Origin of the sequence: Microvirga zambiensis WSM3693 (assembly GCF_016735695.1) — a bacterium.
GTDB classification, from domain to species: Bacteria; Pseudomonadota; Alphaproteobacteria; order Rhizobiales; family Beijerinckiaceae; genus Microvirga; species Microvirga zambiensis.
Genome location: NZ_JAERQD010000011.1, coordinates 1 through 56,459, shown reverse-complemented (window position 1 = coordinate 56,459; position 56,459 = coordinate 1). Strand labels below are relative to the sequence as shown.

47 protein-coding genes and 9 pseudogenes (1 of these 56 running past the window's edge) are annotated in these 56,459 nt (G+C 60.3%); 35 read left to right on the top strand and 21 right to left on the bottom strand.

The genetic code is table 11. The annotated features are described in order from the left end of the window. The 5 genes in view from JKL46_RS10830 to JKL46_RS10810 are tightly spaced (at most 9 nt apart) and all read right to left on the bottom strand, a layout consistent with a single transcriptional unit that may run on beyond the window. Positions 1–450, bottom strand: partial view of a hypothetical protein gene (locus JKL46_RS10830; RefSeq protein WP_201832704.1) — the 5' portion only. 132 nt of this gene lie to the left of the window's left edge; the window shows 450 of its 582 coding nt (coding positions 1–450); it begins with the start codon at positions 448–450; its stop codon lies beyond the left edge, outside the window. After that, positions 447–1,382 carry a pantoate--beta-alanine ligase gene (panC, locus tag JKL46_RS10825; protein WP_201832702.1) on the bottom strand — a complete coding sequence of 312 codons (936 nt, stop codon included), beginning with the start codon at positions 1,380–1,382 and terminating at the stop codon, positions 447–449. Before panC ends, JKL46_RS10830 begins: the two co-directional genes overlap by 4 nt. Before the next feature lie 9 nt (positions 1,383–1,391). Continuing rightward, positions 1,392–2,270: a 3-methyl-2-oxobutanoate hydroxymethyltransferase gene (panB, locus tag JKL46_RS10820; protein WP_201832700.1), complete on the bottom strand. Its 879-nt coding sequence runs from the start codon at positions 2,268–2,270 to the stop codon at positions 1,392–1,394. After that, the gene (locus tag JKL46_RS10815) at positions 2,267–2,623 is read right to left on the bottom strand and encodes a hypothetical protein (RefSeq protein WP_201832699.1); all 357 of its coding nucleotides are present in this window, start codon (positions 2,621–2,623) and stop codon (positions 2,267–2,269) included. The genes panB and JKL46_RS10815 overlap by 4 nt, the downstream gene beginning before the upstream one ends. After that, positions 2,620–2,970, bottom strand: coding sequence for an integration host factor subunit alpha (locus JKL46_RS10810; protein ID WP_201832698.1), 351 nt, complete (start codon positions 2,968–2,970; stop codon positions 2,620–2,622). Before JKL46_RS10810 ends, JKL46_RS10815 begins: the two co-directional genes overlap by 4 nt. A 774-nt stretch (positions 2,971–3,744) precedes the next feature. Here JKL46_RS10810 and JKL46_RS10805 point away from each other — a divergent pair. Genes JKL46_RS10805 through JKL46_RS10795 form a run of 3 tightly spaced genes read left to right on the top strand, consistent with a single transcriptional unit; the run spans position 3,745 to position 6,245 of the window. After that, positions 3,745–4,740: an ABC transporter substrate-binding protein gene (locus JKL46_RS10805; RefSeq protein WP_201832697.1), complete on the top strand. Its 996-nt coding sequence runs from the start codon at positions 3,745–3,747 to the stop codon at positions 4,738–4,740. 6 nt (positions 4,741–4,746) lie between these two features. Then, positions 4,747–5,490, top strand: coding sequence for an ABC transporter permease (locus JKL46_RS10800; RefSeq protein WP_201832696.1), 744 nt, complete (start codon positions 4,747–4,749; stop codon positions 5,488–5,490). Next, a complete protein-coding gene (locus JKL46_RS10795) occupies positions 5,478–6,245 on the top strand; it encodes an ABC transporter ATP-binding protein (RefSeq protein WP_201832695.1) in 768 nt (255 codons plus the stop codon). The genes JKL46_RS10800 and JKL46_RS10795 overlap by 13 nt, the downstream gene beginning before the upstream one ends. A gap of 96 nt (positions 6,246–6,341) precedes the next feature. Here the strand turns inward: JKL46_RS10795 and JKL46_RS10790 are convergent, their stop codons facing one another. Next, positions 6,342–6,524: a PLC family EF-hand domain-containing protein gene (locus JKL46_RS10790; protein ID WP_201832694.1), complete on the bottom strand. Its 183-nt coding sequence runs from the start codon at positions 6,522–6,524 to the stop codon at positions 6,342–6,344. Positions 6,525–7,826: 1,302 nt separating this feature from the next. Between JKL46_RS10790 and JKL46_RS10785 the strand changes: the two genes are divergently transcribed. The 4 genes from JKL46_RS10785 (at position 7,827) to nadC (ending at position 12,458) form a co-directional block, all read left to right on the top strand. Continuing rightward, positions 7,827–8,813 (top strand): NUDIX hydrolase, encoded by a 987-nt coding sequence (locus JKL46_RS10785; protein ID WP_201832692.1) that lies wholly within the window; start codon positions 7,827–7,829, stop codon positions 8,811–8,813. Between the two features lie 157 nt (positions 8,814–8,970). Continuing rightward, positions 8,971–9,969, top strand: a complete 999-nt coding sequence (gene nadA, locus JKL46_RS10780) for a quinolinate synthase NadA (RefSeq protein ID WP_201832691.1) — start codon at positions 8,971–8,973, stop codon at positions 9,967–9,969. A gap of 9 nt (positions 9,970–9,978) precedes the next feature. Continuing rightward, complete coding sequence (locus JKL46_RS10775; protein ID WP_201832690.1) at positions 9,979–11,577, top strand: L-aspartate oxidase; 1,599 nt, start codon at positions 9,979–9,981, stop codon at positions 11,575–11,577. Further along, a complete protein-coding gene (gene nadC, locus JKL46_RS10770) occupies positions 11,574–12,458 on the top strand; it encodes a carboxylating nicotinate-nucleotide diphosphorylase (protein WP_201832689.1) in 885 nt (294 codons plus the stop codon). The genes JKL46_RS10775 and nadC overlap by 4 nt, the downstream gene beginning before the upstream one ends. Before the next feature lie 76 nt (positions 12,459–12,534). On the opposite strand, the gene JKL46_RS10765 is transcribed toward nadC, so the two are convergent. After that, positions 12,535–12,816, bottom strand: coding sequence for an Rdx family protein (locus JKL46_RS10765; protein WP_201832688.1), 282 nt, complete (start codon positions 12,814–12,816; stop codon positions 12,535–12,537). 391 nt (positions 12,817–13,207) lie between these two features. Between JKL46_RS10765 and JKL46_RS10760 the strand changes: the two genes are divergently transcribed. Then, a complete protein-coding gene (locus JKL46_RS10760) occupies positions 13,208–13,363 on the top strand; it encodes a DUF1127 domain-containing protein (RefSeq protein ID WP_201832687.1) in 156 nt (51 codons plus the stop codon). Between the two features lie 289 nt (positions 13,364–13,652). On the opposite strand, the gene JKL46_RS10755 is transcribed toward JKL46_RS10760, so the two are convergent. From JKL46_RS10755 to JKL46_RS10735, 5 genes are all read right to left on the bottom strand, one after another. Continuing rightward, positions 13,653–14,765, bottom strand: a complete 1,113-nt coding sequence (locus tag JKL46_RS10755) for an endonuclease/exonuclease/phosphatase family protein (protein WP_201832686.1) — start codon at positions 14,763–14,765, stop codon at positions 13,653–13,655. A gap of 294 nt (positions 14,766–15,059) precedes the next feature. Next, complete coding sequence (locus tag JKL46_RS10750; protein ID WP_201832685.1) at positions 15,060–16,145, bottom strand: sulfate/molybdate ABC transporter ATP-binding protein; 1,086 nt, start codon at positions 16,143–16,145, stop codon at positions 15,060–15,062. Then, entirely contained in the window at positions 16,111–16,992 is an 882-nt protein-coding gene (gene cysW / locus JKL46_RS10745) for a sulfate ABC transporter permease subunit CysW (RefSeq protein WP_201832683.1), read from the bottom strand. The genes JKL46_RS10750 and cysW overlap by 35 nt, the downstream gene beginning before the upstream one ends. Then, complete coding sequence (gene cysT, locus JKL46_RS10740; RefSeq protein ID WP_201832681.1) at positions 16,985–17,833, bottom strand: sulfate ABC transporter permease subunit CysT; 849 nt, start codon at positions 17,831–17,833, stop codon at positions 16,985–16,987. Before cysT ends, cysW begins: the two co-directional genes overlap by 8 nt. A 2-nt stretch (positions 17,834–17,835) precedes the next feature. After that, on the bottom strand, positions 17,836–18,897 hold the full coding sequence (locus tag JKL46_RS10735; protein WP_201832680.1) for a sulfate ABC transporter substrate-binding protein: 1,062 nt from the start codon (positions 18,895–18,897) through the stop codon (positions 17,836–17,838). Between the two features lie 625 nt (positions 18,898–19,522). Between JKL46_RS10735 and JKL46_RS10730 the strand changes: the two genes are divergently transcribed. The 3 genes from JKL46_RS10730 to JKL46_RS10720 all read left to right on the top strand — a co-directional run bounded on the left by JKL46_RS10730 (position 19,523) and on the right by JKL46_RS10720 (position 21,628). Next, positions 19,523–20,191 carry a peroxiredoxin gene (locus JKL46_RS10730; protein ID WP_201832679.1) on the top strand — a complete coding sequence of 223 codons (669 nt, stop codon included), beginning with the start codon at positions 19,523–19,525 and terminating at the stop codon, positions 20,189–20,191. Positions 20,192–20,332: 141 nt separating this feature from the next. Beyond that, complete coding sequence (locus JKL46_RS10725; protein ID WP_201832854.1) at positions 20,333–20,758, top strand: OsmC family protein; 426 nt, start codon at positions 20,333–20,335, stop codon at positions 20,756–20,758. Between the two features lie 18 nt (positions 20,759–20,776). Beyond that, positions 20,777–21,628: a sulfurtransferase gene (locus tag JKL46_RS10720; protein WP_201832678.1), complete on the top strand. Its 852-nt coding sequence runs from the start codon at positions 20,777–20,779 to the stop codon at positions 21,626–21,628. Between the two features lie 12 nt (positions 21,629–21,640). On the opposite strand, the gene JKL46_RS10715 is transcribed toward JKL46_RS10720, so the two are convergent. The 4 genes from JKL46_RS10715 to JKL46_RS10700 form a co-directional block, all read right to left on the bottom strand. Further along, positions 21,641–22,837, bottom strand: coding sequence for an O-succinylhomoserine sulfhydrylase (locus tag JKL46_RS10715; RefSeq protein WP_201832677.1), 1,197 nt, complete (start codon positions 22,835–22,837; stop codon positions 21,641–21,643). A gap of 91 nt (positions 22,838–22,928) precedes the next feature. After that, on the bottom strand, positions 22,929–24,545 hold the full coding sequence (gene cysN / locus JKL46_RS10710) for a sulfate adenylyltransferase subunit CysN (protein WP_201832676.1): 1,617 nt from the start codon (positions 24,543–24,545) through the stop codon (positions 22,929–22,931). After that, positions 24,545–25,528 carry a sulfate adenylyltransferase subunit CysD gene (cysD, locus tag JKL46_RS10705; protein ID WP_281399859.1) on the bottom strand — a complete coding sequence of 328 codons (984 nt, stop codon included), beginning with the start codon at positions 25,526–25,528 and terminating at the stop codon, positions 24,545–24,547. The genes cysN and cysD overlap by 1 nt, the downstream gene beginning before the upstream one ends. Then, positions 25,512–26,276 carry a phosphoadenylyl-sulfate reductase gene (locus JKL46_RS10700; RefSeq protein WP_201832675.1) on the bottom strand — a complete coding sequence of 255 codons (765 nt, stop codon included), beginning with the start codon at positions 26,274–26,276 and terminating at the stop codon, positions 25,512–25,514. The genes cysD and JKL46_RS10700 overlap by 17 nt, the downstream gene beginning before the upstream one ends. A gap of 184 nt (positions 26,277–26,460) precedes the next feature. Here JKL46_RS10700 and JKL46_RS10695 point away from each other — a divergent pair, with 184 nt between their 5' ends. The 4 genes and pseudogenes from JKL46_RS10695 to cysG all read left to right on the top strand — a co-directional run bounded on the left by JKL46_RS10695 (position 26,461) and on the right by cysG (position 32,081). After that, positions 26,461–26,922 carry an Lrp/AsnC family transcriptional regulator gene (locus JKL46_RS10695; RefSeq protein WP_201832673.1) on the top strand — a complete coding sequence of 154 codons (462 nt, stop codon included), beginning with the start codon at positions 26,461–26,463 and terminating at the stop codon, positions 26,920–26,922. Between the two features lie 157 nt (positions 26,923–27,079). Beyond that, a complete protein-coding gene (locus tag JKL46_RS10690) occupies positions 27,080–28,831 on the top strand; it encodes a diflavin oxidoreductase (protein WP_201832671.1) in 1,752 nt (583 codons plus the stop codon). A 23-nt stretch (positions 28,832–28,854) separates the two neighbouring features. Further along, positions 28,855–30,561 (top strand): annotated as a pseudogene (locus JKL46_RS10685) (NADPH-dependent assimilatory sulfite reductase hemoprotein subunit); the annotation flags it as partial. Beyond that, on the top strand, positions 30,558–32,081 hold the full coding sequence (gene cysG / locus JKL46_RS10680) for a siroheme synthase CysG (RefSeq protein ID WP_201832666.1): 1,524 nt from the start codon (positions 30,558–30,560) through the stop codon (positions 32,079–32,081). The pseudogene JKL46_RS10685 and the gene cysG, both read left to right, overlap by 4 nt. 18 nt (positions 32,082–32,099) lie before the next feature. Here cysG and JKL46_RS10675 read toward each other — a convergent pair whose 3' ends face one another. Continuing rightward, positions 32,100–32,240, bottom strand: coding sequence for a hypothetical protein (locus tag JKL46_RS10675; RefSeq protein ID WP_201832664.1), 141 nt, complete (start codon positions 32,238–32,240; stop codon positions 32,100–32,102). Positions 32,241–32,810: 570 nt separating this feature from the next. On the opposite strand from JKL46_RS10675, the gene JKL46_RS10670 reads away from it, so the two are divergent. Then, positions 32,811–33,221, top strand: a complete 411-nt coding sequence (locus JKL46_RS10670) for a hypothetical protein (protein WP_201832662.1) — start codon at positions 32,811–32,813, stop codon at positions 33,219–33,221. 556 nt (positions 33,222–33,777) lie between these two features. Here JKL46_RS10670 and JKL46_RS10665 read toward each other — a convergent pair. After that, a complete protein-coding gene (locus JKL46_RS10665) occupies positions 33,778–34,683 on the bottom strand; it encodes a Kelch repeat-containing protein (protein WP_343074042.1) in 906 nt (301 codons plus the stop codon). Between the two features lie 508 nt (positions 34,684–35,191). Between JKL46_RS10665 and JKL46_RS10660 the strand changes: the two are divergent. Together JKL46_RS10660 and JKL46_RS10655 are read left to right on the top strand one after the other, a co-directional pair. After that, a pseudogene (locus tag JKL46_RS10660) lies at positions 35,192–35,467 on the top strand (transposase); the annotation flags it as partial. A gap of 312 nt (positions 35,468–35,779) precedes the next feature. After that, the gene (locus tag JKL46_RS10655) at positions 35,780–37,015 is read left to right on the top strand and encodes an IS110 family RNA-guided transposase (protein WP_201832660.1); all 1,236 of its coding nucleotides are present in this window, start codon (positions 35,780–35,782) and stop codon (positions 37,013–37,015) included. A 95-nt stretch (positions 37,016–37,110) separates the two neighbouring features. Here JKL46_RS10655 and JKL46_RS10650 read toward each other — a convergent pair. Further along, a pseudogene (locus tag JKL46_RS10650) lies at positions 37,111–37,928 on the bottom strand (helix-turn-helix domain-containing protein); the annotation flags it as partial. Positions 37,929–38,036: 108 nt separating this feature from the next. On the opposite strand from JKL46_RS10650, the pseudogene JKL46_RS10645 reads away from it, so the two are divergent. Continuing rightward, positions 38,037–38,243, top strand: a pseudogene (locus JKL46_RS10645) (IS3 family transposase); the annotation flags it as partial. A 58-nt stretch (positions 38,244–38,301) separates the two neighbouring features. Here JKL46_RS10645 and JKL46_RS10640 read toward each other — a convergent pair. Further along, positions 38,302–38,606 (bottom strand): annotated as a pseudogene (locus tag JKL46_RS10640) (transposase); the annotation flags it as partial. A 211-nt stretch (positions 38,607–38,817) separates the two neighbouring features. Between JKL46_RS10640 and JKL46_RS10635 the strand changes: the two are divergent. From JKL46_RS10635 to JKL46_RS36820, 16 genes and pseudogenes are all read left to right on the top strand, one after another. Further along, the gene (locus JKL46_RS10635; protein WP_201832655.1) at positions 38,818–39,801 is read left to right on the top strand and encodes a dihydrodipicolinate synthase family protein; all 984 of its coding nucleotides are present in this window, start codon (positions 38,818–38,820) and stop codon (positions 39,799–39,801) included. 92 nt (positions 39,802–39,893) lie between these two features. Then, the gene (locus JKL46_RS10630; RefSeq protein WP_201832653.1) at positions 39,894–41,318 is read left to right on the top strand and encodes an NAD-dependent succinate-semialdehyde dehydrogenase; all 1,425 of its coding nucleotides are present in this window, start codon (positions 39,894–39,896) and stop codon (positions 41,316–41,318) included. Further along, entirely contained in the window at positions 41,315–41,743 is a 429-nt protein-coding gene (locus JKL46_RS10625) for a cupin domain-containing protein (protein WP_246529252.1), read from the top strand. Before JKL46_RS10630 ends, JKL46_RS10625 begins: the two co-directional genes overlap by 4 nt. Beyond that, complete coding sequence (pcaD, locus tag JKL46_RS10620) at positions 41,733–42,521, top strand: 3-oxoadipate enol-lactonase (protein WP_201832651.1); 789 nt, start codon at positions 41,733–41,735, stop codon at positions 42,519–42,521. Before JKL46_RS10625 ends, pcaD begins: the two co-directional genes overlap by 11 nt. 21 nt (positions 42,522–42,542) lie before the next feature. Then, positions 42,543–44,018 carry an MFS transporter gene (locus tag JKL46_RS10615; RefSeq protein ID WP_201832649.1) on the top strand — a complete coding sequence of 492 codons (1,476 nt, stop codon included), beginning with the start codon at positions 42,543–42,545 and terminating at the stop codon, positions 44,016–44,018. 115 nt (positions 44,019–44,133) lie between these two features. Beyond that, on the top strand, positions 44,134–45,630 hold the full coding sequence (locus tag JKL46_RS37185; protein ID WP_201832647.1) for an IS110 family RNA-guided transposase: 1,497 nt from the start codon (positions 44,134–44,136) through the stop codon (positions 45,628–45,630). After that, positions 45,603–46,349 (top strand): transposase, encoded by a 747-nt coding sequence (locus tag JKL46_RS10605; RefSeq protein WP_201832645.1) that lies wholly within the window; start codon positions 45,603–45,605, stop codon positions 46,347–46,349. The genes JKL46_RS37185 and JKL46_RS10605 overlap by 28 nt, the downstream gene beginning before the upstream one ends. 63 nt (positions 46,350–46,412) lie before the next feature. Beyond that, positions 46,413–47,531 (top strand): IS110 family RNA-guided transposase, encoded by a 1,119-nt coding sequence (locus JKL46_RS10600; RefSeq protein WP_201832643.1) that lies wholly within the window; start codon positions 46,413–46,415, stop codon positions 47,529–47,531. Between the two features lie 509 nt (positions 47,532–48,040). Then, positions 48,041–48,809, top strand: a pseudogene (locus tag JKL46_RS10595) (IS5 family transposase). Between the two features lie 162 nt (positions 48,810–48,971). Next, positions 48,972–50,084, top strand: coding sequence for an ABC transporter substrate-binding protein (locus JKL46_RS10590; protein ID WP_201832642.1), 1,113 nt, complete (start codon positions 48,972–48,974; stop codon positions 50,082–50,084). A gap of 81 nt (positions 50,085–50,165) precedes the next feature. Then, positions 50,166–51,326, top strand: coding sequence for an ABC transporter ATP-binding protein (locus JKL46_RS10585; RefSeq protein WP_201832641.1), 1,161 nt, complete (start codon positions 50,166–50,168; stop codon positions 51,324–51,326). Then, positions 51,323–53,059 carry an ABC transporter permease gene (locus JKL46_RS10580; RefSeq protein ID WP_201832640.1) on the top strand — a complete coding sequence of 579 codons (1,737 nt, stop codon included), beginning with the start codon at positions 51,323–51,325 and terminating at the stop codon, positions 53,057–53,059. Before JKL46_RS10585 ends, JKL46_RS10580 begins: the two co-directional genes overlap by 4 nt. A 9-nt stretch (positions 53,060–53,068) precedes the next feature. Next, positions 53,069–54,022, top strand: coding sequence for a LysR family transcriptional regulator (locus JKL46_RS10575; protein ID WP_201832639.1), 954 nt, complete (start codon positions 53,069–53,071; stop codon positions 54,020–54,022). 12 nt (positions 54,023–54,034) lie between these two features. Next, the gene (locus JKL46_RS10570) at positions 54,035–54,952 is read left to right on the top strand and encodes a sugar phosphate isomerase/epimerase family protein (protein ID WP_201832638.1); all 918 of its coding nucleotides are present in this window, start codon (positions 54,035–54,037) and stop codon (positions 54,950–54,952) included. A gap of 227 nt (positions 54,953–55,179) precedes the next feature. Then, positions 55,180–55,579 (top strand): annotated as a pseudogene (locus tag JKL46_RS10565) (IS5 family transposase); the annotation flags it as partial. Positions 55,580–55,632: 53 nt separating this feature from the next. After that, positions 55,633–55,737: pseudogene (locus JKL46_RS36820) on the top strand (DUF6429 family protein); the annotation flags it as partial. On the opposite strand, the pseudogene JKL46_RS10560 reads toward JKL46_RS36820, so the two are convergent. Beyond that, a pseudogene (locus tag JKL46_RS10560) lies at positions 55,731–56,381 on the bottom strand (malate synthase G); the annotation flags it as partial. The pseudogenes JKL46_RS36820 and JKL46_RS10560 sit on opposite strands and share 7 nt — an antisense overlap. Between the last annotated feature and the right edge of the window lie 78 nt (positions 56,382–56,459).

The window sequence follows — 56,459 nt, the reverse complement described above, 5'->3', positions numbered from 1 at the left end:
CGCTCCGGAGCCGCTGCGGACCAGGGCGACCTGCTCCAGGATGATCCCAGACTGCGGCTGGATGGCCGCGGCCAGGATGCGACGGACCGGGCGCAGCGGCGCAATCACGGTCGCGAAAGGGGTCTCTGTTGTGTTCAGGGCCTTGTTCATGGCCGCTGTCAGGCGTTGCGGCACAAACCAATTCTCGGCCGTTGCGAGCGGCAGCGCGCCGCGCATCAATTGGACCTGCCGGTAGTCGATGGTTTCGCCGGGATTGAGCTCGAGAGCCGGCAGAATGTCGTCGGGGACGAGTGCAGGTGCAAAGCGCTGCCTGACATCGACAGTAATCGGCCCGTCTGAGAGGCCATGTTCCTCGCACCAGGCCAGGAGGGTTCCTGTCGCTGTGGCGCCGGCGATCAGACGGGTGTTGAGCGCCCAGACGAGGGAATTCATATCGGTGGAGGCTGTCATGATGGTCGAGATCCCTGGCCGCCGACGTTAACCTGGCGATCGACCGCACAGGACACCACCTCGAGATCGCGATCGGACAGCGCTGTCCGTGGCGGAGTGAGGAGCACGTTGTCGATCAGGCGGGTTGGGCCGATCATGGCGGCGACACACAGGGCCACCGGCTTGTCCACCAGACCGTGGATGGCTTCCAATGTTTGGGCATCCCGCAGCTCGAGATACTGCAGCTGATCGACCGCGGTGATCTGAGATTGGGCGATGGCGATCAGCCTGCCGCTGTCGCGCTCGCCCTCCGCGAATGCCGCCTGGGCGGCGAGCAGGCCCCGGCTGAGGCAGAGCGCTCTCTTGCGATCGGTCGGGCCGAGATAGCTGTTGCGGCTGCTCATCGCCAAGCCATCAGGCTCACGCACGGTCGGCACCGTGACAATCTCGACCGGCAGATTGAGATCGCGCACCATCTGCCGGATCACGGCACATTGCTGAAAGTCCTTCTGGCCGAAGAAGGCCACATCCGGCTGCACGATGGCAAACAGCTTGGTCACCACGGTGGCCACACCGCGGAAATGGCCCGGCCGGACGGCACCGCACAGCGGCCCGGCCACCGGACCGGGCTCGACAAAGGTCTGGAAGCCGGGCGGATAGATCTCGCTCGCATCAGGCAGGAAGATCATGCTCACGCCGGCCTTGCGGCAGAGCTCGTGATCGGCGTCCAGGGCGCGGGGATAGCGCTCGAGATCCTCGGTCGGGCCGAACTGGGCCGGATTGACGAAGATGCTGACCACGGTGATGTCGCAGCGCTCAACGCTTTCCGCGATCAGGGCCCGATGGCCATCGTGCAGGAAGCCCATGGTCGGCACGAAGCCGATCCGCAGGCCCGACGTGCGGTAGCCACTCAGGCACTGGGTCAGGGACTTGATCGTGCGGAAGGTGAGCATCGGCAGACCTCATGAGCTGGTGGAGGCATGTGGCGTCCAGGCGGCAACGGCTGCCTGGGCATCGGCCGGAAGGGCATAGGCCTCGGCCGCGGACGGAAAGGCGCCGCTGCGCACGTCCGCGGCCCAACGGGTCAGGGCCTGCTGCAGAACCGTGAAGCCATCGAGGTAGGTGCGCACGAACTTGGGCCGGTGTCCCTGCGTCAGGCCGAGCACGTCATGCAGCACGAGTACCTGGCCGGAGCAGTCGGGACCGGCCCCGATGCCGATGGTCGGGATGCTGAGGCTCTGCGTGATCTTCGCTGCCAGCTCAGACGGGATACCCTCGAGCACGAGGGCAAAGCAGCCGGCCTCCTCGAGCCGGTGGGCGTCGTCCAGGATCCGGATGGCGTCCTCGGCTGCCCTGCCCTGCACCTTGAAGCCGCCCATGGCGTGCACACTCTGCGGGGTCAGGCCGAGATGACCCATGACCGGAATCTCGCACTCGACCAGGGCACGAACGGCCTCGGCCCGCTTGGCGCCGCCTTCCACTTTCACGGCCGCTGCCCCGCGCTTGAGAAAGCCACCGGCGTTGCACAGAGTTTCGTCAAGGCTAAGGTGGTAGCTGAGATAAGGCATGTCGGCGACGACGAGGGCTCGTGGCCTTGTGCGCATGACCGCCTCGAGGTGATGGTTCATCATTGCCATGCTGACCGGCAGTGTGTTGTCGAAGCCCAGACAGACGTTGCCGACGCTGTCGCCGACCAGGAGCATGTCGACGATGGGATCGGCCAGCCGGGCCGTCATGGCGTCGTAGGCCGTGGTCATCACGAGCCGCTCGCCATCTCGCATCCGCTGCTGGAGCATCGGGATGGTGACCGACGGCCGATCGATCGATGGATGATGGCTCATGGAGAGTGTGGCTTCCGTACGTTGAACGCCGCAGCACCAGCGCGCTGGCTCTCGTCACCCGTGGCTCTCGTGCTCATTGTCTTGATGGCAGTGCGCGACCCTACGACGTATGTTGCGATTGCGGCGGGTCGATCGCGCTGATTGCGAAGCATTGCGATGCCCGCAAACAGAATGGCGCCACCGCAGCCTCCAACAATCAAAACACCCACGACACGAAGGAAGCCATTGTCCGGGTTGTCATGAGAGAGCGCGAAGTGGACCTGATGCAGGCCGCCCACGGCAATTCCCGTGAGCCAGCCGTAAACAGCACTGGATGAGATGCTCCACGCATTCGGCGATGCAAGCTGGTTCATGCTGCTCTTTCGCCAGACGCAGCATTCTGCTTGGGCGCGCGGCGCCTTCGGGGTGCAGTGTGGTTCAGCTTTGCCTTCAGAATGTGCGAGGCTGTGAACAGAACGACCCGGCGCGGCTCGATCGGCACCGCAATGCCGTTCTTGGGATTGCGCCCCACACGCTCCGCCTTGTCGCGCAAGGTGAAGACGCCGAACGAGGACAGTTTGACGTTCTCGCCCTCTGCCAGCGCATCACATATCGTCGCGAGCACCTGACTGACCAGCTCTGCGGCATGGTCTTTCGTGACGATGCCCTTGTGATACACGACCTCGGCCAAATCGGCGCGGGTCAAGGTCTTGTCTGCCATCGGCACATCCCGGTCAGGTTGAAAAAGGGGCTGCCGTTGCCAGCAGCCCGAGTTTGGGAGGATTGACTGTCCTCAGAGGAACGATGCCACGGGCAGATGTGGATCGCGCAAGTCCCTTACCACTTGCTGTTACTATTTGAAGTCTCGTTGCGTCCATGTAATCGATTTCGTAATTTTATTTTGACGACTTGTGTTTGCCCTGTGGCCGACGAGACACAGGTGGGATCAACACACAGCTGTTGATCCTGCGTAGTGAAGCGGTAGCAGGCAGAGTCGGACCCGCACCAAGCCCCAATGGCCTTTTGGCCATATGCGAGCATGCCCCTAAGACTTCCTGCCTCGGATGAGGCGCGACACCTCACAACGTCTCAGTAAGTCCCATATCGGGCCTTGCTTCAAGAAAAATGTTCTTTCTATAGGACGGCGCTGCAAAGCAGGACATTCTAAGATCGGCCACAGAAAGAGAAAATCTTTCTCTTTGACCGGAAAATCCATTCATATCGGATGGGAGTTTGTCGCTCAGCTGATCGAACAGCCAATCCCACCACTTGACTGAGTTCTTTATAACGAACATTTTCGGCGCCGATTAGAGAGCTTCTGGAGCCGATATAAAGTCGGATCACAAGCAACAATACGCATCCAATTTCGGAGACCAAGATGCCCTGCTCGGCACGAAGGACCCATACCGAGTTCGCTGATGACACGGTCGACTCGAGCGAAGCGTTGAGGGGAACAAGCTTTGTCAAACGGCGAGCGTTCCTTGCCTGTGCTGGCATGCTGGCAACTGCCATGATCGTCGGCCCACAAGCCCTCGCGCAGGAGGCCTCGGTCACCGCGCGCGTTGGCGTCATCCCGATCATTGGCACGGCTCCTTTGTTCGTGGCGCAGAACGAAGGCTGGCTGAAGCAGGGTGGCCTCAATCTTACCGTCACCACGTTCGAGTCCGGCCCCAACATGATCCAGGCGCTGGCCTCGGGCACAATCGATATCTACGTGGCTGGCGTTGCGCCCTTGGCGGTCGCCCGGTCGAAGGGCATCGATGTGCGCGTTGTTGCGGCAACGGCAACCGCTGAGAACGTGTTCGTGGCTTCGCCGAAGCTGGCCAAATATTTCACAGCCGGCACGTCGCATGCGGCGGCGTTCAAGAACTACCGCGCCGCCGAGGGCAAGCCGGCACGGCTTGCCACCCAGCCGGCCGGCTCGGTCCCGAACACCACGCTGCAATACTGGCTGTGGGAGCAGGCGAAGGCTGACAAGGCGGATGTCGAGATCGTGCCCATGGGCATCGACGCGACGCAGCAGGCTACTCTGGCAGGGGCGGTCGAGGGCGCGACTATCCGCGAGCCGGCCGTGACCATCGTACAGGGACGAAATCCTGGCATCAAACTGGTGGCTCTGGGCGATGAGATGTTCCCCGGCCAGCCCGGCACTGTCGTCGCCGTGTCCGGTGCATTCCTTGAGAAGAACCCGGAAGCCGTTCAAAGTTTGGTCAGCGGGCTCGTGAAGGCCGCAGATCTTCTCGCGAAAACCCCGGATCGCGCTGTCCCACCGCTGGAGGCCGCTCTTGGCAAAGGGATCGTGGATAGCGAGACCATCCGCAAAGCGCTTTCGTCCCCGGCGACCAAGTTCCAGATCGATCCTCGCACGATCATCGAGTCGGCGCGCCTCATGCAGGCTTACCAAGTCAAGCTCGGCTCGCTCGATAAGGAGCTGCCGTTCGAAGGCCTCTTTGAACCACGCTTCTACGAGCGCGCCACTAAGAGCAACTGATCTTTGATGCGCCTTCTCCTGCTATCGTGTATTGGCCTCCTCATCTTTCTCGGGTTGTGGGAGGCCGTTCCACGTCTGGGTCTCGTCAACGCGGCAATGCTCCCCGGCCCCAGCGCGATCCCGGCTGCTTTTGTGAAGGAAGTCACAAGCGGCGCCTGGCTGACATCCGTGGCCAGCAGTCTCAGCCATTACATCACGGGCTTGAGCGTCGGTGCAGGACTTGGGGTCGCTCTCGGCATCGTCACCGGTATGTATCGGTCGGCGGAAGGCTTCACAGCCTGGATCGTGCGCGTACTGCGTCCCATCCCGGGACTTGCCTGGGTTCCATTCGCCATCATCTGGTTCGGCGTCAGCACGCCGGCGGCCGTGTTCATCATCGCAGTCGGCGTGTTCTGGATCGTCTACTTCGCAGCTCACGGCGCTGTGCGCACGGTGGACCGCGATCTCGTGGAAGTGGCGGAAGCTTTCGGGTTCCATTCCGGCTTGCGGCGCCTGCAGAAAATCCTGCTCCCGGCCGCCGCCCCCGGCATTCTGGTGGGCCTGCGCACCGCTCTGGGACAGGCCTGGATGGCCGTTGTCGCGGCTGAGATCTTTGGTGTTAGCGGCCTCGGCCAACGCATGATGCAGGCATCCAGCCTTCTCGCGACCGATGTGGTCGTGGTTTACATGCTGACCATGGCAGCCCTTTACGGGCTCTTCGACACGGCTTTCGTGGCTCTGCAAGGATGGCTGTTGCGATGGAAAGCGTGATTGAGATCCGGGACCTTTCGCTTGCCTTCGAGCGGGACGGCCAGAAGACCACCGTGTTGGACCGCCTCTCGTTGGATGTGCGCCGCGGCGAATTCCTCGCGATCGTGGGGCCCTCTGGAGTGGGCAAATCGACCCTGCTCCGCGTGCTGACGGGACTTGCACGTCCCAGCGCCGGCACGGCGCGGGTCATCGCGACCAATCCGCAACGGAGGCCTGTGGCTTTCGTGTTCCAGGATTCCCGTTTGCTGCCATGGCGCCGCGTGATCGCCAATGTCGCCTTCGGTTTGGAACATCCCCATACACCCCGTCGTGAGCGCAAGCCGAAGGCGCAGAGCGCGCTCGATTTCGTGGGCTTAAGCCATCTTTCGCAGCGTTGGCCCCATGAACTGTCGGGCGGGCAACGTCAGCGTGTCTCCCTGGCACGGGCCCTCGCGGTCCAGCCCGAAGTTCTGCTCATGGACGAGCCATTCTCGGCTCTCGACGCCATTACCCGCGAGAGTCTTCAGGACGAACTCATTCGCATCTGGCAGAAGACTGGCAAGACGATCCTGTTCGTGACCCATGACATCGATGAGGCCACGTATTTGGCAGACCGGGTGATCGTTCTCTCAGGGTCCCCTGGGCGGATCGTGGCGGAGCATCGCATCGCCAGCCCGCATCCGCGCCAGCGTCAAGATGTGACCCTCGCACAGACCGCGAAGGCTCTGCGCGCCGGCCTGACCTCCGATATCGTCACCGACGGCGGTATGATCTGACCTCGTGTATCTCTCGTTTCCGAGACAGAGCGCGCTGGTGTCGTGTTCGGATTGAGGATCACGCTCCTTTCCTTGCAGGAGGGGCTCGGCTATCGCCTAAACGGCACCCTTGGCTGCCAAGCTCTCTGCTTCGACCTCCACGCATGGCTCCAGCAGGGATCGAAGGAGCTCAATCGTCTCGCTGGCTTCGAGCAGGAGAGCTTCGATCTCCTTGAGAGGAAGGTTACCCTCGCGGTCCAATGCGGCTCTCAGACGGTCAACAATATCGAAGTCTACCACGGGCACTTCTCATCAACTTTGCTGAAGACTAATCTGCAACGATCAGGAGCCCTGCCAGCCCGAGCCCGTTAGGCCCTCACCGCCCCTGAATATGCTGGCTATCCGTCGGATCCTGAACCGACGTAGGAGCCCGTCACAGGGTGTTCAGGAGCTTCGAGGCGTGGCACTGCGCCCAATGTTGCTCCTGACCTCAGGATCACCGAGCCACGCGCATAATTCCTGAAGTGTTGGAAACGAATGCTCAGTTCCAGTGAAGGGAGCGGGCCGCTTGCCCGCGGATCGATCGTCCATCAGTTCGGCCGTCCAGACCGTATCGCTGCCACGCGATCCGCTGCGCACAACACTCCCGACGATCTCATCCTCGAGGAGGAGGTCATAAGCTCCGGGTGCGAGTTGGACGAGGCTGTAGATCATGTGGATCTCCCCAACACTCGGAGCTCTTTCTCAATCCACTCATGGGCGATTGCGACCACAGCCTCACGATCGGGCGCCATGATCAGGGTCGGGCGCTGTTTCGGTAATGCGACGAAAGCGATCCACTCCACACCGGTCGGGCTCAGTCGGATCTGATAGCCACGGTGCTCCAAGACTTCCGTTTGTTCAGGACAGGAAGAATTTGACATCGCGCAGCTCGTCGGAAATCGCGTCAGACCCTGGACGGGTCAACGCCAGGCCGCTCGCGGTGGTCCGCGGCCATCATCGGGTTGGCTCGGGTTCTGACTCTGGCAGGCCATTCTCGCACCTCGTCTGTTCAAAAAGGGCTGCCGTTGCCGGCAGCCCAAGGTTGTGGGAGGAACGACACTCCGTCGCGACCCAGCAGGGTGCTGATCGCGCAAGCTCCTTACAACTCCTCAGCCAAACCAGAAATCCTGTTTTACGGATGTAATCGTTTACGCAACTTCCTTTCCAGCCTTTATGTCAGGTTGTGCCAGGAAAGTCACAGTAACCAGACGTTTAACACGAGCTTCAGCGCTAAGAATGGGAGCCCCTCTATCAGTGCACCAGGGGAGACCGCCCACCCATTGGATCGCTCCACCGGGAGAGCTGTCACAGGAGGCATCACCACGCGAAACCGCGAAACATGACAATGAGGATGCACGTCGGCGCCAATGGCCCGAAGCCGGGCAGCCAAGTCAGCCGGTCCTGAATGATGAAGAACGGGAGCGAGAGGCCGCGGGCTGGCCACCGCAGAGCAAACCTGACGATCCTGTCCCCGAGCACGCAGTTGGTCACGCGGAACGCGGCTGATATGGTACTGAGGCTGTTCGTTGAATCTGTCACTCCGTGCCACGTTGAGTATCCATGGCGTCCCCACCCTCCTCCCGGCAACTGAAGTCTCCGTCACAGTCTGCTGCTGCATTGTCAGTCGATCTCAGTGCCGCCATCATGGCGGCCACGCCGGACGAGCCGCGGGTGCTCACCGTCCATTTTGAGCAGCAGCGGCTCGACTCCCTGCCCTCTGGGCCCTTGCAGTCGCAGCACCGGACCCTGGAGATGGGGCTGAGAACGTGGGTGGCCGAGCAGACGCAACTCACCCTCGGCTATGTTGAACAGCTTTACACCTTCGGTGACCGGGATCGGGCCGAGGCCCATGACCTGCGAGCCGGGCATACCCTGTCGATTGCCTATCTGGCGCTCGTACGCGAAGCCCGTCCCGCCGGAATGGCGCATGCCGCCTGGCGGAACTGGTACGCCTATCTTCCGTGGGAGGATTGGCGTGATGGCCGACCCAGAGCGCTCACGGTCATCGAACCGGCCTTGAAGGCTTGGGCCAAGGCCGGCGGTAAATCCCTCCGCTCGTTTCGGGAAGAACGTATCGAGCTCACATTCGCATTTGAGGCAGGAGACTGGACCGACGAGCGGGTGCTGGAGCGCTACGAACTGCTGTTTGAGGCTGGCCTCGTGCCTGAGGCTCGGCGCGAGGCACCGCCGGCCGGCTCTGCGAAGGCGCGGCTTGCGCCCGGTCAGCCGATGGCGCTCGATCATCGGCGCATTCTCGCGACGGCCATCGGCCGCCTGCGCGGCAAGATCAAGTACCGGCCGGTGATCTTCGAACTGATGCCGGCCTCGTTCACGCTGCTGGAGCTGCAAAAGACGGTTGAGGCCCTGTCCGGCGTCCGACTGCATAAGCAGAACTTCCGTCGTCTGGTCGAGGCGCAGGGTTTGGTCGAGGAAACCGGCGAGGTCACAGGCGAGACGGGTGGACGCCCGGCCCGGCTGGTCCGCTTCCGGCGCGAGGTCTTGGTCGAGCGTCCTGCCCCAGGCGTGAAGCTGCCCCGCTTACGGTGAGCGCTGTTGAAGCAGATTTTGGGTTGACGCCCGCTTATACTCGTGTCTAGCATAAGTCATATGCCGGCTATCCAGCCGGCTTTCTTGTAGCCGTATAATGCTGCAAATGAGTATAAGTACGATTTATTAATGCTCGCCGTGAGCATAGGAGATCGCAATGTCCGTTGCTGCTTCGTTTGCGTCTGGATCCCTGCCGTTGCCTGACCTCTACGCCCGCGTGCGGCATCACGTTCCGGCGATCGAGTGGCCGGTCTTCGCTGACGACATTGAGGCCATCCTTGCCCTCAAGCGCCAGCACAATGCCGTCATCCTGGCCCACAACTACCAGACACCTGAGATCTTCCACACCGTGGGCGACATCGTCGGCGACAGCCTGGCCCTGGCCCGTGAAGCCGTGAACACCAACGCCGACGTGATTGTGGTCGCTGGCGTGCATTTCATGGCCGAGACCGCGAAACTTCTCAATCCGGGCAAGACCGTGCTGATCCCGGATGCCGAGGCCGGCTGTTCGCTGGCCGAGTCGATCACGGCCGAGGATGTGCGCCAGTTGCGGGCGCGCTACCCGGGCGTGCCTGTGGTTACCTATGTCAACACCTCCGCCGCCGTGAAGGCGGAATCGGACATCTGCTGCACCTCAGGAAATGCCAATAAGGTGATCGAGTCGCTGGGCGTTGACCGGGTCATTATGTTGCCGGACGAGTTCCTGGCCCAGAACACCGCCGCCTTGGTGCCTGGAATCGACATCATTACCTGGGCCGGCCACTGCGAGGTCCACGAGCGCTTCACCGCCGATGACATTCGGGAAGTGCGTCAGAGCTATCCGGATGTGGTGGTGCTGGCCCACCCGGAGGCGCCGCCGGAGGTGGTGGCAGAAGCCGACTATGCCGGGTCGACCGCCGGCATGGCGGACTACGTTGGCGAGAACCGCCCGGCGCGGGTGGCCCTCGTGACCGAGTGCTCGATGAGCGACAACGTGGCGGCTTTGTATCCGGAGGTCGAGTTCGTGCGGCCCTGCAACCTGTGCCCGCACATGAAGCGGATCACCCTGCCCAAGATCCGGCAGGCGCTGGAGCAACGCCGGCACGAGGTCACCATCGACCCGGCCGTGGCCGAGCGCGCCCGACTGGCGGTCGAGCGCATGCTCGCTGTGCGCTGAGGACTGGCCATGACGACAGCCTATCCGCGCGATCGCGTTGTGGTCGTGGGTGGCGGCATCGCAGGACTGGCGACAGCCCTGCATTTGGCGCCGCTGCCCGTGACCCTGCTTGTGGCCTCGCCTCTTGGACACGACGCTGCCACGGCCTTGGCGCAGGGTGGGATTGCGGCAGCCCTTGGGGACGATGACCACCCTGCCCTGCACGCTGCCGACACGCTGCAGGCGGGCACGGGCCTGAGCGACCCTGATGTTGCCGCCCGTGTGGCGGCCGCCGCCCCGGCCTGCATTGCGTGGCTGTTGGCCCAGGGTACCCGTTTTGATCGAACCGCGTCCGAGGACAGCTTGGTCCTGGGGCTGGAAGCTGCCCACTCACGCCGGCGGATCGTGCATGCGGAAGGGGATGGAACCGGCCGATGTGTTCTGGACGCCCTCATCCGTGCCGTCAGGAAGGCTCCCTCCATTCAGGTTTTGGAGGACCACCGCGTCACCGATCTGGCGCTCGACGCCCATGGCGCGGTGGCCGGTGTGTTCTGCATGCAGAGAGATGCCGAAGGCGGCCGTGAGCCAATCTTGATCCCGAGCCGGGCCGTGGTGCTGGCCACAGGGGGGATCGGCGGGCTCTACGCGCACACCACCAATCCTTTGAGCGCGGTGGGAGGCGGGCTGGCGCTCGCAGCCGGTGCGGGCGCGGTTCTGCGCGATCTTGAGTTCGTCCAATTCCATCCCACCGCCATTGCGGCTGGCCTTGATCCTATGCCGCTTGCCACCGAAGCCTTACGCGGCGAAGGCGCAACGCTGGTCAACAGCCATGGTGAGCGATTCATGCAGCACATTCCCGGAGCGGAACTGGCGCCTCGCGATGTCGTTGCCCGGGCGGGCTTTGCCCAGATCTGTGCGGGTGAGCGCGTATTCCTTGATACGCGCGCTGTGCTCGGCGAGCAGATCACCCACAAATTCCCTGGAGTTACGGCGCTCTGTCGGGCCACAGGCATCGATCCGGTGCGCGACCCGATTCCGGTGCGCCCGGCCGCTCATTACCACATGGGCGGGATCAAGGTCGACGCTCACGGCCGCAGCTCCGTTGAGGGCCTGTGGGCCTGTGGCGAGGTCGCCTCGACGGGCCTGCACGGGGCAAACCGCCTGGCGAGCAACTCGCTCCTTGAAGCACTCACCTACGCTGCCTGGGCGGCTGAGGATATCAAAGGAAAGTCAGTCCAGAGGCTAATGGAACGGCCAGCCTCACCGTTTCTTGGTGGGCAGCATCGGCCTGCCGTTCGTCAGCAATCTCCCGACCTGCTGCAAATCCGGTCGATCATGGACCAACAGGTCGGCGTTCTGCGCGACAAGGCTGGATTGCAGGGCGCTATCGGTCGCTTGCGTACGTACTTGCGCACTGGGCGCGCGGCAGAGGTCCACGCCGCTGCAATGGTCGGCCTGCTGATAACCGTGTCGGCCTATAGCCGGAGCGAGAGCCGGGGTGCTCATCAGCGGCTCGACCATCCCGAACTTACGGCGGAACAGCATACCGAGATCACCCTCGATCAGGCGCTGCGCCTCGCGGCTGAGATCGACAACGACACAGCGACAGCTGTCAGGAGAGTTGCATGAAGCCGATTGTCCCCACCCACGGTGTCTTGTCTCCGCTTCCTCGCCTGCTGGTGGAGCCGATCGTGCGCGGCGCGTTGCTCGAGGATCTCGGTCGGGCCGGCGACATCACCACTGATGCCGTCATTCCGGCCGATGCCCGGCTGCGTGGCGCCATCGTGGCCCGGGAACCAGGGGTTGTCGCGGGCGTGGATGCGGCACAACTCGCCTTCACCTTGATCGATCCCGCCGTCACGGTATCTGTTGACCGGCCCGATGGCAGCCGGGTGGAACGAGGAGAGGCCGTTCTACGGCTGGACGGTCCAGCGCGGAGCATCCTCCCGGCAGAACGTGTGGCCCTCAATCTGCTCTGCAAGCTGTCGGGCATTGCAACGGCAACGGCCGCTCTTGTCGATGCCATTCGTCCCCATGGCCATGCGCGGATTGTCTGCACGCGCAAAACAACACCGGGATTGCGCTCGCTCGAGAAGCACGCTGTCCGAGCTGGCGGAGGAGCCAACCATCGCTTCGGGCTCGACGATGCCGTTCTGATCAAGGACAACCACATCGCCATTGCCGGAGGCGTCAGGCCGGCGCTGGAGCGGGCCCGTGCGGCTGTCGGCCATTTGGTCAAGATCGAGATCGAAGTCGACACGCTCGACCAGCTGAATGAAGTGCTGGAGGTCGGCGCTGATGCGATCCTGCTCGACAACATGAGCCCCGACACCCTCTCAGAGGCGGTGCGGCGGGTGAACAAGCGCGCCGTTACGGAAGCTTCGGGCCGGGTCACCGCTGCAACGGCGCCTGCCATCGCAGCCTCGGGAGTGGATCTGATCTCGACCGGCTGGATCACGCACAGCGCGCCGATCCTCGATCTCGGTCTCGATGTGGCCAGAGGCTGCTGATTCGACGGGTCTGAGCTCTAAGGGAAAGACAAGAGCCCCTGCACTTCAGCGGCTCATCCGATGCCGCTGGCGAGGGCTACCGGTCACTATGACCGAGGCTGCGTTCAGGATCCAACTGGTCGCGGACGCGCTGCTTCAGGACCTTGGCCTCGGGGAAACCACCGTCGTTTTTGCGGTCCCAAATGATCTCGCCCTCGTAGCGGATTTGAAAGACTCCGCCTGTGCCTGGAACCAGGGCTACTTCGCCAAGATCGGTTCCGAAGGTCGAGAGAAGTTCCTGGGCAAGCCAGGCCGAGCGCAGGAGCCACTGGCATTGCGTACAGCAGGTGATAGTGATCCTGGGGCCTGACTGATCCATTATGCCACTTCAAGAACTTGCAGCGCCGCTCGTCAAGAGGCGTCAAAGCCCTGTCCGCCTGCGCTTCCTCCTGTGAGCTGCGCCGGTCCGTCGTTAGAAACAGGAGGCCAGCCACATGATGACCTCCCGCGCCAAGGGAAACGTTAACCTCCGCGCAGTCAGACATGGCAATCGGAAAGAGACTTGGCGGAGAATATCATTCTCGAGACTGCCGCCTCGATCTCCCAGGATTCATCAGATGAACGGATGATGACATCAGCATGCAGTGTGAGCATGGCTGCCTCATTTTTAGCATCAGTGCTTAGTTTCGCATCGCACGCGTATGTATGTTGCACCGCACGCGCGCCATACCCGATGGCAAATCCTGTGCCCGCATCGATAGGAGCTCCAGATGTTTGTGTCCCACATTCTTGCGAAGGTCCGCGCGTACTTGACGTACCGCGCGACCGTCAACGAACTGTCCAAACTCTCTGATCACGAACTTGATGATCTGGGCATCAAGCGCTTTCAGATCGAGAGCGTCGCGCGAAGCGACGCCAGGATCTGAATCTGAATGGATCCAGATGGATATGGGTGCCCGCCTTCAGCGGGCGCTTGCGGCATCAATGATCCGAGATGAAAACAGAGGACATGAGCGCTCGCCACGAGACCGGCGCTCCCTGAACCAGGCGCGCTGGCAACGCGCCAGGGCCGGTAAACGCTATGAGACATTTGTAACAGCGCTCGGGCGTGGCCTTGCCAAGGGCCCGAAGCGGTGTCCGGAAAGCGCCGACGATGTTCCCGGCGCAGGAGCAGACCCGCAGATCGAGGTGGCTGACCGCCAGACGCGGCGGTGATCAAATGTCGAGATCGACCCAGAGCGCAGCGTGGTCCGAGCCCGCGTCCTCGGGGCGGGCCACCTCCTCATAAGTTTCCCACTTCTTCGGACGCACACCCGGCCACATCGCCTTGCGGAACACGCCGCCGGCCTTGACCTTGGCGTAGAGCGCCGGCGACAGCAGAATGTAGTCAATCTTGTTGGAATCCGTAGAGCCGCCATAGGTGCCCGGATAGCCGCCGTCGTCAAAGGCGTCGTGCTTGAAGATGTCCGTCAGCGATGTGCTGTCGATCAGTGGCTTGAGCGGACCACTCGTCGGAATGTCGTTGAGGTCGCCAATCACCGCAATGTATTTGACGCCCTGGCCGATCAAGTCCTTGTAGATCTTTGCGACGCGGGTCGCCTGCGCCTTGCGCTTCGCATCCGACACGTCCTTCTTGCCATAACCCTTGCTCTTGAGATGGTTGACCATGACGACCAACCGCGCGCCCTTGGGCGTTGTAATTTCGAACTCCGGGCAATCGCGTGAAAATATGGTTTCGCCGTCAGCCGTGCAATCGTCGACATGGCTGCGCATCGAGCCGATCGGGTAGCCCTTGCGGGTCATCAGGCCAACGTCGATTCCGCGTTCATCATTGCCGTCAATCACCATGACGTGCCGGAACGGCGTGCCCCCGACCGCTGGTAGGATCTCGCGATTGAAGGCCGAGAGTACCGGACGGCTTTCCGCCTCGACGACACCGAGTACGTCCGCCTCAAGGTCCACCATCACACGCGCGGTATTGCGCATGGAGTGCTCATTGATCGGCTCTTCCCGCAGTTCCAGGGAGCCGACCCAATCGGCACGGCCGTTCGCGATGACCTCAAGGCCACCCGCCTTGGGCCGCTTGAGCAAGCCACCCCGATTCCGGCGCAGGATGACGAATGGACCCGTGTCGGATTTTTCCATCCCCAGCGCGCTGACCAGTTTGGCGATCTTCGCCTTGTCGGCATTGCTGTAGGTGACCTGCCCGAGCAGGCCGCTCAGCGCGGCAAAGCGCTCCAGCACGGGCCGCCCGTCCGCCCAGCTGTCGAGGTTCATCGCCTTTGCACGATCGAAGAGGTTTTCGACATTGTACACGGCAAGGCGCATGCAATCCCCCCAACGCTTGGCACGATGATAGCAGGGTTACATTTCAAAGGCACGACAGTCCACGCGAGCAGTGGAGATGGGTACGTCATCCGCATTGGGACTGCGACTGATCGAAGTCGCGCAGTACCCGCGACAGGAATCCCGACGAGCGAGTGCCGCTTGTCGCCCCAGCCGACATCAAGTTACAGCTTGAGGATGGCAGGAAATGGCAGGTTCGATGTCACGTCAGGAGGCGGGCGTGCGCATCTCGCCCGACCTGTCAGCATGGCTCCAGCCAACGCCTGATACCAGCCGTCAACCTTCCCGGAAGATCACACCGTCCTGAATGTCGAGGCCGATCTCCTCGCCAACCCTCAGGTTGGTCGCGAGAGGAGCCTCGATCTCGAGCCTCGTCCCATCCGCTTGCGTCACCTCGATCCGGCGCATGGACCCAAGGCGTCGAACGCCAGTGATGAGACCTTGATGATGTCCATGGCCGGCCTGCACGGGCTTCAGATGCCATGGCCGGCAATAGAGGCTCGCGAGTCCAATGGTTGATCTCGGGGCCGCGACAGAAACAAGCTTTCCGTTCACCAGCACCCTCCCGTCTCGGATGTCTGCGGAAAAGCGGACGGCTTGGCCGAGGAAGGTCATCACAAACGGCGTTGCGGGATGATCCTGCACCTCGTCGGGGCTCCCGACCTGTTCCAGCCTTCCTTGATTGAGGACCGCGACCCGGTCCGCCAGCTCGAGGGCTTCGTCCTGATCGTGCGTGACGAAGACCGTTGTCTTGCCCGTGCGCTCGTGGATGTCGCGCAGCCACGCGCGAAGATCCTTGCGCACCTTGGCGTCGAGGGCGCCGAAGGGCTCGTCGAGCAAGAGGACCCGCGGCTCGACGGCCAGCGCGCGGGCCAGGGCGACCCGCTGACGCTGCCCGCCGGAGAGCTGTGCCGGGAACCGGTTCTCGTAGCCGGAGAGTTGGACCAGATCGAGCAATTCCGAGATACGGCGCCGGATCTCGGTCTTGGACGGACGGTTCGTCCGCTCGCGCACCCGCAGCCCATAACCAATGTTGTCGGCAACGCTCATGTGCTTAAACAGGGCATAATGCTGGAAGACGAAGCCAACCTGACGCTTCTGCACGGGAAAGGTGGTGGCATCCAATCCACCGAAGAAGACCTGGCCGCGATCCGCCTGCGCCAATCCCGCGATAATGCGCAAAAGCGTCGTCTTTCCGGATCCGGATGGTCCAAGCAGTGCCAAGAGCTCCCCGGGCCTCACGGTCAGGTCGATGTCGTGCAGCGCGGCCGAACCTGCGAACGCTTTCGTCACGCCGGCGACGCGGATGTCGACTGCCTGGCCCTGCTCAGCGATGGGTGCCACCGGCGAGATCGGCGCCATGGCGCCACTCGAGAAATGACTTGAGCGCCAATGTGACGAGGGCGAGACTTGCGAGGAGCGAGGCGACGGCAAACGCCGCAACGAAGTTGTACTCATTGTAGAGAATCTCCACATGAAGCGGGATGGTGTTGGTCAGGCCGCGGATGTGTCCCGAGACGACGGACACGGCGCCGAACTCGCCCATGGCGCGGGCGTTGCAGAGCAGGACGCCGTAGAGCAGTCCCCATTTGATGTTGGGCAGCGTCACAGTGAGGAAGGTGCGCCACCCGCTTGCGCCCAGCGTCAGGGCGGCCTCTTCTTCCGCGGTCCCCTGCTCCTGCATGAGCGGGATGAGCTGCCGTGCCACGAAGGGAAAAGTCACGAAGATGGTGGCAAGCACGATGCCCGGGAGCGCGAAGGCGATCTTGATGCCATGCGCCATGAGCCAAGGTCCGAACAGGCCCTGGGCGCCGAAAAGAAGCAGGTAGATCAGGCCGGATACGACGGGCGAGACCGAGAACGGCAGGTCGATCAGGGTGATCAGCAGGCTCTTGCCCTTGAACTCGAACTTGGCGATCGCCCAGGAAGCCGCAAGGCCAAAGACGAGGTTCGCCGGGACCGCGATGGCCGCAACCGTCAACGTCAGCTGGATGGCAGCCAGCGCGTCCGCCTCCTGAAACGCGGCAAGAAAGCCGGCGAGCCCTCGCCTGAAGGCTTCCACGAAGACGACGACGAGCGGCAACACCAGGAACAGAAGCAGGAAGACGAGGGCAATCGAGATAGCTAGACGCCGAATGAGCTTACTCTCGGTCACGACGCTCTGCTGCGGTGAATCCGTTAGCACGAGAGCGGCAGAAAGATCAGACATGACCGAACCTCCTGCGGCTCCAAGCCTGAAGCAGGTTGATCAACAAAAGCACTGAGAACGAGATCGCCAGCATGATGGTCGCGATCACCGTCGCGCCGGTATAATCGTATTCCGACAGCTTGATCACGATCAGCAGCGGAGCGATTTCGGAGACATAGGGCAGGTTTCCGGCAATGAAGATCACGGATCCGTATTCTCCGACCGCGCGGGCGAAGGCCAGTGCAAAGCCTGTCAGCACGCCGGGAAGAAGCGGAGGCAGGAGAATGCTCCAAAGGGTGCGCCAGCGCGACGCACCGAGGGTGGCCGAGGCCTCCTCCAGCTCGCCTTCGATCTCAGCGATCAGCGGCTGCACGGTCCGGACGGCGAAAGGCAGCCCAATGAAGACCAAGGCGATGAAGATGCCCAACGGCGTATAGGCCACCTTGAGACCCAAAGGCTCAAGCAGCGATCCCACCCAGCCGTTTGGTGCGTAAAGAGCGGCAAGGGCAATGCCCGCAACAGCCGTTGGGAGGGCAAAGGGCAAATCGACAATGGCATCGATGAGCTTGCGGCCCGGAAAATCGTATCGGCTGAGAACCCAGGCGGTCAGGAGGCCGAAGAGCGAAGCGACGCCGGCGGCAAGCAGCGAAATGCCGAAACTCGTTTTGAGGGCCGCAGCGACCCGAGGCTCAGTGGCCGTTGCCGCAATCCCGGCGATCCCAATTCCTGAGGCCTTGACCACCAGAGCGCCGAGGGGCAGCAACACCAGCAGTCCAAGGTAAAGCAGCGTGTAGCCGAGCGTGACGCCGAAGCCCGGCAGCACGCTCGATTGTTTGAGGCGCAGAGACAGTGCAGGCCTCATGGTCAGCGCTTGCTGATCTGATCGAAAAGCCCGCCCGAGTCGAAATTGTTCTTCTGAATGTCGTCCCAGTTGCCCTGGAGCGACTCGATCGTGAACAGCTTCAAGTTCGGCAGAACCGCGAGATCCTCGGGCTTGGCGGCTTCGGCCTTGCTCGGGCGGTAATGATGCTTGGCAAAAATCGCCTGCGCCTTGTCGGTGTAGAGGAAGCTAAGGAAGGCCTCGGCGACCTTGCGCGTTCCCTTGCCATCGACATTGCCCGCGACGAGAGCGACCGGTGGCTCGGCCAGGATCGACAGCGTCGGCACCACGATCTCGAACTTGTCACGTCCGAATTCGTCGAGGACCAGGAAGGCTTCGTTCTCCCAAGCCGGCAGAACATCCCCAAGACCGCGCTGGGCGAAGGTCACGGTCGATCCGCGGGCACCCGTATCGAGCACCGGCACGTTCTTGTAGAGGGCGGTGACGAATTCCTTCGCCTTGTCGCCACTGCCGTCCTTGGTCTGCGCATAACCCCAGGCGGCCAGGAAGTTCCAGCGGCCACCCGCGGAGGTTTTGGGATTGGGCGTGATCACCTGGACGCCGGGCTTTACAAGGTCGTCCCAGTCCTTGATGTCTTTCGGATTGCCCTTGCGGACCAGGAAGACGACGGTCGAGGTGTAAGGCAGCGCGTTGTTGGGCAGCTTGCTGCGCCAGTCGGCCGGGATTTTCTTGGTCGCCTTTGCAATGGCATCGATGTCGGACGGAATGCCGAGCGTCACCACATCGGCGTCGATGCCGTCGATGACCGTACGGGCCTGCGCGCCGGATCCGCCGTGGGACGTCCGGATCGAGACGGTTTCACCCGTCTTGGCCTTCCAATCATCGGCAAAGGCCTGATTGACCTCGCGGTAGAGCTCCCGCGTCGGATCGTATGAGACGTTCAGCAACTGCGTCTGGGCCGATGCGGCGCTGGAGAGCGTCAGAAGGCCCGAGCAGCCTATGACCGCCAAACCGATAGCCGGCAGAAGGGACCGCAACGGAGAATGTTTTTTCACTCCAGCGACGTATAGAACATTGCCTTGCATTCTACCCTCCCGGGCCATGATTGAAGCGAGAGCAAGCTATCAATGGCTCTCAGACAAGGGCAGAAATATCCGCTAAAAAGAACGCGTGTCAAATCCCCTAAGGCAATTACTTTGCGGATTGCGCTCCGTATGATGTTCTTTCGTAGTATAGCGGTGCGTGTTCAGAGGATGATGTTTTCCTGTATCCGCCGCGGCGCAGTATGTTTGTGCTAGGCTCTGCGGTATTTTCGTGGGGTTCATTTTTATTTGGCTGAGCACTTGCGGCGAGGGCCTTGTTTAATGCCCAAAATCGCTGGCAGAGGTACGAGTAGAAGATTCTTCTTTAAACGAAGCCCCTTCTAGCAAACTCTTTTATCGCGTGATGTTCTATAAAACGAACATTCCATTGACTTGATGCACCGTCTGCGCGACATTTCGATCCTGCCAGTCACTGCATACGCCGCTTCGAGTGAGCGTCCGACCCGATTTCCCGCGCATCACACCGCTGAAGTCGAGATCAGGATCGGTCGCGTGTGCCGCGTGACTGGTAGCGAAGCGATGAAACACACGTGATCGGACCAATCGATTGCACCCTGCCTTGCACATGCAGCGACCAATCCACGCGTAACGGAGAGAGATCACTGCCATGACACTTCAAATCGGCCAGACGGCCCCTGATTTCGAGACGGTGACGACCGAGGGCCCGATCCGCTTCCATGACTGGATCGGTGATTCCTGGGCGGTTCTGTTCTCGCATCCGAAGAATTTCACGCCCGTCTGCACGACGGAACTGGGAGAGGTGGCTCGCCTCAAGCCTGAATTTGATCGCCGCGGGGTGAAGGTCGTCGGCTTCTCCGTCGATCCTGTGGAGAAGCACGAAGCCTGGGCGCGCGACATCGAAGAGACGCAAGGCGCGGCCGTCAATTATCCCATCATCGGCGACTCCGACCTGAAGATCTCCAAGCTTTATGGCATGCTTCCGGCCGAGGCGGGCGAAACATCCGAGGGGAGGACAGCCGCCGACAACCAGACGGTGCGCAATGTCTTCATCATCGGTCCCGACAAGAAGATCAAGCTGGTCCTGGTCTATCCCATGACCACCGGCCGCAACTTCGATGAAGTGATCCGGGTCATCGACTCGCTGCAGCTGACAGCTCAGCATCGGGTCGCCACCCCGGCGAACTGGAAGCAGGGCGACGACGTCATCATCGCTGGCTCGGTTTCGGACGAGGAAGCCAAGACCCTGTATCCGGGGGGCTGGAAGGCGCCGAAGCCTTATCTGCGCATCGTGGCGCAGCCCGCCAAGGCGAACTGATCTGCGATCTCACGTGCGTAGCAAGGGGCAAATACCCGTTGCTCCGAACAGGGGCGCCGCCAGCGTGATTGCGGGCGGCGCCCAAATGCGCGATCGGCCACGTTGGCCGATGCGCATATCCAAGGAAAAGAAATGACCAGCATGAAAGCGCGGGTGTCCTGGGTCGAGGGCATGATGTTTATCGGCGAATCCGGGAGCGGGCACGCCATCGTGCTGGACGGCGCGCCGGAGAACGGGGGCCGCAATGTCGGCATCCGGCCCATGGAACTCATGCTGCTGGGATTGGCTGGCTGCACGGCCTTCGACGTGGTGCTCATCCTGAAACGTGGTCGTGAGCCCGTGACCGATTGCGTGGTTGAGGTCGACGCCGAGCGGGCGCAGACGGACCCGAAGGTGTTCACATCGCTTCACCTCACGTACCGGCTTTCAGGACAGGGGCTCTCGCCCGAGAAGGTCGAGCGGGCCATCCAGCTGTCCAAGGACAAGTATTGCTCCGCATCCATCATGCTGGGCCAGGTTGCGGACATCACGCACTCCTGGACCGTCGATCCTCGTCTCGCCACTTAATTGTTCAGGACCCTCGCCATGACTGTATCACCCCTCGTTTCGACCGAATGGCTGAGGGACCGCAGCGCCGACCCATCGCTTCTGATCATCGATATTCGCTCAACGGAGAGCGGCGGTCAGGAGGCGTTCAAGGCCGGGCACATCCCCGGTGCCATTCACAGCGACTATGCCGCCGACGGCTGGCGGATTGCCGAAGGCGGTGCCGGCGGTCTGCTCCCCGATGCCGGTCATTTGTCCGCGCTGCTGAGCCGCATCGGCGTCGCGCCTGAGCATCAAGTTGTCATTGTATCGGCCGGAGAAACTGCATCTGATTTCAGCGCCGCCGCCCGGGTTTATTGGACGCTGAAAGCTGTCGGTCACAGACAGGTGTCGATCCTCGACGGTGGCTTCCGGGCGTGGCGGGAAGCCGGCGGCACGGAGGACACCGGCGTGTCTGCGCCGACACCGAGACCGCTTTATCCCGTACAGCTCGCCGGAAATCTTCGCGCTGAGATCGATACTGTCGAGAAAGCTGTGGCACATGACAACGCAACGTTGCTCGACGGCCGCTCGCAGGTCCAATTCGACGGGCGTGAGAAGAGCCCGCAGGTTGCCCGCGCCGGACATCTTCCGGGCGCGGTTCATCTGGACCAGAGCAGAGCCATCCAGCCTGGGACTGGGCGTCTGCGCCCTGTCACAGAACTCGAGCCATTGTTCGAGCGCATTCCTCCCGGGCCTGTAGTGAGCTACTGCAACACTGGCCACCTCGCCTCCACGAACTGGTTCATCCTCTCGGAGGTGCTCAAGCGCCCCGACGTGATGCTGTATGATGGCTCGATGTCAGAGTGGACCCAGGATCCCCACCGGCCTGTCGCGACGAACGCCAGCTAAACCGCAACTACCTCAGACGCGCTCGAGAGCCTGCGTCAGGTCGTCGATCAGATCATCGGGATGCTCAAGGCCCACTGAGAGCCTGACGAGACCTTCCGAGACACCCATTTCCGCGCGCTCCTCGGCTGTGAAGCGCTGGTGCGTCGTCGTCGCCGGATGGGTGATCAGGCTCTTGGCGTCGCCGAGATTGTTGGAGATCCTGATCAGATCGAGGGCATTCAGGAAGCGGAAGGCCCCTTCCTTGCCGCCGTCGATCTCGAGCGCGATCAAGGTGGAGCCGCCTGTCATCTGCCGGGCGATGACCTCCGCCTGCGGGTGATCGGCGCGGCCCGGATAGATCAGGCGGCGGATCTTGGCATGTCCTGCCAATGCGTCTGCGACAATCGCCGTCGTCCGGGTCTGGCGCTCGACGCGCAAGGGGAGCGTTTCCAGGCTCTTGAGAAGCACCCAGGCATTGAACGGAGACATGGAAGGGCCCGTTTGCCTGAGCAGCGTATGAATGTGGGTCTGGATGAACTCTTCGGATGCGAGGATCACGCCGCCAAGGCAGCGCCCCTGCCCGTCGATGTGCTTGGTGGCCGAATAGACGACGCAATCGGCACCGAGCTGCAGCGGCTTCTGCCAGATCGGGGACGAGAACACGTTGTCCACCACCAGCTTCGCCCCGGCGGTGCGCGCAATCCCGGCAACAGCCTCGATGTCGATGACCTCGAGCGTGGGATTGGCCGGGCTCTCGAGAAAGAAGACCTTCGTCTCCGGCCGCACGGCCTTGCGCCACGCGTCGAGATCGGTTCCGTCGACCAGGGTGGCGGCCACGCCAAACCGCGGCAGGAGTTCGGCAATGACATAACGGCATGACCCGAACAGGGCACGGGCGGCAACGACGTGGTCTCCCGCCTGCAGCAGTCCCATGAGAGCCGCCGTCACGGCGGCCATGCCGGTCGCCGTCGCGCGCGCGGCCTCGGCGCCTTCAAAGGAGGCGATGCGCTGCTCGAACATCGTGACGGTCGGGTTTGAGAAGCGGGCATAGAGAAAGCCTGGGCTCTCTCCCTTGAAGCGGGCCTCACACTCTTCCGCGCTGCCATAAACATGGCCCTGGGTGAGGTAGAGTGCTTCGGAGGTCTCGCCGAATTCCGACCGCAGGGTGCCTTCATGGACAAGACGGGTATCCGCGTGCAGGGGCCGGCTTCGACGTGAACGCTCGCTCATGGTTCTTCCTTCACCCTGGCCAGCTGCTCCTCCTCGGTGGTTCAGCGGGCGTTTGTCATGATGATTAGGGATTGTGAAAGAGAGCTGGCGCCTACTTGGCGCCGGAACTCTGGGGACCGCCGCTATGCTGGCCGGTTGCAAAGGACAGGCCATAGCGGATCCGGGCCCAGAGACGCTCGTGGCCGTAATAGAGCACGAGCTTGGTCACAACTTCGGTCGCGCCGATAGCCGCGGCCAAGCGGATATCCTGGCTCAGGACCATAGCGGCACCGATCGTCGCAACCGACCCGATGACCCGCCACGACATGGCCTTGAGAGCGCTGCGCCGCTTCTGCTCGCCCGTCCACTTGATCCAGGCCAACGGAGCGTTGTTGCGGACGACGTGGAGGTTGATCGGCTGCTCTGCCACCGCCCCATCCACGAGCCCGATCGCAACCGTGTCGAAGCTCTCCCGGTCGATGAGAATGAACCCACCGGTGCGGCGGCTCTCGGTATAGGGATCGAAGGCGATAGGCTGGTCCAGTGCGAGAACCACATGGCCGATGTCGTTGGCGCCCAGTGACGACACGGGCACAGAGGCTAGGGAGGCAAGATCGATCCTCTGACGCACACGGACGACCCTTGCAGGCACTGATGCTGCACCGATCTTCAACAGAAACTGGTCACCTTCCTTCAGGTGCTCCGTCGCCATCCAGAACAGGCGGGCGTCGATCTTGTCGGAGACCTGAGCCTGCCTCTCCAGAGAGGCGATGACGTCCCCACGGGAGATGTCGACCTCGTCGGACAGGGTGAGCGTGACGGACTGACCGGCAACGGCCTGGTTCAGCACTCCGTCCATCGTCACGATCTGCGCAATGGAGGTCTCCAGTCCCGAGGGCAGGATCCGCACACGGTCGCCGGATTTGACACGGCCGCTGGTGACAAAGCCGGCAAAGCCACGAAACTCCGGGTTGGGCCGGTTGACCCACTGGACCGGCATGCGAAACGGCTCGGCCTCGGCCTTCTGCTCGACCTCGACAGTCTCGAGATAGGAGAGCAGCGTCGGCCCGGCATACCAGGATGCTTGCGACGATGGCTCGACGACGTTCTCGCCGTGCAGGGCCGACAAGGGAATGGCGGCAATCTGATCGAAGCCCAGATTGACCGAGAAGGTGCGGAACTCCGCACTGATGTGCTTGAATCTCTCCTCGGACCATTCCACGAGGTCCATCTTGTTGATGGCCAAGGCGACATGGCGGATACCAAGCATCGACACGAGAAGCGCATGACGGCGGGTTTGGCGCGTGAGCCCCTTGCGCGCATCGATGAGCAGGATGGCGACATCCGCGGTCGAGGCGCCTGTCGCCATATTCCGCGTGTATTGTTCGTGGCCGGGTGTATCGGCGACGATGAAGGTTCGCCGGTCCGTCGAGAAAAAGCGATAGGCGACGTCGATCGTGATCCCCTGCTCGCGCTCGCTGGCGAGTCCATCCACCAGGAGCGCGAAATCGATGCCTCCGCCCTGCGTTCCATGCTTACGCGAGTCACGCTCCAGCGTCGCCAGCTGGTCGTCGAACAGACGCTTGGACTCGTACAGCAGACGACCGATCAATGTGGATTTGCCGTCATCGACGGAGCCGCAGGTGATGAAGCGGAGCAAACTCTTGCGTTCATGGGCCGCGAGGTAGTCCTCCAGCAGAAAGCTGTCGGGTGCGGGACGGACAGTCATCAGAAATAGCCCTCTTGCTTCTTGCGTTCCATGGACGCGGCCGTGTCCTTGTCAATCGCGCGCCCGTGGCGCTCGGACGTGCGCGCCTCAAGCGTCTCGCGGATGATGTCCGGGAGAGTGGCGGCCGTGCTCTCTACGGCTCCTGTCAACGGATAGCAGCCGAGCGTCCTGAATCGGACCGATCTCGGCTGCGGCTGCTCGCCAGGATGCAGCGGCAGCCTGTCATCATCGACCATGACGAGCATGCCGTCGCGCTCCACGACCGGTCGTTCGGCCGCGAAATAGAGCGGCACGATCGGGATGTTCTCCCGATGGATGTAGAGCCAGATGTCGAGTTCGGTCCAGTTCGACAGCGGGAAAACGCGCAGGCTCTCGCCGCGGCGCTTGCGCCCGTTGTAAAGCTGCCAGGGCTCTGGCCGCTGCCGCTTGGGATCCCAGCGATGATGGGCATTGCGCAACGAGAACACCCGTTCCTTCGCGCGCGACTTCTCTTCGTCGCGGCGGGCGCCACCGAAAGCAGCGTCGAACCCATACCGCTCGAGCGCCTGCTTGAGCGCCTGGGTCTTCATGACATCGGTATGGACCTCTGAACCATGGCTGATCGGGCCGATGTTGCGCGCAAGGCCATCCGGGTTAGTGTGCACCAGCAGGTCGAGACCCAACTCCTTCGCCCGACGATCGCGAAAGGCGATCATCTCGCGGAACTTCCAAGTGGTGTCGACATGCAGCAGCGGAAACGGAGGCTTTGCCGGGTAGAAGGCCTTTAGCGCAAGATGCAGCAGAACCGACGAGTCCTTGCCGATTGAGTACAGCATGACTGGATTGTCGCTCTCGGCCACCGCCTCGCGCATGATGTAGATGCTCTCCGCCTCGAGGCGATTGAGATGGGTCAGTCCGGCTTCCGGCAATTCACGCTCAAGGGCCGGCCCTTGAGGATAAGGCTGCCCTGCGCGGCGCATAGCGCCGTCACGCCACCCGGTCATGGGACGGCTCCTGTGTTGTCTGTGTTGGCACGAGGTGCAGGCCGCATTCCTTCTTGCTCTCCTGCTCCCACCACCAGCGGCCTGCACGCTCGGGCTCGCCGAGACGGACCGCACGGGTGCAGGGTGCGCAGCCGATGGAGGGAACGCCCTGATCGTGCAGCGGATTATAGGGAATGGCATTGTCGGCCACGTATCGGACAAGGTCCTGGCGGTTCCAGTCCGCCAGTGGGTTGACCTTGATCAGTCCGTAACTGCTGTCGTGAACCGCAAAAGGCACCGCAGCCCGGAAGGCGGATTGCTCGGCGCGCAGGCCCGTGATCCAGCCTGCGGCGCCCGCGAGTGCCCGGCCAAGAGGCTCCACCTTCCTGATGTCACAGCATGCCTTGCGGGCTTCCACAGAGTGACGAAAACCGTTGATCCCCTGGCCGGTGACCAGAGTTTCCAGACCGGACCGATCCGGGTTGACCGCCCGGATCCGGCGTCCGTAGCGATCCTCCGTCTGCGCCCACAGGTCATAGGTCTCGGGGAACAGCCGTCCGGTATCGAGGGTGACGATCTCAACATGAACATCGAGGCCGGCCCGGAAAATGGCGTGGGTGAGGGCCTGATCCTCGAGCCCGAAGCTTGTCGTAAACACGAGCCGGCCACTGATCGAGCGCGAGACGAGGGTAAGCCGCTCGGGAAGGCTGACATCGGTCATGGCGTGGGCCAGAGCCTCCGCTCCGGCTCCTCCTGAACCCAGATCCATGGAAACTGTCTCCAAAGTGTGAGATCGAACTTGTTCTTAATAACGAACGGTGTCAAGGTCAGGTTGTTCTGACTCGACGAGGCGATCGATTGATCGAAGGGGCAAGTTATCCCAAGAAGAGAAGATTTTTTCCTCAAAGCTCGGAACAAGGACAATCATATTCGACAAAAGGCGGGATGCAGAGATGGATCGCATCGACCGAAAAATTTTGGACCTTATTCAGCAGAATGGCACGCTTTCTGTCGCGGACATCGGCCATAAGGTCGGGTTGTCTCAAACGCCATGCTGGAAGAGGATCCAACGTCTTGAGGCCGAGGGCGTGATCCAGCGACGGGTCGCGCTTCTGGATCCTGAGAAACTGGGTCTCGGCCTGACCGTCTTTGTGTCCATCGAAGTCGGTGATCATACCCAGGAGGCGATCGACCGGTTCATCGAGGCGATTGCGACCATGGACGAGGTTGTCGAGTTCCACCGGATGGCCGGCGACGTCGACTACATCCTTCGCGTCGTGGTCTCGGACGTGAAGGCTTATGACTTGTTTTATAAGCGTTTGATCGCGATCGTTCCGCTCAAGACAGTCAGCTCGCGCTTCAGCGTCGAGCGGGTCAAGTTCACCACGGCGCTCCCGATCCAGATAACCGTGTGACGCAAGCCAATGATAGATATATAATCCTAAGCCTATAGATAAACAGAATTCTCTTCTCTCTTTTTTGAATCTTACAAAAGAAGTTTCCTGCCGATCGTCGTTCTTTAAAAAGAACATTCCATTGACTTGCTCCGGGGCAGCGCGCGACATTCGAGCCATGTCAGCATCAGCGCTTCTCCCACAAACCGCCCCTTTCGGTGACGACGACCGGCTCAGCCTCGATCGCGTCTTGAGCGCCGCCTCCCCGCTTCAGCGTGCGTGGCTCGCCGGCTTTCTCGCGGGCATCGATGCAAGCCAAACGCCGCTCCCTATTGTGGATGCGCCAGCCCGCGCGGCTGAGCCTCTCACGATCCTGTTTGCCAGCGAATCCGGTAACGCCGAGCGGTTGGCTCAGGATGTGGCAAAGCTCGCCAAGAAAAGCGGCTTCAAGCCCAAGATCATCGATTGCGCGGACCTCGATATCGCCGACCTGCCGAACCACAGCCGCCTCGTGGTGATTGCCGCAACCTGGGGCGAGGGCGAGCCACCTTCGCGCGCCACGCGGGCCTATGCTGACCTGATGGGAGCATCGGCGCCGCGTCTTGAGGGCATCACCTATGCCGTCCTGGCCTTGGGCGATACTGCCTACGCAGACTTCTGCGGCGTCGGCAAGGCCATCGACGCACGGCTTGCGGAACTCGGGGCGGTGCGGGCCGTCGACAGGATCGATTGCGACCTCGATTTCGAGGCCCCGGCTGTGGCCTGGATCAAGAGCACCCTTGAGACACTCGCGCCCGACCAGAGTGCATCCGACAATGTGGTCGCGGTGGATTTCAGCGCCCGCAGCACCACCGAGGTCAGCCGCGAGCCGCTGACAGCCGAAGTGCTCGAGCACATCAACCTGAACTCCTCCCGCTCCGGCAAGGAGACCATTCACCTGGCGCTCGGCTTTGAGCACGGGGCCCCGGCCTATGAGCCCGGCGACTCGCTCGAACTCTTTCCCGAAAACCATCCGGCGCTTATCGAGTCCGTTCTTGCGGCCACAGGGCTCAGTGGCGAAGACGCTCTGCGCGCCTCCCTGACCACCGAACGGGATATCACCACGCTCTCTCTCAAGACGCTTGAAGCCTTTGCTGCCGAGACCGGGCATGCCGACGTGCGCAAGCTTCTGGAGGAGGGGCAGGCGCGCGCCTGGATCGAGGGGCGCCAACTGATAGACTTGGTCGAGGCCTTTCCCGCATCGTTGACGGCTCAGCAGCTCACGGCCCTCACACGCCCCTTGCCGCCGCGGGCTTATTCCATTGCCTCTTCGCGCAAGGATGTCGGCGACGAAGCCCATCTGCTCATTGCGGCCGTCCGCTATGAAACGCATGGCCGGGCCCGTGGCGGTGTCGCCTCGACCTTCGTGGCGGACCGCCTCAAGGCGGGCGCATCGACACGCGTTCGCCTCAAACCCAACAAGCATTTCCGGCTGCCCGATCCCAAGACTGACATCATCATGATCGGCCCAGGAACCGGCATTGCCCCCTTCCGTGCCTTCGCGCAGGAGCGGCGGGCCATCGGTGCCAGCGGCAAGTCCTGGCTGTTCTTCGGCGACCGGCGCTACACGGACGACTTCCTCTATCAACTGGAATGGCAGGATGCCCTGAAGGACGGATCACTGTCCCGGATCGACCTCGCCTTCTCGCGCGACACGCCGCAAAAGGTCTACGTGCAGCACCGCCTTTGGGAGCAGCGCCGCGACATCATCGACTGGCTGGATAACGGTGCCCAGCTCTACGTCTGCGGCGACGCCAAGGCCATGGCGAAGGATGTGCGCGCCGCGCTCGTTGCAGCCTTCGCAGACGTCAAAGCCCTTTCGTCCGACGCTGCCGAGCTTGCCGTGACCGAGCTTGAGCGCGGCCGCCGCTATCACCAAGACGTTTATTGAGAAGAAGGTCGATGTCCAAGGAACTCTCTCGCAACGAGCGCATCAAAGAGGCGAGCGGCTATCTCCGCGGCACGCTCGCGGAAGGCCTCACCGACATCGTGACGGGTGCGATCACCGAGGACGACCAGCAGCTGGTCAAGTTCCACGGCATGTACCTGCAGGACGACAGGGATCTGCGGGCTGAGCGCACCAAGAAGAAGCTCGAGAAAGCCTATTCCTTCATGATCCGCCTGCGCATTCCCGGCGGCGTGTGCACGCCGACGCAATGGCTCCAGCTCGACCGGATCGCCCGCGAGTATGCCAATGGCACGCTGCGCCTAACCACCCGGCAGACCTTCCAGTTCCATGGCGTGATCAAGTCGAACCTGAAGGCGACGATGAAGGCCATCGACACGGCGCTTCTCGATACGCTGGCCGCCTGCGGCGACGTCAACCGCAATGTGCTGGCCTCCACCAACCCGCATCAGTCCCGAGTCCACAAGGCCGCCCTCGATCTTGCGCGGTCGATCTCCGAGCACCTCCTGCCGCAGACACCGGCCTATCGGGAGATCTGGCTTGACGGTGAGAAGGTCGTCGGCGGCGAAGAGGTCATTGAGCCCGTCTATGGCCGCACCTACCTGCCACGGAAGTTCAAGACCGTGGTAGCCGTTCCTCCGTCGAACGAGGTCGACATCTTCGCTCAGGATCTCGGCTTCATCGCGATCCTCGACAAAAAGAGTGCGGTCAAGGGCTGGAATGTGACGGTGGGCGGCGGCATGGGCATGACCCATGGCGAGGAAGACACCTACCCCCGGACCGCCGACGTGATGGGCTTCTGCCGGCCCGAGGATGCGCTCGCCGTGGCCGAAGCCGTGGTGACGGTGCAGCGTGACTGGGGCGACCGCACACTGCGCAAGCATGCCCGCCTCAAATACACCATCGAAGACCGTGGTCTTGATGCTTTCCGGGCCGAGGTCGAGAAGCGCATCGGCAAAGCTTTGGGCAAGCCACAGCCCTTCCAATTCAACAGCAACGGAGACCGATACGGCTGGGTCGAAGGCGAGGATGGCCTGTCCCACCTGACGCTCTTCATCGAGAATGGCCGGCTGCGCGACATTCCCGGCGGACCGTCCCTCATGACGGGGTTCCGCCGGATCGCCGAAATCCACGACGGGGAATTCCGTCTCACGGCGAACCAGAACGTCATCGTCGCCAATGTGTCGGCCGAGAAGCGTCCGCAGATCGAAGCGCTGGTGGAGGAATATGGCCTGACGAGCCAGGCCACCGCGCTGCGCCGCAACGCGATGGCGTGCGTCGCCCTCCCGACCTGCGGCCTGGCGCTCGCCGAGAGCGAACGCTATCTACCATCGCTCGTCACAGCCCTTGAGGAGCGGCTCAACCTGCGCGGGCTTGCGGAGGACGAGATCACGATCCGCATGACCGGCTGCCCCAATGGCTGCGCCCGCCCGTATATCGCCGAGATCGGCCTCGTCGGCAAAGGCCCCGGCCGCTACAATCTCTATCTCGGCGCCGCCTTTGACGGCTCCCGCCTCTCGAAGCTTTATGCCGCCGATCTTCAGCACGACGAGATCGTCAGCGCTCTCGATCCGCTCTTTGCGGCTTATGCTCATGGCCGCAGGCCCAGCGAGAGGTTTGGGGATTTCGTCATCCGCGCAGGTATTGTCGCTGCGACGAGGAACGGACCTGACTTTCACGCCAACACGGGCCCTCTGGCCGAGGCAGCGGAATGATCAGACCGCTTCGTCCCGAGGATCGACGCCCCGCGCGCCTTAACGCCCTCCCGAAGTTGCCGATCTTCTTCGATCTTGCAGGAAAGACCGTTCTTGTGGCGGGCGGGTCCGACGGGATCGCCTGGAAGGCGGAGCTTCTCGTAGCGGCCGGCGGCACGGTCCAGATCCTTGCAGAGGACCCATCCCCGGAGTTGTTCGCGCTGGTCCAGAGCGACCCGGAGCGGTTCACTCTGACCCAGCGGAGTTGGCGTGATGCCGACTTCCAGAACGTCTCGGTCGCGGTAGCCGATATCGAGGATCGGCAGGAGGCTCGGCTCTTTGCGGACACAGCCCGTCGGCATGGGGTCCTTGTCAACGTCGTCGATCAGCCGGCCTTCTGCGATTTCCAGTTCGGGACCATCGTCAATCGGGCACCAGTCATTATGTCCATATCGACCGATGGAGCCGCCCCGATTCTGGGTCAGGCCATCCGCCGCCGGATCGAGGCGATCCTTCCCTCCTCCCTCGGCGCATGGGCGCAGGCTGCAAAAGACTTCCGTGATCACCTGCGGGACATCGTCCCGTCGAAGCCCGGAAGGCGTCGGTTCTGGGAGCGGTTCGTCGATGTCGCATTTGCGGATGAATTCCAAGGTTGGGACTCGCACGGCGCTCTGAAGCGCCTCGCACGCGAGGCTGGCGGAGACGCCTCGGAGAGGCGAGGACCAGGTGAGGTTGTCATTGTCGGTGCAGGACCGGGTGACCCCGAGCTTCTGACCCTTAAGGCGATGCGCGAGCTGCAGGCCGCCGATGTCATCGTCTATGATCGCCTCGTCACGCCGGCGATTCTCGAACTGGCCCGCCGGGAGGCCCGCCGGGTTCATGTCGGAAAGGAAGGTCATGGCGCATCATGCCGCCAGGAAGACATCAACGCTTTGATTGTCGATCTGGCGCTTGCCGGCGACCGTGTCGTTCGTCTCAAAGGCGGCGATCCCGCTATTTTCGGCCGTACCGGCGAGGAGGTGGCGGCCTGTCAGGAAGCCGGTGTTCCGGTCCGTATCGTCCCCGGCATTACAACTGCGAGTGCCGCTGCCGCCTCGCTCAACGCTTCCCTGACTCATCGCGATCATGCGCAACGGGTCCAGTTCGTCACTGCTCACGATCGGCATGGAGAGCTGCCGGAGAACCTCAACCTCGCCGCATTGGCGGACCTACAGGCGACAACGATCGTCTATATGGGACGGCGCACGGCGCCCAAGCTAGCAGCCCAGATGATCGAAAGCGGCCTGCCTCCCGAGACGCCTGTCGTCGCGATCAGCAATGTGTCGAGAGACAATCAGGAGAACACCTACACGACCATCAAGGATGTTTCTTGCGGCATTTCTCTGCCCGAAGACGGGCCACTGATCATTGCTATCGGTGCGTCCGTGGCGGCACCACATGAAATCCCGCTTCATGCGAGCGGCGAATTCACCGCTCGCAATGGACAACGACAGCTCTCAGCGAAGAACGAGCAATCGGCCTCCGTACTCGTGGGACACTGACGGCGGTCATACCTTTTCTCACAGCGGCTTGGCCGTCGCGGGTGCTGCAATCTGATCGAAGTAAGCAACCCTGCCCGCAACAGCCGCTCCGACGGTGAGCCAGAAAAGAAGTATCCCAAGAATCATCTTGCGCCATGAGCGCGAATGCACGAGAGCCATGTAATCGTCCGAGCCCGCTATCATCTCCTCTCAACTCTACAGGTTTCAGCATGAGGTGGACAAGTAATCTCAGTTCAGCAGACGCAGTTTAGAAAAAGCTTCTCATATGATCCTGCTTTAGCTGATGATCATGTCGCAGGATCTTTATCGTAGAGCATAAAGTTCTAGGGCGCATACACTCAGCCTTGGACTTGAGTAATCTCCTTTGTCACAACCATCCGAATGCGGTGTGTTCAACGGAATCCAGAGAAATTAATTGGGGTGCTACAGTCTAAAGGCACATACCCCGAAGGCACGGGCATTTTGGGACGACCTATGACTGCAATGGCGTCTGCTCCCGCGACAATCTTCGGGTGGTTCCATGGCGCGAAACCCAATGTGACTGGAGCGGCTCTCCCAAGCCGGAGGCTATGGCTGCTTGGCGTCGCGACCTCGCCAATCCCATCTGACCGCGGACCATTTAGTTCCAGGCATCAAATAGCCAAGTCCAGAGTGCATGACGAAGGGCGGGGAGCAGAAACTCGACGGGTAGTCACGCATAGCGCAATCATTGCTTCAGTCGAAAGGAACATGACCATGGATGTCTCTGTTGAAGCTATCCCCATAGCGAGCGTCGTCGGCGTTTCGGCGACCGTGGATGGTTCTTACATCATCATACGTTTTGGGGCCGATAACGATCAGGAACTTGTTCTGGCCCTACCGTACGACGTCGGGTTTGGTCTTCTTCGAGCCTCATCCGTTGCACTTGGAGAGGCTCTCCGAAGGAAAGTCGACGACCCTGCCTCAGTCCTGGTCACGCCTCTCGATTGGTGGGAGTTCCAGCCCCTCAAGGACGAGAAGGTGCTTTTGTCGCTCCGGCAGCCGGGAGGACTTGCGACCCACCATATCCTCCCTAAGTCCGAAGCTTCTCACATGAGAGACGTACTCAGTGCGGTATTGCACGACGTGCCCAAACACGATCTGAGCAAGTCTATAAACTGAAGGGGTTTCATGCTGATGTCTTGAGGCCCGGTTTTCGTGAACGGGGTGGCCTTTCCGCGCGAAATGAGTAGCCCACCCTTCCCGCCCGTCGGGGACGTCTCGAAGGTCGCGCCCGTGTGTCCGAATCCGTGCACCAGGACGATGGGCGGTCCTGATTGCACTGCTGGAAGCTGATACTGCACGTACATCTGATCGACGATAACTTCTCCAGGCTCGAAAAAGCCGGTCGGCGTCGCATTGGGGTAATCGCTCCGTACCTTGCAGCCGCCTACAAAGAACGAGCCGAAGTCGGACAGCGTCAGCGGTCCTCCTAAACTGGAACGCGTGTCCGCGCGTTGAGCCTGCGGCTGCGCCGTGGCTGCAATCAGGGCGAACGTGGCGAGCATCAGAGCTTTCCCGGCCATCTTGGAGATCTCCCCTACTGCAAGGCATTCGACCGTTTGAAGCACACGGTTAGAAGGCCGTCCAATTCAAGTGATGCGGCTGCAATATCATACGAGTGAATAATGCGTGGCGACGCAGAACCACTGACATAGCGACTCTGCGAAGTTATGGCTCAGGCGCGGGAGGTCCAGGCCTCGTGAACGGAGGCTTGCACTGCCCCTCCGAGCACCGCCCCTCCGCCGGCTACATAAATCCAATCTCCGATCGATACGGCAGCTATCGCATGTCGCGGAGTCGGCATGGGCGCATGGCTTTGCCAAGCATCAGTTGCCGGATCGTAGCTTTCCATGGTGCCAAACACCTTCGCGTCCGTTGTTTGGCCGCGTTCGATGATTCCGCCTTCACCCCCCATACAAAAGAATCGGCCTTCGTGGATGACCATGCCGTGACCGGAGCGGGCGGTCGGCATGGAGGCCTTCTCGATCCATGTATCCCGCTCGGGAAGATAAACGTGATGTAGGCCGGTGTTGTACTGGAAGGTATTGAACCGCCCGCCCACGACATGGATGACCCCGCCATGGGCCACACAGCCGACATGGTCCCGCGCCGCGGGGAGCGGGCGCAGCAGATCCCACTTGTCGGTGGCTGGATTGTAGCGCTCATGCCAACCCACGCTGGCGCGTTCGTGAGCGGGATCGGTCGCACCACCGATGAAATGGACACTGCCTTTGAACACGACCGCGGCTCCAGCACCGCGCGGACGCGGTAGCGGGGCAATATCCCGCCACCTATCCGATACTGTGTCGTAGGCGAAGGCCTTGGTGTCGCAGCGCCTGTTCTGCTCGATAAAGCCGCCCAAGGCGTAGATCACACCGTCAAGCGCTACCACACCTACGTGGTTGGCGCCTCTCGGCAAGGGAGCCGCATCATACCATTGATCATGGCCTGGATCGTAAACGGTATGGTAGGCGCCATTGAACTTGTCCTCGCCATAGCCTCCGACGACGTGCATCCGGCCACCGGAAACTGTGGCCCAAGCCATTTCGGAACGTGGCAGCGGCATATCCGCACGTTTCACCCAGCGCCCTTGGACACCAGCGGGCGCAGGGCTGGAACTGACCCTCTGAGCTTCCTGCACCGAAGTGATATGGTGCGGAACTCCGCCTTGCGTCACGCTGTTAAAGGGGTTCGGAGACGGGGGGACAGGCCTCAACGCGGGACTATGCTGAGCATGGCGATTCTGAGCCATGGCCGGACCGGCCACAATTGCGGATCCGGCAAACAAGAAGTTTCGGCGATGTATCATCCATGCTCCTCATAGGCTGGCATTTCGCGCGCTTTCTCGCACAGGCCGATCGTAGCAAAGCACTTACGAGCGCTGGCCTAGTGCCGTCCTAGCAGAGTTCCCGTACACTCATGATTCAAAACAATGTGATCCGAGCGAAGGGTCAAAGTCATCCCGCTCGGCTCTCAATACGCTGGATTAGTCGGCCCTGAACAATGCCATTTGATCAGGCGGCGATTGGATCTTCCCTCACTTTGACGGACACCTCTGATACGTTCCTGCGGGAGCGGGAAGGTGCTTGATGTCGAAGACAAGGCGAGACTTCACACCCGAGTCCAAGCGAGAGGCCGTCGCACTGTTGATGAGCAGTGGCCGACCCACCATGCAGATCGCGACCGAGCTGGGGATCTCTTCCTCGATGCTGCGCAACTGGAGAGCCCTTGCCCATGGGGCTGCGCCCCGGTCCAGAGCCGCTCCCACGCCGTTGCCGACTGGCACCGCATCCCCGGCCGATCAGGCGAAGGAGATTGCTCGACTGCGCCGTGAGCTCGATCGCACGCGCATGGAGCGCGATGTCCACGCGATAGAACTCGTCCAGCACCGTCTTGTGGAAGCGTTCCACGACATCGTTATCCGGTATGATGTTTGCGGTGCCTTATGCGTCCATCTGCTTTCTTCGGAAGCGGTGCTATGGTCCCCATCTGGGACGCGGGGCACCGGGAGTACGAAGGTGCGGGCAGGCCGCCGATAGACGTTGGGCTGAGAGCCCGAACTCGTTACATGGCCGCCCCCTTGCGACTTGCCCGGATGCGCTGCGAGCGCGGATCAGTAGGTGTCGTGTTGCCCGCCAGCTCCTGTTTTGAACGAGCACAGCTCGGAGGGAACCGGCATGCGCATCATCGGACTGGATATCCACCGCGCCTTCGCCGAGGCGGTCGCCTGGCAGGACGGCAAGCTCAAGCGGATCGGGCGCATCGACATGCTCCGCGACCAGCTGACCGCCTTCGCAGCCTCGCTTTCGGACACTGACGTGGTCGTAGTCGAAGCAACCGGCAACGCAGCGGCCGTGGCGGCTGTGATCGGCCCGCATGTGAAGCGGGTCGTCATTGCCAATCCCATGCAGGTGCGGGTGATCGCCCACGCCAAGATCAAGACCGATACCATCGATGCTGGGGTCCTGGCCCAGCTCTATGCCAGTGGGTTCCTACCGGAGGTCTGGATTGCTGATGAGGCGACCCAGGCATTGCGGCGGCAGATCACGCGGCGCAACCAGGTCGTGCGTCAGCGCTCCCGGCTTAAAAACATTATCCAGTCAATCCTGCATGCCCATCTGATCCCCGCGTGTCCAGCGGCTGATCTGTGTGGCCCGAAAGGACGGGCCTGGCTGTCGGAACAGGCCCTGCCGGACGATGAGCGCTTTGCCATTGAGCGGCATCTGCGGGAATTCGATCGACTGGCGGACGATCTGCGGGTCATTGAGCGGGATCTCGCGCGCTCCGCTCTGGCTGACGAGAGCGTTGCGCGCCTAATGACCATTCCCGGCATCGACATGGTGGTGGCGCTCGCGCTGGTGGCTGCCATCGGCGATGTTCGGCGTTTTGAGGCGTCGCAGAAGCTGGTCAGCTATCTCGGGCTGAACCCGAGCGTGCGCCAGTCCGGTCCGGGCCCTGCCCACCACGGCCGGATCACCAAGCAAGGGCGAGGGCATGCCCGTGGCATGCTGGTCGAGGCTGCCTGGGCTGCGGCGCGAGCTCCTGGTCCCCTGCAGGCGTTCTTCCTGCGGGTGAGCAGCCGGCGCGGCCAGCATGTGGCAGCGGTGGCAACGGCCCGCAAGCTGGCTGTCCTCATCTGGCATCTTTTGCGCAAGGGCGAGAGCTATCTGTGGGCCCGCCCGGCACTGCATGCCAAGAAGATGCGCGAGCTCGAACTCAAGGCGGGCTATCCGGCCGTCCGCGGCCAGAAAGGAGCAGCTCACGCCTACAATCTCAAGAGCCATCGTGACCAGGAGCGGCGCTGGGTCGAACAGGCCGAGGCCGCTTACACGCGGTTTGTGGCCGGCTGGAGTCCTCGTGGTCCGAGATCCGGAAAGGTGCGCACGGGCGCTCTCAACGAGGAGCGACGATAAAGGCTGCGCGGCAGGGGTTGCACCTCAAGCCCTGCTCTTTGCCACAGAGTCACCCGTGCGCCAGAGGAGAATACACCAAGATGATGTAAAAAGCTCTTGTCGATCACATCAGTCGTCTGCGGGCTCTTGGTCTTGGTGCGCCTGTGATCCACATCCTCCACGGCGAGATACAGCTCGTATTCGTGACGCTCGGGATTGCCGCAGTACTCGGTGCCACGGTCGGTGAGCACCCGACACAGCCTCACGTCGTGGGCGTCGGAGAACGGCGGGACACGGTCGTTGAGCAGATCGGCGGCGGTAAGCGGGGTCTTGCGGTCATACAGCTTGGCGAATGCCACCTTGGTGTAGGTGTCGATGAAAGTCTGCTGGTAGATCCACTCAACCCCTTTCATGGTGCCGACGTAGAAGGTGTCCTGCGCCCCGCAATAGCCCGGGCACTCGCTTTCGAACTCACCATGGGCGTCCTTCTCGGCCTTAGCCTTCTCCAGGGCCGCCACCTGGCTCTCGGTCAGGATCAGGCCCTCCTGCGCAACCTTGGCTTCTAGGGCTTTGAGCCGCTTCTTCATCGTCTCGAGATCATGCCGCTGCCAGACCCCACGCCAGCCGGCGAGATCGAGTGGCCGCGCTTGCGCATCTCGTTGGCGAGGCGGATCTGGCCGAAGGCCGGCTGCTCCAGGGACAGCTCGATAATCACCGCTTCCACCTCGGGCGGGGTGCGGTTGGCCAGCAGCGGCTTGCGTCGCGTCAGTTCCTGCAGGGCCAGTTCGCCACCAGTCTCGTAGAGCTCCTTGAAGCGGTAGAAGCTGTCGCGGGAATAGCCCATCATCTTACAGGCTTGGCTGACATTGCCGAGTTGCTTGGCTAGCTCCAGCAGGCCGACCTTGGCGCGGATGATCTTCTGCTCGTTGGTCATGATGGTGTTCCTTGTGAACGCCGAGGCCGGGCGCTGCGCACCCCGACCACTCCGCGCCCGGCCTCGGCTCATGCCTCAGTCTAATGACACCGTCTGTCAAATTAAGTCCAAACTTCTTCATGTTACGACAATGCCCCGATGGAGTCGCTCTTCCATTCCTTGAAGTTAGAGCTGGTCCATCGGCGGAGTTGGGCGACCCGCGAAGAGGCGCGGCGGGATCTGTTTGGTAACATTGAGGGCTACTACAATCGACAGTGCTTTCACTCGGCCCTCGGGCATCTCACACCCGAACAGGCCGAGCGGAAAGCGTGCTAACCCAGTGTCCACACAATCGGGGGAAGATCAACATCCCCTTTTTGAGCGGGCTCGCCTAAGTCTGACGTGCCTCCAGGTGGGTAGCATCGATCATGATCCGCTCGGGCTTGGGCCTTCCCCTGCCAGGGCCGCAAAGATCCGGTCGAACACACCCAGCCGGCTCCATCGCGTGAACCGATTGTAGAGCGTCTTGTGTGGCCCGTATGCCTTCGGGGCATCCGTCCACTGCAAGCCGTTGCGGATCACATACACAATTCCGCTGACCACGCGCAGATCATCCACCCGCAGAACTCCATGCGCCAGCGGAAAGGACAGCGCAATCCACGCCATCTGACGCTCGCTCAGCAGAAACAGATCGCCCATTCAGAACTCCCCAACCGGAGGCTCTGAATCACGCTCAGTCCAAATTAAAAGGTCCTGAGCTTAGATGCGATCGGCGCCATCTCAAAATAGCATAACAGAGACGGCGTTTTGTCTTTCAGAGAACGAAGCAAGCGATTACATTCCGCCTAGCCAGAAAACTGGATTGGCCGTCGTTGAGCCCAGCTCGACAGGCTTATGGAGGAGAAAGATAATGAAATACGCAAAATCAGGAGCCAAGGCTGCGGCGAAGACTGCGTTCCGTGGCCTCGTCGCTGCTACAACTACACCATTCCTGCCGAATGGTGAACTTGATGAGGCAGGTATTCGCAGCAACATGCGCATGCTCACAGATGTGCTGAAAGTAGATGGCGTTTTCTGCGGTGGCGTTATGGGAGAATTCTGGGCGCTCACCAAGGAAGAGAGGAAGCGCGTCACTGAGATCACCGTTGAAGAGGCGACCGGCAAATGTCTTGTGATCGCACACACAGGACACCACTGTGCTGACGAGGCTATAGAACTAACACGTCACGCGGAGGGAGTTGGCGCTGATTATGCAATCCTAATCAATCCGTACTATCCTCCATCAACTCCCGATATGATGGTCAACTGGTTCGAGTATGTCTGCGAGCGAGTCAACATTGGCGTGTGGCTATTTGATGCACTGTACTCGGGTGTCACCCTAACTCCGCCGGTCATCGCAAGACTTGCAGAAATCGAAAACGTCTGCGGCATCAAAGTTCCTCGACCCCACGACTACTTTGCCGAAGTCCATCGCCTCGTGGGCGACAAGATTGTGGTAAGCCATCCAAACGAAGGTGATTTTCTGCCCTTCGTGAAGGAGTTCGGCATTCAGGTGCATCAGTCCTCAGCAATGCCATTCCTGTATCAAACCGCTCATCAGCAGCTCTTCCGCGATTACAGTGAACTTGCCCTTGAAGGTAAATTCGACGAGGCAGCTCCAATCGCCGCCAAACTAAAGCCGCTGCGAGAATTGAATGAGAAATGGATACGTCGGCCCTGGAACGAACACCAGACGATCGCTGTAGCCAATATTAAGGCCTGGTCGGAATTTCTGGGCATGGCAGCTGGGCCGGTTCGCGCACCGATGCTCCAGATCTCGCCCGCAGCCCGTGAGGAGCTCCATCGCGACCTAGAGGCAACAGGGCTACTGCAGCAGCGTCCGCTTGCCGCATAGGACAAGGGGCAGGAGAAGCAGCCAGCCATTCTTGCGCGGCTGGTTGCTTCCGTTCGCCACAACATTCCCACCCTAAAGGCGAGTACCTGCTCATGGGCTATCCCGCGACGCAACCTGAATCCCTGCAACTCTACCAGTCTGTTAATCCTGTCGATGGTAGTGTTATGGCGAGCTTCCCGCTCACCACACCAAAAGACGTTGATGTGATAACTGGAGCTGCCGTACGCGCTCAGCGCGAGTGGCGGCAAACACCAATTGTCGACCGCGCGAACCTTCTTGCAAATATTGCCCGCCTTTTGCGCGATGACGCCGATAATTTGGCAAGATTAGCCACACTTGAAATGGGTAAAACACTTGCCGAGGCAAGAGCAGAAGTGCTCAAGTGTGCGTGGTGCTGCGAGTTCTACGCTAGCGAGGGGCCGGGCTTTCTTGAACCACTTCCAGTAGCAACTAGTGCCACGGAGTCCATGATAGTGATGGATCCGATTGGGATTATCCTTGGCATTATGCCGTGGAACTACCCGTACTGGCAGGTCATTCGAGTGTTGGCGCCGGTCCTGCTTATTGGAAATGGCATGCTCGTGAAACACGCAGAGAATGTTCCGCAGTGCGCTCAAGCCTTAGGTGACATATTCGACAAGGCCGGTTTGCCCGAAGGGTTAGTTGCCAACCTATTTGTTACTCAAGCCGCAGTATCAAATATCATAAACGACGGCCGTGTCGCAGCTGTGTCCTTAACTGGGTCGACGCGCGCGGGAGCAGCCGTCGCCAGCCAAGCTGGCGCCGCCATTAAGCGACAGGTCCTGGAATTGGGCGGGTCAGACCCGTTTGTAGTTTTAGCCGACGCCAATCTTCAACTGGCAGCGAGCGCTGCGGTGCAAGCCCGGTTTCAAAACAATGGCCAGAGCTGCCTGGCTGCAAAGCGTTTTATCGTAGTCGAAGAGATTGCCGATAAGTTCGTTGCTTTACTGCGCGAGAGGATTGAGAAACTTGAAGTTGGCGACCCAATGCAGTCCCAAACTCAGGTTGGACCTCTAGCTAAAATATCAGCCTGCAGTGACCTGACCAGTGCCATTGAGCAGTCCATATCGCTTGGAGCCGAGCTGCTGCTCGGTGGACACAAGCTCGGCCGTATCGGCAACTTCTTCGCACCCACTCTACTCGACAAGGTCAAGCCGGGAATGGCTGCTTTCGATGAAGAGACATTCGGACCCGTCGCTGCGGTCTCGCGCTGCCGAGACCTCGATGACGCCATTGAACTTGCGAATTCAAGCCAATACGGCCTCGGCGCCGCCATCTGGACCGCAGATCGCATGAAGGCGATACGCTTTGCACAAAGCGTTGATTCGGGAATGGTAGTTGTAAACGGCGTCGTGGCCTCTGATCCCCGCCTACCGATTGGCGGCGTGAAGAGGTCCGGTTATGGACGCGAATTAGGAGCCGATGCATTACGTGAATTCGCCAACGTTAAATCAATCTGTATCAACGAGATGCCATGTGAAGGAGCGTTGTCATGATGCCGACTAATGCTGCTGTTCTGAGGCCATCAGCCCTCACACCAGTCAATCGCGGAGGTGGGGCAAGGACCATTCCGCTTGTGACGTCGAGTGTCGGCGCGCGTCAGATGCTTAATGGTATCACGATCTTTTCTCCCAACGCACGCATTGGGTTGCATTCCCATAACTGTGAGGAAAGCGTCCTCGTTGTTTTCGGCAAAGCAGTCGCGGTCATTGACGGTATAGAACATCGCCTTGAATCAGGCGACACAACTTGGATCCCACCTAACGTACCGCATTATTTCCGCAACGACTCGGATGTTGCCGAGATGCAAATCTTTTGGACCTATGCATCTGTCACTGCGACGCGCACGATGGTTGAGACGGGCGAGACACGTCCAGTTGCGGCGGAGCATACCGGACGAGGAGGACACGATGAAGGCTGATGTTAATGGTATTTCGATCAATTATAGCACTAAGGGCGAGGCCGGAGACTGGGTAGTCCTATCTCACTCGCTGTCGGGCAGTCTTGAAGCGTGGGCACCGCAGATCGAGGAGCTGTCCGCGACGTTCCGCGTGCTGGTTTACGACATACGTGGCCATGGTCAAAGTGATGCCCCGCAGGGCCCCTATACGATGGATCTTCTGGCCGATGATCTTGAGGCGCTCCTTGACCATCTCAAAATTGATCGGGCGCATTTGGTTGGACTTTCATTGGGTGGCGCAATTGCACAGACGCTCGCGGTGCGGCGGCCGGGCCGTCTCCTTAGCCTGACGATTGCAGACGCGACCTCGGCTTACCCTCCGTCGACCCATGCGATGTGGGAGGGCAGGATCAATCAAGTCGAGACTCAGGGCATTCAGTCGATTGTCGGTGGAACGCTCGACCGTTGGTTTACACCAGCCTTCCGTGCCCACGATCCGCAGACGGTTGACGCCGTTGGCAATATCATCCGCGCGACTTCGCCGACTGGCTTCATCGGAGCGGTTGGGGCAATTATGGGTTTTGATATATCATCAAAATTGTTTGGAGTGCAGATTCCCACGCTAGTCCTGGTTGGTGAAGAGGACAAAGCGTTGCCAGTAGAACACTCTCGATTCATCGCAGATTCCATTCCCGGCGCCCGGCTTGAAATCATACCAGCAGCTGCTCACATCTCCAATCTGGAGCAGCCTACGGACTTCTCGCGTCGCCTTATTAATTTTTTGGAATGCATCCGTTAAGCATATCCTTCCAGCACGCGAATGCCGATTGATCCGACGAACGGTGCTGCCCGTTCTGTTTTTTTCTCCGTTTTCTTCCGCGTCGCTCTGCCAATGGCGATGGCTATGGCGGACCTTTCTATGCTCAGTACCGTTCTGCCGACGATCGGCGCGGACCTTGGCGACCTTGATCGGTTGTCTCTTGTTGTGGCTGGCTATGCCGCTGCTGCAGCTATATCAGCACCAGCCTATGGCAGGCTCAGCGATGGCTATGGCCGGCGTAGGTTGATGCTTGTTGCTATCGCCATTTATGGCCTAGGCGCCTTAATCTGTCTTGCAGCTACATCCCTCCCTACCCTATTGGCTGCACGATTTCTGCAGGGCATCGGTGGCGGTGGATTAATGGCGCTCGGTCACGCTATGATCGGCGAAGCTTTGACCCCTCGGGAGCGAGCCCGCTTCCAAGGCTATATCGCGACGTTAATCGTCACCGCCAATTCGCTTGCACCTCTCACGGCTGGCTTTCTTGTCGATTTTGCTGGGTGGCGTTCCATTTTCCTGCTGGGCGGCTCACTCGCAGCAATATCTTTCTGTTTGGTCTGGACATTTCCTCCGAAGTACATCGCAGGGCCACACAAGCGATTTGATTTCCTTGGCTTCGCGTTGTTCACCGCATTCGTTTTCGCACTTCTGGGCTTTGTTGATGCGCTACGCAGCCTAGTATCGTCTCATCCCGCACACCTTCTCGTTTGGCTTGCGGCCACCGTTGGCGCGGCATTCTTGCTCGTTCGCGTCGAACGCCAACGTCGCGAGGCGCTCTTGCCACTGGGTATCCTGTTTAGTCCCTCTGTATGGCGCGCCAGCGCGGCTGCCGCCTGTCATGGCGGCGCGACAATAGCTTTGTTTGTCAATATTCCGATCTATATGCGCCTAGCTCACGGACTATCAAGCTCCGAAATTGGTGTGGCTCTCGCTCCCATCGCGATCGGGACATGTCTTGGATCCGTGGCAACCGGAACTCTAGTTGCCATTACAGGTCGCACAGCCATTTTTCCTGCTGTGGGCCTGTCAATTATGACGGCCGTTATTGGATCTTTGGCTCTTCTGTTACCCATGCCGCCCCCGCAGCAGCTTGGCTTCATTATCGGAGCCACGACTATTTTTGGCGGGACAGTAATGGGCGTTGTACAGGTTACAGTTCTAGCTGCAACGATCCCGGAGCACTATGGAGCGTCAGCGGCAGCTGTCCAATATTCCCGATCTCTTGGTTCTGCGTTCTTTGCAGCCCTTAGTACCTGCGTTTTCGTCACTACTTTAGTTGCAACCAGCGGACTTTCAGGCGACGTAGCAATTCGACTGCTTTCCGTTGGAGAATCAGTTTCCCTAGTAGGTGACTTAGCAATGGCCAGAATGGGTGCCGAGCTTGCGCTGCGATCTTCCCTAAGTGTGGTGGCGCTAGCATGCGCCCTGGGTGCGTCTGCCATGTGGACGTTGCCTATGCGCCGTATCGAGTCTTAGATGCCGTAATGGGCCTGCCGCTCACGAGGTAGCGGAACGGGATGGCTGTCCCTCAGAGTGATGGTGTTGAAACGGGGTCCGAGCGGATCGGCCCCAAGCATCATGAGGGACAGCCATGGACTACTATGCCGGAATTGATGTCTCGTTGGAACTGAGCCGCGTCTGCATCCTCAATGCCACAGGACAGATCGTCCGCGAGGCAAAGGTCGCCAGCGAGCCTGAGGCGCTCTCTGCCTTCCTCGCCAGCCTGAACCTGCCGCTCACCCGCGTCGGCCTGGAGGCCGGGCCACTCTCGCAGCGGCTGCATGCCGGCCTTGTGCAAGCCGGGTTCGAAGTCGTGCTGCTGGAGACCCGGCATGTGAAGGCGGCGCTCTCGGCCATGATCGTCAAGATCGACCGCCGCGACGCCCGTGGCATCGCCCAGTTGCTGCGCATGGGCTGGTTCCGCCCTGTCCACTGGAAGTCGCCGCCAGCGCAAGAAGTACAGGCGTTGCTCATGGCCCGCAAGCAGCTGCAGGCCAAGATGCGGGATATCGAGCTCAGCCTGCGTGGGCTGTTGCGCAGCTTCGGTTTGAAGGTCGGCGAGATCAGCAAGGGCCAGTTTGCCGTCCGGGTGCGCACCCTCCCGGCCGGTCATGAGATGCTGGAGACGATTGCCGCGGCGATGTCGCGCGCCAGAGACGCGCTGCAGACGGAGTTCGCCCGGTTGCATCGGGCCATGCTGGCGATCGCCCGGAAGAACGAGGTCTGCCGACGGCTGATGAGCGTGCCAGGTGTCGGTGCGCTGATTGCGGTGACCTTCATGTCCGCAGTGGAACAGCCTGAGCGGTTCTCGCGCTCCAGGGCTGTCGGCGCGCATTTTGGCCTCCCCCCGAAGAAGTACCAGTCGAGCGAGGCCGACATCTCTGGGGCGGTGAGCCGGGTGGGCGATCCGACGGTGCGCTTCTCGGCGCTCAAACGCTGGGCGCTGGAGGTGGCCAAGCGGCGTGGCCTGCGGCGGGCCAAGGTGGCGCTGGCCCGGAAACTTGCGGTCATTCTGCATCGCGTGATCGGCATCGATGAGTGGGCGTGGCGCCGGGGACGCACCTACGGCACTATCATCGTCGATCTGGAACACAACACCATCGCAGATCTCCTGCCGGATCGTGAGACCACATCCGTGGCCGCATGGTTGCGGGACCATCCGGAAGTGGAGATCGTCGCCCGCGACCGGGCTGAGGTGTATGGCGAGGGCGTTTGTCAGGGTGCTCCCACAGCCCGGCATGTTGCCGATCGCTGGCACCTGCTGCGCAACCTCAGCGTTGCCCTGCAAGCGGTGGTCAGTCAGCATCACGCTGCGATCCGTGCCGCCGCTCATGAGGTTCTCGGGCCGCAAGTCGAGATAGTGCGGGCTCAACAAGCGGCGCGTCTGCCGCTTACGGCGATGAAGAAGCGAAGCCTGGCGATTCAGTCAAGACGCCATGACCGCTATGAAGAGCTCCTCCGCCTCCATGACGCCAGAGCTTCGGTCAGCGGCATGGCCCGCGCCCTCCAGCTCGATCGCAAGACGGTTCGGTGCTGGTTGCGCGAGGGTGGGCCACCATCATGGCGCAGGCCACCCGTCCGACCCTGATCGATCCTCATGTCCTATACCTGGAGCAGCGCTGGAGTAAGGGCTGCCGCAACGCCGCCGAACTGGCGCGCGAGCTCGCCCGACGGGGCAGCGATGTCCGTCCACGTGTCGTGCGGGCCTGGGAGACGAGGCGGCGCCGGGCAGACGCCGATGCACTCGATGCTGGGGTGAGTGAAGCGGTCGGTCGATGGAAGGCGCCCACGATCAACCGGACCGCCTTTCTGCTGCAGGCGGAGCGCAGAGCGCTCCGGCAGGAGGATCGTGCCTTCATCGACAGACTGCTGGAGAAAGCACCGCGCCTTGCGGCCGCCGCCAATCTCGCAGACCGGCTCGCGCGTTTGCTGCGGCAGCAATCGAGCGAGAGCCTGGACGACTGGTTCAAGGATGCCAGATGCACGGCGCTGGCGCGTCTTGCTGCCGGACTATGGCGCGACCTTGAGGCGGTGCGCGGTGCGGTGACGATGCCCTGGTCAACGAGCCCGGTGGAGGGCCAGATCAGCCGCCTGAAGATGATCAAGCGGCAGATGTACGGGCGTGCCGGATTGATCTGTTGCGTCAGCGGGTTCTCCACGCCCCCTAACAGCAGGCACCACACAGGTTGCGGGAGAACCACAGTTCAAACGGCATTGACAGGCCCCGGGAGACAAGGACGTAATCAGCCACACCGAACGACTGAAACCGTATGTTCTCGGGGTGAAGGCGGCTCACCCTCGCCGTAAGCTGAGATCGGGGGTTGCTTCGTAGTGGCCGAAGCCGAGCCCCAAGCTTAGCGAGGATGAACCGTGGATCAGCATAGCAGGCTTTTCATCGGCCTGGACGTCTCAAAACTGAAGATTTCTGTAGCCGTCGCGGAGGGCGAGCGGGGTGGTGAGGTCAGATTTCTTAGGGACATCCCCTCAGATCCGGCCTCGGTGTCATCCATCGTGCAAAGGCTGGCCAAGCGAGGAGCAAAGCTCCACTTCTGTTACGAGGCAGGGCCGACAGGTTACGAACTCTACCGTCAGCTCACCGCGATGGGCCATGATTCTGTGGTGGCGGCACCAGCCCTCATTCCCGAGCGTCCTGGAGATCGCGTGAAGACCAACCGGCGCGATGCGGTCAGCTTGGCACGGTTACATCGTGCGGGTGAGCTGACAGCGGTTTGGGTGCCGGACCGCGGGCATGAGGCGATGCGCGATCTCGTGCGGGCCCGAGAAGCTGCCCAGGAGGCGCAAAAGCGGGCGCGTCAGCAGCTTCAGTCTTTTCTCCTTCGCCATGGCCGTGTCTATTCGGGCTGCTCATCCTGGTCGCTAGCGCATAGGCGGTGGATATCAACTCTGACGTTCGAGCATCCGGCTCACTTCATCGTGCTCCACGAATACTGCCAGGCAATCGAGGATGCCGAGGTGCGCTTAGAGCGTCTGACCGATCTGATCGCGGAGACTGTCAAATCCGGGACGATGGCTCCTGTTGTCGAAGCCTATCAGGCGTTGCGAGGCGTGTCGTTGATGGCCGCTGTCGTCTTTGTTGCCGAAATTGGCGACATCCGCCGCTTCGAAAACCCCCGCCAGCTGATGGCCTTTCTTGGCCTCGTTCCGTCAGAAAGCTCGACAGGTGAACATGTCGAACGGGGTGGGATCACTAAGGCCGGGAACTCTCGGGCCCGTCGCATGCTGGTCGAAGGCGCATGGACTTACCGCTGCGCTGCGCGGGTCAGTCGCACCAAGCAAGCGCAGTTGGAAGGCCTCCCGAGAAGTGTTCGCGAAATAGCGTGGAAAGGTCAGCTCAGGCTCTGCTCTCGCTATCGAACAATGATCCTCGCGGGGAAGCACAAGGCCATCGCGATCACCGCGATCGCGAGAGAAATGGCGGCCTTCCTGTGGGCGATCGGCCAGGAAGTGCAACCAGCTCACCACGCTTAGCCAAGCACCGCAGATCGCGCGCATTGGAAAGGGGAGACAAGATCGATCATCTGCTGATGCGCAATATTGGAGGCAGGGCCCGGTCGGGGAATCTTCGATGGAACTGAGTGGCCGACGACGTCGATGCCCGTACTAAGATAGAAGCAGCCCCAGGCGTGCACACGGAAATGCGGTATCCAACCCGCGTATAAGAGTTTTCACACCGTCGTCTTGAGGTCCTGTATCCTACATTGCGCATTAGCTACACTATGCAGGACCAGCCATTATTGGGTCGGGATGAACAGTCGTGGCCATGCCGCTTGAACATAAGAGTTCCATCGAGATGAAGATTGCGCCAAGATCAGTCCGGATAGTGGTCTGCGTGGCCGGTGATCGAATGACATGGGTCGCCTCCAGAGTGGTGGGTCAGCAACCTCACTCTGCCATCAAGCGGATCGCTATCCACCCCCATAGGATCTGTAGTGTTAGAGCGTCTAACAAAACTGGGGTAAGAGCGTTGGTTTGGCGCGGTGGTTGAACCCCTCCTTCCCCCTGAGCCTCCCAAGCCTAAGGGTGGGCGGCCCCGGCTGAGTGACTGGGCAGCCCAGACTGGCATTCTGTTCGTGTTGCGCTCTGGCACACCGTGGGAGCTGCTACCCCAAGAGATGTGCTGCGGCTCTGGTATGACGTGCTGGCGGCGCTTGCGGGATTGGCAGCAGGCGGGTGTCTGGCACAAGCTTCAGCAGGTCCTGCTCGACAGGCTGGGCCGCCGCAATGCCATCGACTTCAGCTGGGCTGCTCTGGACAGTGCGGCGGTTGCGGCCAAAAAGGGGGCGCGGCGACCGGCCCGAACCCGACTGACCGTGGCAAGGCAGGCTCGAAGCGCTGCGTCCTCACAGATGCGAAGGGCATCCCACTCGCCCTGAGGCTCACCGGCGCCAACATGCATGATAACCGTATGCTGGAGCCGCTGGTTGATGCTGTGCCACCCATCCGGCAGAGCTGGGGACCACCGCGCAAGCGCCTAAGTAAGCTGAACGCGGACAAGGCGTATGATCACCGGCGTTGCCAGGTGCCCTGACCCAGCGTCACATCCAGCCGCGCATCGCCAGGCAAGGTGTTGAGAGTAGTGCAAAGCTGGGACGTCACCGCTGGGTCGTGGAGCGCACACTCGCTTCGTACGGACAGTTCCGCCGCCCTGCCATCCGCTATGAGCGCAGGGCCGACATCCACAACGCTTCTATGACTCTCGCTTCAGCTCTCATCACCTGCCGCTTCGTTCAGCAATGGCTTTGTTAGGTGCTCTTAGACTTTTCCACAATCCAATGCGATAGAAGCCATCTCCAATTAGCATAATGCTATCGATGATTTGAGTAGAACGACATACCTAATTTGATTACAGTCTCTCTTAAGAATGACGGGCAAGGTAAAACTTGCACCGTGGTTCATTGGGAGGAGATTATGGAAAGCTTGAAGTCACCGACCTTAATGCGCCGAAGGACCTTCCTAGCTGGCGCCTCAACTCTACTACTGCCTCTGAATTTGAGCTCCGGCACAGCCAGCGCCGCCGGTTCGGACGAAGTCCTTGGTCCCTTGATTGAAGGAGCAAAGAAGGAAGGCCGCGTTGTCGGTGCAGGCAACACGATCCAGTCAGACGCAGCACGTGATGCTGTTATAGTAGGCTTCAAGAAGCGGTACGGTCTGCCGTCCTCGTATCAAGTTGATCTTGTTTTAAAGAACCTTGGACCGCTGCAGAAGCAGACTGAGGAAGAGATTATTGCTGGACAGGCCTCCTGCGACGTAATCTACATTAACCTCGGAATTTGGGCTGCATCGCTCGCTAAGCGTGGGCTCCTAGAAGCATTTGATGCGCCTGAGTACGCAGGTTACGGCACAAATGAGCAGCGCCCTGGTTTCAACAACCGGCCGTTTTACGTAAGCGACATCGGTTATCTCGCATCTGTTGTTTGGAATAAGGAGCACATCCAAACGGAGACATTTAGCGACTGGAACGATCTTCTCAAGCCAGAATACGACGGAAAGATCTCAACACTTAGTGCGCGACTCGTCGCGGCTTGGGCGCTTGTTTACCAAGGCATGCGCGACGAACCATCGATTGGAGAGGCGTTTTTCAAGAAGCTCGCCACGATGAACACCGTGACCGTCCAAAATACCGAATTGGCAGTCCAGAAGGTTGTCTCAGGCGAGTATCCTATAACAATTGGCGGCGCGACGCGCGGCTATGCCATGTACAAAGAAGGCGCTACCAACCTTGCGCAAGCATTTCCGGCAAATGGTTTTGTACCGCTCATAAACCCTTGGTTTGCACTTAAGAAAAGCAAAAATCCGAACGGAGCGAAGCTGCTTCTGAATTACATGCGCAGCCAAGAGGGCCAGCAGATTATGGCTAACTATGAGGGCCGCATATCCGGCCGTTCCGATATAAAGACAGACGGCGCTAGCTTCTTCCCGGATTTGAGTAAGGTTAAGCAGTTGAAGGTCGAGCAGGTCAGCGTACCCGAGGCAGAAATGAAGAAGCTTTCGGACCAATGGACGAAGCTCTTCGGCATCTGATCGGCACAGGCATCCAACAATCTGAACAAGACGGCGGAAAGCCGCTTGCAGCCGCAGTCGGCGGCTATTCCGGAGGACGCAATGTACATGGACAAGTGCATAAACGCGCATGATACGCTAATAGGAAGCAGGGGCGCGCCAGTGTCGGTCGCTGGTCTTCGCAAGAATTTTAAAAAATTTGCTGCGCTGGACGACCTATCGTTTGACGTTAAACCAGGGAAAATCACCGCGCTCCTAGGTCCAAGCGGCTGTGGTAAGACAACCGCGTTACGGTGCATTGCTGGACTCGAGGTGCCCGATGATGGCGAGATTAAAATTGGAAATACGGTTGTAACCTCCATCAGCAAAGGTACGCTGTTGCCACCCAACAAGCGTAATCTCGGAATGGTGTTTCAGTCTTACGCCATCTGGCCGCATATGACGGTTGGTCAGAATGTTGGCTATCCTCTCAAGGTGCGAGGCCGAAAGGGCTCCGACATTGAGCGGCAAGTCGAAGAGACGCTTTCACTCGTCGGCTTAGGTGGATATTCAACTCGGCCAGCCGGCAAGCTCTCGGGTGGCCAACAGCAACGCGTTGCACTCGCGCGCGCAATTATTGCAAGGCCTTCCGTCATTCTCTTTGACGAGCCACTGTCCAATTTGGATGCCAAACTCCGCGCGCGCATGCGCTTCGAGTTGCTCCGCCTTCAGCGCGAAGTTGGTATCACTTCGGTGTTCGTCACCCACGACCAAGCCGAAGCCATGGCCATCGCCGATGAACTTATCGTCATGAACCGCGGCCGAATCGAACAGCGCGGCGACGCCCGTTCGATTTACATGGAACCTGCTAGCGAATTCGTCGCCGACTTCATCGGCGTCTCGAACGCTCTCGAGGCCATTGTGGTACAAAGCTCATCTGAAGCAGGAATCACGACCGTCCGGCTGTCCGACAATCCGGACATTACTATCAAGTCACGGGCACGATGCAAACTTATAGAAGGCCAGCGCTGCCAAGCCTTCGTTCGGCCTGAGTCCCTTCGGTTGTCATCAGCCCAAACGACTCCCGCGTACGACGACAATATTCTGGAAGTTACTGTCCTCGCTACGCAGTACCTCGGCAATACCATTGAAGTAGAAGTGCGCCTAGGCAACTCTGAACTCCGACTCGCTCTAGAACCTCATCATCATCTTGCCCAAGGTGATCGACTGCACCTCCGTATGGCTGCCCATGATTGTATCCTTCTGGAAGGAGCGAGCAGATGACAACTGTTTCCGCGACGAATCTGCAGATGCCAGAGGAGCGTAGTCTTATTAGCCGGCTAGCAATACGTTTCTCCGCCCAGAGCCGCGTAGAAGGGCTTCTTTTCGCTTTAGTACTAGTAATACTCCTGATCTCCGTCGTCCTACCACTCGGTATGCTTGCGCTCAGAAGTTTCCAAAGTGAAGAACTCACCGCTTTCACTTTGGCGAACTACATCGAGATCGTAGACAATCCGCGTTTGCTCCATGGTATTGTTAATTCGTTGCTGATTGCAGCTGGAACAACTATACTATCTGTGTTTCTAGGCGTAGCTTTGGCTTGGGTCAACTATAGGACCAATACTCCAGGCACCTCAATCTTCTCTAGTCTCAACTTGATTCCGTTTTTTACGCCTTCCTTTATTGGCGCGATCGCTTGGACGCTGTTGGCTTCCCAAAATCAAGGTTTGCTTAATAAGGCCGTCATTGCGCTAGGGGCTTCGGGGCCGATCTTCAACATCTACAGTCCCACGGGCATTATATGGGTTCTTTCGTTGTTTGAAGCCCCTCTGGTCTACCTATTTGTAAGCAGTGCATTTCGCCGTATGGATCCATCGCTTGAAGAGGCAGCTCGAATTTCTGGTGCAGGCTTATTTCAAACGGCTGCGACGGTTACCTTGCCCATGGCACTGCCTTCAATCCTTGCAGCCGCTCTGCTGATCTTTGTGACTGTTCTTGGCTCGTTCGAGGTTCCGCTCGTATTGGGTATCCCAGCCCGTTTCAATGTCTTGACCACAGAATTGTACGCCATGACGAGCGAGTATCCGGTGCGGTACAATATGGCTGCTGCAATGTGTGTAATGCTGATTGTAGCAGCTGGTCTACTGTTACTTATCCAGCGTAAACTGATCCTATCGCGTGATTTCATCACAATGACTGGCAAAGCCTATAAGCCAAGCCGTGTCGATATTGGCCGGGGTAAATATCTGGGGCTTGCCTTTAATCTGGTCTTCGTACTGAGCGCTGTGATTTTGCCAATTTTCGCGCTCCTGGTAACGTCGCTATCCCCAATATGGACCGGGGTCATCCGCCCACAGACTTTTACGCTTGCCAATTACCTCTATGTTTTAACTGACTTTGATGTAATGAGACGCGGGCTTAAGAACACTATCTTGCTAGCAATTGTCGGCGCAACCCTCGGAACCATACTAGGCACCATCTCGGCCTACTTGGTCTTCCGCAGTAAGATGCCAGGCCGCGTGTTTCTTGATGTTCTGTCCGGTATTTCTTTAGCAGTGCCCGGTGCTATCCTTGCGGTTGGCGTTGCAATTTTCTGGCTCGGAACGCCTGTCTACGGAACGCTGTTTATCCTCCTACTCGCTTTCGTCGCACGCTTTACGCCCTACGCTCAGCGCTCTGTTGCGTCATCACTTATTGCGGTCTCGGGCGAATTTGACGAGTGCTCCCGCGTGGCAGGCGCTACTTGGTGGGGGACAGTGTACAACATCGTTCTACCGCTGATTAAGCCAGGCGTTGTGGCCGCATGGCTTCTCCTTTTCATTATGATCGTTCGAGAACTAGGAATGTCTCTCTTTCTATACAAAACAGGGACCGAAACGACATCGGTGGCGATCTATCTTCTTATGATCGGACGTCCAAGCGCGACGGCGGCTGCTTGCATCATCCAAGTCGTGATTGTGCTCTCAATTGTTATGATCCTGCGGGCAACGAGCCGCAAAGACGAACTAATGTTATAAGGCACTCAGATGGACCTTCGCTCGATCCAGTATTTCGTCAAGGTGGCCGAACTTGGGAGCTACACGCGTGCGGCCAAGCAGGCCAATATCGCTCAATCGGCTTTGAGCCGTCACATCTTGCGGCTTGAAGCTGAACTGGGAATGGAACTGTTTCATCGGACTTCTCGTGGTGTCCGTCTCACAGATGCGGGCTCAAGGCTACTTGAACGAGCTCAGCGTCTGATTAGCGACTTTGAGGAAACCCGCGATCAAATGCGGGCCTTGGCCGGAACCCCCATGGGCTCCGTCTCTCTCGGTGTCGCGACAACGCTGTGCCCAATTATCATTCCTCCCGTTGTCGATAGACTGCGCAAGGAAGCGCCAAAAATCAAACTTAGGGTCGTCGGGTCGGTAACGTCTCAATTAGAGGAGTCGCTGTTACAAGGCGGGCTTGATGCAGCGATTTTTAGTCTCATCACGCCGCCGAGCGTCATCGCTTGTCAAGTTCTTTGCGAGGAGCAACTCGTTCTTGTAAGCCCGCCAAATTCGGAACTGCCCTTGCAGATTTCCGGCAGGCATCTTTGCTCAATTCCATTGACGATGACCGACGCGCTACGTCGGATTGTGGAGCCTTCTTTAGCGGCAGCTGGGCATACTTTGAATGTTGGTATGGCGCTGAACTCTAGCGAGACGATCCGCCTGCTAGTCCATCAAGGCAATGCCTCTACCATCTTACCTTGCTCGCTTGTTCGTGAGGAGCATCAGCGTGGTCTGAATACGATATCGAACGTCGTGGATCCGGTTCTCGAACGTAGAATCGCTTTTGGATCGATTATCGGCCGCAAACCAAGCATTGCTGAAGCGGAGGTTAAACGCATTGTACAGGAGGTCGTTGCCTCTCTCAAGGGCGAGGGCGTCTTCCGATTTTCCGGCGCACAATTGTTCAGCCGTCAATGTGACCCTCTTGCTAAAACTCTGAATTGATAAGGAAAGAGCATGTCCCAGACAGTTACCAGAACAATCGCGCCAACGGCGCCAACTGAGCCGCCTGCAGAGTTTGCAGCCCCCCATTCGATGATCCCCTTCAAGATTGCGCTTCATACTTGGACGATTGAGGACGCTTCTCTTGAGGAGGCAATCGACGCCGCTATGTATGCTGGATTTGATGCGGTTGAGTTGCGTCGATCGGACTTCTCTAAACTGATTGAAAAAGACTGGGACGATTCGCAGATTGTCGACTTTGTTCTTAGTACTGGTATCCCTGTGTCGACGCTCGGCGTTGAGTACGGATGGCTTTACGCGGAGGGCGACGAGAAGTCCCGGTTGTTCGAAGTCTTCAGGCAAAGCTGCAAAAACGCCGTTGCTCTCGGCTGCCCCGTTCTCATGAGCGCCCCGGGACACCTGTCTGGGACGATGGACAAGGCGATTGAAAGTCTGCGTGAGGCTGGGGATATAGCTGGCGAGCATGGGCTCCGCTTAGGCATTGAATTCAACTCACAGCACAAGGTGCTGAATAATCTTGAAGAGGCTCTTGAGCTAATTGATCGTGCTAACCGGCGCAGCTGCGGATTACTGCTCGATGCCTACCATCTGCACCGAAGTGGTCGGAGCGGTCGAGGCTTCGAAGTCGTTCCAGGCGATCTCATTTATGCTTTCCAATTTAGCGACTGCCCCCCTGACCCAATGGTTGGACTGCGTCGTCCAACTGACCGATTGCCCCCTGGCAAAGGTGTAGTGGACTGGGACAGCGTCCTTGGCTTATTGTTCGAGAAGGGTTATCGCGGAACAATTAGCTACGAAGCCCCGAACGACAAACAGTGGCTAAGGCCAGCGAAAGATGTCGCCGAGGAAGCGATGATCGCTACCCGCATGGTTCTCGACAAGGCATTAGGTGTGAAGGCCCTAGTCGACTGAATCTGTTTGTGTCTTATGTCATGGTTCTCTTGTGCGGCACACGGTTGGGAAGGAAAGGGCCTTTTGGGCTACGGAATGGTGCATTCGCTCCATTCTAAGGCGCGTGGATATTCAGTTTATCTGAGGCATTCCCGCTCGGGACAAAATTTGATTCAAGGCTGAAACACGGGAGGTCAGCTTTGAATCGGTGGGTCCTGAAGGATGAACATTAGGAGCGTGTCGCACCCTTGCTGACCGGGAAGGCCAGTGATCCCGGCTGCTCCGGCTCGGACAATCGGCTGTTTCTGGAGGCGGTGTTGTGGATGGTGCGCACCGGTGCACCCTGGCGCGATCTGCCTGAGGCATTCGGCTACTGGAACAGCGTGTTCCTGCGTTTTTGTCGCTGGGCGCAGGCCGGTCGCTTCGAACGCCGGTTCCCGGTCCTGTCAGGGGAGCCCGATTTCGAGTACGCGCTCATCGACGGCACCATCATCCGGGTCCACCAGCACGGGACCGGCGCTAAAGGGGGACTTGTCATCAGGCTATCGGGCGCTCACGCGGCGGCCTGACCACCAAGATCGTGGCCTGGTGGATGCGCTCGGCAACTTGGCGTACGTTCTGCTCCTGCCGGGCCAGCGCCATGACAGTAGGCCTCCGCCGAGGACCGCGGAATTTTGGCCGCGGCGTAGTAAAGTGGTCGCATGGCGATTGACCACGACAAGATCGATGAGGCGGTTCTTGCCCTCCTGTGGCTAACGCTGCATGATGGCTATCGGGCCTGGAAGGGTTTTGACTGGGCCGTGTTGATGAACACGATGCGCTCGGCCGCCGCGCGGATGCAGGCCCTGAGGTTGACGGTGGTGCGCCGCTCCTCGTCCATGATGCCCATCTTGAGGGTGTTGCGGGCGAGATTGAGCATGTCCTCGACGGCGCCGAAGAGATCGTTGGCGAAGGCGACCTCATCCGGCCCGTGCATCTTGGGCTTCACGATATAGACCGAGCCCGCGCGGCTGTTGCGCATCTCGCCCTTGCCCTGCAGGTCGTGGATGGCGATCAGCGAGGTGACGGCGGCATCGAGAATGGTCTCGGGGATCTCCTTGCCGTCCGCATCGAGCACCGCATCGGTGAACATGTGGTGGCCGACATTGCGCACCAGCATCAGGCTGCGGCCGTGCAGGCGCAGCTCGCCGCCGTTCGGCATCGTATAGACCCGATCCGGGTTGAGGCGGCGCTCGACGGTCTTGCCGCCCTTCTCGAAGCTTTCGGCGAGGTCGCCCTTCATCAGCCCGAGCCAGGTGCGATAGACCTGGACCTTGTCCTCGGCATCCACCGCGGCGACCGAGTCCTCCAGGTCCATGATGGTCGAGACGGCGGATTCCAGCACCAGGTCGGCAATGCCGGCGGGATCCTCGGCGCCGATCGGATGCGAGCGGTCGATCCTTATGTCGAGAGTACGCATCCGCCGAGGACCGCGGAATTTCGGCCGCGGCGTGGTAAAGTGGCCGCATGGAGATTGACCACGACAAGA

What these genes read in the sequence shown, in the direction of transcription:
- JKL46_RS10615 (WP_201832649.1), top strand. Translation starts at nt 42,543, where the DNA reads ATGCCGATTGATCCGACGAACGGTGCTGCCCGTTCTGTTTTTTTCTCC.
- JKL46_RS10805 (WP_201832697.1), top strand. Translation starts at nt 3,745, where the DNA reads ATGCTGGCAACTGCCATGATCGTCGGCCCACAAGCCCTCGCGCAGGAG.
- JKL46_RS10755 (WP_201832686.1), bottom strand. Translation starts at nt 14,765, where the DNA reads ATGCGCCTTGCCGTGTACAATGTCGAAAACCTCTTCGATCGTGCAAAG.
- JKL46_RS10735 (WP_201832680.1), bottom strand. Translation starts at nt 18,897, where the DNA reads ATGCAAGGCAATGTTCTATACGTCGCTGGAGTGAAAAAACATTCTCCG.
- JKL46_RS10810 (WP_201832698.1), bottom strand. Translation starts at nt 2,970, where the DNA reads ATGGCAGACAAGACCTTGACCCGCGCCGATTTGGCCGAGGTCGTGTAT.
- panB (WP_201832700.1), bottom strand. Translation starts at nt 2,270, where the DNA reads ATGAGCCATCATCCATCGATCGATCGGCCGTCGGTCACCATCCCGATG.
- JKL46_RS10695 (WP_201832673.1), top strand. Translation starts at nt 26,461, where the DNA reads ATGGATCGCATCGACCGAAAAATTTTGGACCTTATTCAGCAGAATGGC.
- JKL46_RS10795 (WP_201832695.1), top strand. Translation starts at nt 5,478, where the DNA reads ATGGAAAGCGTGATTGAGATCCGGGACCTTTCGCTTGCCTTCGAGCGG.
- JKL46_RS10575 (WP_201832639.1), top strand. Translation starts at nt 53,069, where the DNA reads ATGGACCTTCGCTCGATCCAGTATTTCGTCAAGGTGGCCGAACTTGGG.
- JKL46_RS10700 (WP_201832675.1), bottom strand. Translation starts at nt 26,276, where the DNA reads ATGGATCTGGGTTCAGGAGGAGCCGGAGCGGAGGCTCTGGCCCACGCC.
- cysT (WP_201832681.1), bottom strand. Translation starts at nt 17,833, where the DNA reads ATGAGGCCTGCACTGTCTCTGCGCCTCAAACAATCGAGCGTGCTGCCG.
- JKL46_RS10670 (WP_201832662.1), top strand. Translation starts at nt 32,811, where the DNA reads ATGACCATGGATGTCTCTGTTGAAGCTATCCCCATAGCGAGCGTCGTC.
- cysG (WP_201832666.1), top strand. Translation starts at nt 30,558, where the DNA reads ATGATCAGACCGCTTCGTCCCGAGGATCGACGCCCCGCGCGCCTTAAC.
- JKL46_RS10585 (WP_201832641.1), top strand. Translation starts at nt 50,166, where the DNA reads ATGTACATGGACAAGTGCATAAACGCGCATGATACGCTAATAGGAAGC.
- JKL46_RS10765 (WP_201832688.1), bottom strand. Translation starts at nt 12,816, where the DNA reads ATGGATCAGTCAGGCCCCAGGATCACTATCACCTGCTGTACGCAATGC.
- JKL46_RS10675 (WP_201832664.1), bottom strand. Translation starts at nt 32,240, where the DNA reads ATGGCTCTCGTGCATTCGCGCTCATGGCGCAAGATGATTCTTGGGATA.
- JKL46_RS10625 (WP_246529252.1), top strand. Translation starts at nt 41,315, where the DNA reads ATGATGCCGACTAATGCTGCTGTTCTGAGGCCATCAGCCCTCACACCA.
- nadA (WP_201832691.1), top strand. Translation starts at nt 8,971, where the DNA reads ATGTCCGTTGCTGCTTCGTTTGCGTCTGGATCCCTGCCGTTGCCTGAC.
- JKL46_RS10715 (WP_201832677.1), bottom strand. Translation starts at nt 22,837, where the DNA reads ATGAGCGAGCGTTCACGTCGAAGCCGGCCCCTGCACGCGGATACCCGT.
- JKL46_RS10605 (WP_201832645.1), top strand. Translation starts at nt 45,603, where the DNA reads ATGGCGCAGGCCACCCGTCCGACCCTGATCGATCCTCATGTCCTATAC.
- JKL46_RS10725 (WP_201832854.1), top strand. Translation starts at nt 20,333, where the DNA reads ATGAAAGCGCGGGTGTCCTGGGTCGAGGGCATGATGTTTATCGGCGAA.
- JKL46_RS10580 (WP_201832640.1), top strand. Translation starts at nt 51,323, where the DNA reads ATGACAACTGTTTCCGCGACGAATCTGCAGATGCCAGAGGAGCGTAGT.
- JKL46_RS10635 (WP_201832655.1), top strand. Translation starts at nt 38,818, where the DNA reads ATGAAATACGCAAAATCAGGAGCCAAGGCTGCGGCGAAGACTGCGTTC.
- JKL46_RS10775 (WP_201832690.1), top strand. Translation starts at nt 9,979, where the DNA reads ATGACGACAGCCTATCCGCGCGATCGCGTTGTGGTCGTGGGTGGCGGC.
- JKL46_RS10630 (WP_201832653.1), top strand. Translation starts at nt 39,894, where the DNA reads ATGGGCTATCCCGCGACGCAACCTGAATCCCTGCAACTCTACCAGTCT.
- JKL46_RS10590 (WP_201832642.1), top strand. Translation starts at nt 48,972, where the DNA reads ATGGAAAGCTTGAAGTCACCGACCTTAATGCGCCGAAGGACCTTCCTA.
- JKL46_RS10730 (WP_201832679.1), top strand. Translation starts at nt 19,523, where the DNA reads ATGACACTTCAAATCGGCCAGACGGCCCCTGATTTCGAGACGGTGACG.
- JKL46_RS37185 (WP_201832647.1), top strand. Translation starts at nt 44,134, where the DNA reads ATGGACTACTATGCCGGAATTGATGTCTCGTTGGAACTGAGCCGCGTC.
- cysN (WP_201832676.1), bottom strand. Translation starts at nt 24,545, where the DNA reads ATGACTGTCCGTCCCGCACCCGACAGCTTTCTGCTGGAGGACTACCTC.
- JKL46_RS10760 (WP_201832687.1), top strand. Translation starts at nt 13,208, where the DNA reads ATGTTTGTGTCCCACATTCTTGCGAAGGTCCGCGCGTACTTGACGTAC.
- cysW (WP_201832683.1), bottom strand. Translation starts at nt 16,992, where the DNA reads ATGTCTGATCTTTCTGCCGCTCTCGTGCTAACGGATTCACCGCAGCAG.
- JKL46_RS10750 (WP_201832685.1), bottom strand. Translation starts at nt 16,145, where the DNA reads ATGGCGCCGATCTCGCCGGTGGCACCCATCGCTGAGCAGGGCCAGGCA.
- JKL46_RS10655 (WP_201832660.1), top strand. Translation starts at nt 35,780, where the DNA reads ATGCGCATCATCGGACTGGATATCCACCGCGCCTTCGCCGAGGCGGTC.
- panC (WP_201832702.1), bottom strand. Translation starts at nt 1,382, where the DNA reads ATGCTCACCTTCCGCACGATCAAGTCCCTGACCCAGTGCCTGAGTGGC.
- JKL46_RS10800 (WP_201832696.1), top strand. Translation starts at nt 4,747, where the DNA reads ATGCGCCTTCTCCTGCTATCGTGTATTGGCCTCCTCATCTTTCTCGGG.
- JKL46_RS10785 (WP_201832692.1), top strand. Translation starts at nt 7,827, where the DNA reads ATGGCGTCCCCACCCTCCTCCCGGCAACTGAAGTCTCCGTCACAGTCT.
- pcaD (WP_201832651.1), top strand. Translation starts at nt 41,733, where the DNA reads ATGAAGGCTGATGTTAATGGTATTTCGATCAATTATAGCACTAAGGGC.
- cysD (WP_281399859.1), bottom strand. Translation starts at nt 25,528, where the DNA reads ATGACCGGGTGGCGTGACGGCGCTATGCGCCGCGCAGGGCAGCCTTAT.
- JKL46_RS10690 (WP_201832671.1), top strand. Translation starts at nt 27,080, where the DNA reads ATGTCAGCATCAGCGCTTCTCCCACAAACCGCCCCTTTCGGTGACGAC.
- JKL46_RS10570 (WP_201832638.1), top strand. Translation starts at nt 54,035, where the DNA reads ATGTCCCAGACAGTTACCAGAACAATCGCGCCAACGGCGCCAACTGAG.
- nadC (WP_201832689.1), top strand. Translation starts at nt 11,574, where the DNA reads ATGAAGCCGATTGTCCCCACCCACGGTGTCTTGTCTCCGCTTCCTCGC.
- JKL46_RS10815 (WP_201832699.1), bottom strand. Translation starts at nt 2,623, where the DNA reads ATGAACCAGCTTGCATCGCCGAATGCGTGGAGCATCTCATCCAGTGCT.
- JKL46_RS10720 (WP_201832678.1), top strand. Translation starts at nt 20,777, where the DNA reads ATGACTGTATCACCCCTCGTTTCGACCGAATGGCTGAGGGACCGCAGC.